We start from the raw sequence: 50,492 nt of genomic DNA, 5'->3' as shown, positions 1-50,492 counted from the left end.
AGCGCGCCCTCCGCAGGCTCCGGGCGCTCCTCAGGGAAGGGCGTACGACGAATGACGGTGGTGCTGCTGGACCCGGCACGGCCGGATCTGATCCCCATTCGCGCACGCTCATGTCTCGCCGGGCCGGTGCAGGTCACCGAGGACGTGCCCGCGGCGATGCTGTGGGAGTTCGACCACGTCGAACCCGTCTTCGACGACGCACCCGTTGATCCGGCATCGGTGCTCGTCAGTACGGATCCCGAACATCCGCTGGTGCAGGCGCGAATCGCGCGCGGGGAAGACGTCATCGCGGCGCAGACGGTCTCCGGCATGGCGCTTCTCGAGTCCGTGGCGTTGATGGACACATTGCGTCGGAACGGCCCGTGGGAGAGCACGCAGACGCACCACTCGTTGCGGCGTTACCTGCTCGAAGAGGTCTATGAGTTGCTCGACGCCATCGAGGCCGGTGACCCCGTGGAGCTCTGTGAGGAACTCGGCGACCTCCTGCTGCAGGTGCTGTTCCACGCGCGCATCGCCGCCGACGACCCGGAGTCGCCGTTCGACATCGACGACGTCGCACGGAGTTTCACGTCGAAGGTGACCGGCCGGACCCCGGGCGTGCTGTCCGGCGCCCACTCGGATCTGGAGACCCAGATCCGGGAATGGGAGGAACGCAAGGCGGCCGAGAAGCGCCGCGGCTCGGTGTTCGACGGCGTCGCCACGACCCAGCCCGCTCTCGCCTTGTTGCAGAAGGTCCTCGAACGGCTCACCGCGGCCGGTTATCCCGTCGACACCATCCCCGCGGAGACCCTGACCGTGACGGTCGTCGCCGGCGGCGACAGCGTCGAGGCGCAGGCGCGGGACCGAGCGCTCGCGTTGATGGCCGACGTGCGCGCGGCAGAAGCGCGTGCGGCCGAGCGAGGCGTCACCCTCGACTCGCCCGAGGCGTGGTCGACCGTACTGGGCGAAACCCGGCCTGATCCGACCATGCGACGACTGTCGCGGGGTTTGGGGGAGTGAACCGGATCGAGGCTCAGACGGACAGTGCGGCAAGCTGTTTCGTGAACTCCGCCTCGTCGATTCGCGTGTGGCGTCCGTCCTCGACGACGATCTCGCCGCCGACCATCACCGTGTCGACGATGGACCGTGATCCGGTGGTGAGCAGCGACGCGCCGGGATCGCGGACGGGGAGGGTGGCGTAGTCGCGGTCGAACCGCACCAGGGTGAGGTCCGCGGGCGACCCGACCGTCACACCGCCGGTCACCGGCGACAGACCGAGCGCGGAGTTGGCGCCGCCGCAGGCGATGTCGAGCATCTGGGGGAACCCGAGCAGGTCCGCACGCCGGTGGACGGCACGTTGCAGGTAAGCGGCGATGCGCAGCGTCGCCAGCATGTCCTGGGTGTCGTTGCTGGCGGCGCCGTCCACGCCCAGCCCGACCGCCAGGCCGCGTTCCAGCATCGCCGGGATCGGGGCCACCCCGCTGCCGAGCCGCATGTTCGACAGCGGGTTATGCGACACCGCCACCTTCCGGGCGGCGAGGGTGCGCTGGCCGGCGTCGTCGAGCTCGACGCAGTGGACGGCGAGCACGCGGTCCCACAGGAAGCCGTTGCGGTCGAGGTGGTCGACGGCCCCGAAGCCGGTGTGCTGCCGACACATCTGCTCGTCGGTGCCGGTCTCGAGCAGGTGGATGGAGACCGGCAGTCCACGTTCCTGCGCGAAGTCGCGGATCTTTCGCATCCCGGCGTCGGTGACCGAGCGCGGATTGGGTACCGCCAGGGCCATCGAGATCGCTGACCCGGCAACCTCGTTGCGGAGATGGTCGACGTGGTCGAGGACCTCGCCGAGGGGTTGCATCAGCCGCGGTTCGAACCCCCACTTGCGGCTCGGGTCGGTGCGGTCGGCGACCCCGCGGCCGAGGATCGCCCGGATTCCGGTGTCGCGCAGTGCCCGCACGACGGCGTCATGGATCTCGTGCGACGGGTGCGGCCACATGTGTTCGACCACTGTCGTCGTGCCCGATCGCAACAGTTCGAGGCAGGCCGAGACGGCGGCGAGGTAGGCCCGCTCGGGTGTGATCGCCACCGATTCCTCGCCCACGGCCAGCAACCATTCGAGCAACGGTGTGCATTCGGCGATTCCCCGCATGAGCGACTGCTGGAGGTGCGTGTGGGTGTTGACGAACCCGGGGATGACGTAACCGTTACCGGTTCCACCGCCCGGACGGGCGGTGGGCGCGATCGCGGTGACGATCCCGTCGACGACATGGACGTCGTGATGGGCTTTCCACTGCCCGGCCGTGTAGACGGTGACGTCGCGAAAGGCCGGGGCCGCCGCGGTGACGGCGGCCCCGGGCGATGATGTGTCGGTCACTTCGCGAAGTTCGCGGCGATGCGCTGGGCGAGGTAGTCGGCGGCGGTGATCGGCGGGTAGGTGCCGCCCGCGCTCTCGATCAGCACGTCGGAGTTCGCTTGGGCGAAATACGCGAGCGTGTAGCGCGGACCGGTGTACTCGCCCCGGCGGGGAGCCCGGACCCGATGGAAGTTCGACGGCAGTCGGTCGTCGGACCAGCGCATCAGCATGTCGCCGATGTTGCAGGTGATGGCGTCGTCGGACGGCTCGACCGACGTCCAGGCCTGACCGTCGGCCTCGGCTCCCGGTAGCACCTGCAGACCTCCCTGACCGGACCGCTGGAACAGCAGGGTCAGTGCGTCGAAGTCGGTGTGTGCGCCGGCGCGCCAACTGTTCTCGGAGTCGATCAGTTCGTCGGGGAACGCGTAGTAGTGCAGCAGCCGCAGGGTGCTCTGGTAGGTGTCCGCCGTCGGGTCGTGCGCCCGGGTGAAGAAGTCGCGGTCGAGACCCAGACGCTCGGCGAAACAGCTGAGCAGGGTCATGGCCACCGACCAGCACCGGTGCTCGAAATCCTCGATGGTGGATCGGAATCCGGCGAGCTCGCGCTCACTCGGCCACAGTCCGTCCATGCGGGGCCGGGTGAACTGGTAGGACTCCTTCTGGTCCGGTGTGCCGATCGACGGGCGTACCTGGGTGCGGTACTCCCAGCCCGCGTTCTGGCCCTTCTTGAGCGGATACTGCTCCTTGATCGAACGGGGGAGCGCGAAGAACCGGGCGGACATCTCGAACGCGTGGTCCACCGCGGCCAGGTCGATGCCGTGGTCGATCACCTGGAAGAAGCCGATGTCGGTTGCGGCCGACCAGAGTTGGTCGGCGATCTCGTCGCGGCGGTTGTCCAGATCGGCCAGACTGATCCGGCGGATCTCGCGGTCGGTGGTCTCGGTTCCCAGCCCGCCCATCCGGCGTTCCCGGTCGAGCTCGGCCAGGCCGGCCGAGGCGGCCGGCGATGGGGGTGTGGTGGTCTCGGTCATCGTGTGTCTCTCTGTGATCGGGGAAGACGTGGGCGTCGGGTCAGCGGATCTGCTCATCGATGAACTGGGTCGTGAACAGCTGGTCGGCGGGCAATGCGGCCGGCAGGTCGGCGCCTCCGCCGTTCAGGATCGGCACGAGGTCGTTGATCACGTTCTGCGCCTTCACCATGTCGTAGCTGCCGTAGACACCGTCCGCACCCGGGGCGACGACCGCGCGATCCTTCAGCAGGCCCGCCGAGTACGCCGCCTCCCCGGCCGAATACGGGGTGAAGGACACGTCCTGGGACACCCAGTCGACGATGGTGGCGTTGACCGCGTCGGGCGAGGCCACGTAGTCCTTACCGGTCTGCTGGATCATCGGGACCAGCTTCTCCAGACACGGCGACATCTCCTCGACGTCACCGGCGCGGACCGAGACGTTCGACGCGTAGACGTCGTACCCGGCGTCCTTGACCATCGCGTAGGCGACCGGCTTGTTCCACGACGGGGTCTCGTTCTCGTAGGTGTAGGGCTCGGAGTTGGCGAACCCCTGCTGGGTGATCGACGGGTCGCCGACGAAACGTGCCGGGGCGCCGTCGTAACTGGTGTCGAGCTGATCCTGCTGCAGCAGCCCCTTCGCGACCAGCCACTGCGGGAAGATCTGATCCTTCGACACCACCACGCTGGCGTCGGACCGGCCGATGTCGGCGATCGTCTTCACGTCCGGGTGGGTTGCGGGGTCCCACATGATGATCGAGGGGTTGTACTGCAGCAGGGGCGTCACACCGACCACGCGTTGGTCCTTGGCGGCGGAGATCATCTGGTCGCCGTGGACGAGACCGAGGTGGATGGAGTCGTCGGAGTACATGGCCGAGGGCACCGACTGAAATCCGATGGCCGGGCCGCCGGCGCGCAGCGTGATGTCGACGCCGGTGTCCATGCCGTCGAAGACGAGCGGCCCGGAGACCGACTTGTTGTCGGTGTCGACGGTGTACCCGGGTCCGAGAAGTCCGATGACCCCGGCCATGTCCGACTGCGGTTGCCACTGCAGTTGAACCACCACGTTGTCGGGGCAGGTTCCGGCGAGGGTGGATTCGGCCGGCGCCGAGGGGAGGCTCGACGACGCGGTGTCGTCGGACCCGGAACTCGAGCAGCCGGCGAGAACCGCTGCGCAGATCGTCGCCGCCGTGGCGGCCACGGCCAGACGCGACGTGCGGAGGCGGGACGGTGGGTGAGGGGTCATGGGATCTCCTGGACTGATGCCGTTCATTCGCGACACATTCGCGATCTACATGTGAAAGCTAGGTGGACGTTCAGGATTGCGCCAGCCGGGAACGGTGGTGTCTCGAACGTGTCGAATTCGGCCGTAGATGTGCATTGAACTGGACTTACGGGTCGAAATGCGCGATGTGAGGGGCCCGGTCCGCCGCGGCTGGTGACGCAGTGTTTACACATGGTCATCAACTTGAAATACATGTAACCAATCATCGATTGGCAGTAAGACTGCAACAGTTACATGTAGACAGCACAGGGGAAGGCCGGATGGAACTCTACGACACGGTGAGGGATGTGGATGCGCGTCATCTCACCAAAGATGTGGTCGCGTCCGTCTCCGGGGTGACGAAGCGATTCGAGTCCGGGACCCAGGCGCTGGACCGGGTGGACCTCGACGTGCGCGCCGTCGACTTCGTGGCCGTCGTCGGACCGTCGGGTTGTGGTAAGTCGACCCTGCTCCGGATGGCCGCCGGTCTCGAGAAGCCCACGGAGGGAACCGTGGCACTGTCCACGGAGTCGGTCGGGTTCATCTTCCAGGAACCGACCCTCCTCGCCTGGCGCAGTGTGCGGGGCAATGTCGAACTCTGCGCCGAGATCGCCCGGCTGCCGCGGGGTGAACGACGACGCCGGGCGCAGGCCGCCATCGACGCGGTCGGTCTCACCGGGTTCGAGTCGCAATTGCCGCGCATGCTGTCCGGTGGCATGAAGATGCGTGCCTCGCTGGCCCGCGCGTTGACCTCCGAGCCCGAATTGTTGCTCCTCGACGAGCCTTTCGGCGCTCTCGACGAGATGACCCGGCTCGACATGCAATCCGAGCTGCAACGGCTCTACGCCGAACGCCGGTTCACCGCGATGTTCATCACGCATTCGGTGTCCGAAGCGGTCTTCCTCGCCAACCGGGTGATCGTGATGTCCGCACGCCCCGGGCGGATCGTCGCCGACATCGGCATCGACTTCGCTCACCCACGCCACCCGGATCTGCGCTACGACAGCCGTTTCACCGACCACGTCGCCGAGATCTCCGAGACCCTCCGAGGTGCACGATGACCACCGCCGCCCGATCTCGTCCCGCCGCCGGCGAGCACCACGGACCGGTCTCCGCGCCGCAGCCCGAACCCACACGCGGCGAACGGTCGTCGCGGAAGAGTGGCGCCCGCCGTGTCACGGCAGCCGTGCTGAGGTACGGAGCACCCCCGGTCCTCTCCCTCGCCGTCGGGATCGCCGCCTGGTACGCAGTCAGCTATCTCATCCTCACTCCGGAACGGCGTTTCCTGCTCCCGCCGCCACACAGCGTGCTGACCGAGTCGCTGCTGGACCCGGACAGCGTCGGCCCCATGCTCGACGCGCTGTGGGTCACCGCGAAGGTCTGTCTCGTGGGATTCGCCTTCGCCGCGCTGATCGGGGTCGCCATCGGCGTCCTGATGAGCCGGGGGTCCTTCCTCGAACGCGCGATCTACCCCTGGGCCGTTGTGCTGCAGGTGATCCCGGTGCTCGCGATCGTTCCGCTGATCGGGCTCTGGTTCGGCTACGGGATGGTCGCCCGCACGATCGTGTGCGTGATCATCGCGATCTTCCCCATCATCGCCAACACGCATTTCGGCCTCGTCTCGGTCGACAAGTCCTCACAGGAGCTGTTCACCCTGTCGAAGGCCTCACCGGTGCAACGCCTGCTGATGCTCGAGTTCCCGTCGGCGCTCCCGTCGATGATGACCGGCTTCCGGACGGCCTCGGGGCTGGTCGTGGTGGGCGCCATCATCGGTGACATGTTCTTCGCCAAGGGCGAACCCGGTATCGGGACCCTGCTCGACATCTATCGAGCTCGCCTCCAGTCCGACGACCTCATCGCGGCGATCGTCCTGGCCTCGGTGTTCGGCATCCTCGTCTTCGGCGCCTTCAGCATTCTCAACGCCGCCGTGAACCGTCGTCGCTGAGGACATCTCCGCGCTCGCAACCACCTCGACCCGAACCCATCCGGAGGATTCATGTTCACCGTTCCCACCATCGACATCGCGCCCTACCTCGACCCGGACAGCTCGGCCGCGGGCCGGGACGGCGTGGCGCGCGCCCTCGACGACGCCTGTGGCGGCGTCGGTTTCGTCCAGGTCGTCGGTCATGGGATCGCACCCGACGTCATCGACGGACTGACCGCGGCGCTCGACGAGTTCTACGCGCTGCCCCTCGAGGTGAAGAAGCAATACGCCCGCCCGGGGCAGAATCGTGGCTACAGCCCGCCGAAGAGTGAGTCGCTGAGCATGAGTCTCGGTGTGGCCGCGGCGAATCAGATGAACGACTTCTACGAGGCGTTCACCGTCGGCTCGGAGGGTGCCTGGTTCCCGGGCCTCGACCTGCCGGAGACCAGCTACCCGACGAACACCTGGCCGGACGCGGCGCCGGGATTCCGCCCGGCCGTCGAATCCTGGTTCGACGCGGCGCGGGGCCTCTCGCGAGTTCTGCTCACCGCCTTCACCGATGCGCTCGGACTGCCGCCCGGCTACTTCGACGGGATGACCGACCACTCCATCGACGCGCTGAAGCTCAACAACTACACCCTCCCCGAAGGCGAGGTCGAACTCGCCGGGGAGCTGACCGGGATGGGTGCGCACACCGACTTCGGCATCCTCACCGTGCTGTGGGCCGACCAGGTGCCCGGGCTCCAGGTGCTCGATCACGAGGGGCGGTGGCACGACGTGGCACCCGCCGACGGCGCCCTGCTGGTCAACCTCGGCGACGCCATGGCGCGGTGGACGAACGACCGGTGGCGCTCGACTGTCCACCGCGTCGACCCACCCGTCGTCGACGGCCGGATCCTGCGTCGTCGGTCGGCAGCGTTTTTCTTCGACGGCAACGCCGATGCCGTCATCGAGACGCTGCCCGGGTGTGCGCGTACCGACCACCCGGGATATCCGCCGATCACCGTCGCCGAGAACATCGATGCGAAACTCGCCGGGATGAAGAGCGGAATCGCACCCGTCGGCGCCGAGCGCGAGGCGCAGCGCGTGATGGCCGCGGGATGAGGCCGGGGCATCGGCCTTCTACGCTGGGACGATCATGACGGGAAACGGAGACGACGGCGCGCTGCTCATGCAGTCGGTCCTGCGCCGGATACGCGACGAGATCTTCGACGGCACGCTCGAACCCGGTGCGTCGCTCTCGGTTCCCGGTCTGGCCGCCCGACTGGACGTGTCCCGCAGCCCGGTGCGCGAGGCGGTCCAACAACTCGTCATGGACGGGCTGGCGGTCTACACGCCTCGTGTCGGTGCGAAGGTGGCTGTTCTCGACGACGAGATGCTGCGGCACGTCTTCGAGGTTCGTGAGGTCCTCGACGGACTCGCCGCGCGCCAGGCCACCATCCGGGTGACCCGTGCCGAGCTGACCGGGCTCTGGGATCGGGTTCGTGAGCAGGAACGTCTGCTGGAGACCGAGCCCGATCACCGACGCGACGCCGAACTCGATCTCGACTTCCACACCGCGGTCCGGTCGCTGTCGGGAAACGCCCCGCTGTGCGACGCACTGCTGAAGCTCGACACCCAGTCACATCTCTACCGATCCGACATGTGGTCGCACGAGGACAACCGTCGGCACGCCGTGACCGAGCACCGCCGGATCGTCGCGGCACTGGAGGTCGGTGACGCCGACGAAGCGGACCGGGCCGCGCGCGCCCACGCCGCCGGCGTGCTCGTCCGGCTGCTCCGTACCTGAGGCCCTTTCAGCGGCCGCGGATCAGTCGAAGAGGTCTTGTCCCCACCATTCACCGGGGGCGAGTCCGGGAGGTATCGCGAAGACCGACGACCCGTTGGGGATGAGGTACTCGGTCATCGCGTCCTTGCGGGACAGGGCATGTTGCATCGGTACGAACTGGCGGCCGGTGTCGCGGTTGAACGCGATGAAGAACAGGCCGGCGTCGAGGTGGCCGAATCCGTCCGAGCCGTCGGTGAAGTTGTACCCCCGCCGCAGGATCCGGACACCTCCGAGGTTGTCGGGATGTGCAAGCCGGATGTGGGCGTCGCGGGGGATCACCGGTGTGCGGCCGGAGGTGACCGCGAAGTCGGGTGTGTCGAATTCGTCGGTCTGTCCCAGCGGTGCGCCGGCCGCTTTCGTGCGGCCGACGATCTGTTCCTGTTCGAGTAGGTGGGCGCGGTCCCATGGCTCGATGTCCATGCGGATACGTCGGGCGACGAGGTAGGTACCGCCGGTCATCCAGCGGGCGGCCGGCGGGTTGTCCTCGGCGCCGACCCACACCCAGCGGTCGAGCAGCTCGGTGTCCTCCGCCCGGAGGTTGTTGGTTCCGTCCTTGAACCCGAACAGGTTGCGCGGGGTCGACTGCGACTGGGTGGTCGACGAGGTGCGTCCGAAACCGAGTTGGGACCACCGCACCGCGGCCACGCCGAAGGCCATGCGGGCCAGGTTGCGGATCGCGTGGACCGCGACCTGAGGATCGTCGGCACATGCCTGGATGCAGATGTCGCCGTAAGACCGTGCCGGTTCGATCTTCTCCGCCGCGAAACCGGGGAGATCCTGCAGGGCAGCGGGTTTACGATTGCCGATGCCGAATCGGTCGGGGCGCGCGGGGTCGGCGGCGCTGGGGCCGAACAGCCCCGGACCGAAACCGATGGTGAGGGTGAGGTTTGCGGCACCGAGGCCGAGTGCCTCGCCGGTGTCGGCCGGCGGTGTGTAGTCACCGAGTCCGGTCGCGCCGTCGTCGACCGTCTCTTCCCCGCGGGTCATCCGTTCGGCCGCCGCGGTCCAGCGTTGCAGCATCGCGATGAGGTCGGCGCGGGAGTCGGTGACGACGTCGAAGCTGGCGAAGTGGAGCCGGTCCTGCGCCGCGGTGATGATGCCCGCCTGGCGCTCGCCGTGGAAGTCGACGATCTGTTTGGGCGGGGACTCCGAGGACGCGGACGCCCGCCCGATCGCGACCCCGCCCGCGGCGACGACCAATCCGGCGCCGGCGCCGCCGATCACCGCGCGGCGGGAGAACCCGCGCCGTGGGGACCGGGGCGGGGCGTCGGACTCCGCGTCGCGCGGGTCTGGGGTCGGATCACTCACTGGGCCAACACGATCCCGGGAACCTGCGACAGGGTCGCCGACAGGGCGTCGATCTGGTTGGACATCGCCTTGCGCTGGTCGGCGGAGACCTCGGTGTAGGACACGTACCCGTCGCCGGAGCGGTAGGTGTTCACCGAGTCGCGGACCGTGGCGAACTGGGCGGTGATGGTGTCCATCAGCTTCGGGTCCTTCGCCGCGATGATCGGCTGTAGAGTCGCGATCGCGGTCTCCGAGCCGTCCAGGTTGCCGGCGAAGTCCCACAGGTCGGTGTGCGAGTACCGGTCTTCCTCGCCGTCGATCTTGGTGGCGGCGACCTCGTCGATGAGCGCCTGGGGGCCCTTCACGAACGACCCGGTCTCGAACTCGAACCCGGATGCGTTGACCTCGTCTCGGAGCTTTGTCACGTCCGCGAGGAGCTGGTCGGCGACCGGCGCGATCGTCTGCGGGTTGTCGGTGGCGGCCGCGTTCTGTGCATCGGCTGGGGTGATCTGGCCGGGCGCATCGCCGATCTCGGCCGGTTGCGGCGGCCACAGGAAACGTTCGATGCGGTGGAAGCCGGTGAACGGCTGGGCGCCGTCTTCGGTGTCGTCCCAACGCATGTCGATGGCTGGGTCGAGGTCGGGGAACGACTCGGCGACCGGCTCGATGCGCTCGTAGGGAGTGCGCGCGAGCCCGAACTGGGCGCGAGCGGCGTCGAGATCGCCCGCTTTGACGCTGCCGACGAAGGTGGTCACCTGCGCGTGCAGGGTGTTGAGCTGGTTGCGGACGTACTCGAGGTACTGGCCTTTCGCGGCGGTGACGTCCGCGGGGACGTCGGCCTTCTCCTTGCGCTCGCCGCCGACGGTGAGTTCGGTGCGGATACCGGTGCCGACCATTCCGGGCTTGCATGCCACGGTGTACGTGCCGGGTTCGACGATCTCGACGCTGAGATTGCCCGACAGCCCGGGGCCGATGTTCTCGACCTCGCCGAGTACACGGTTGTTGTTGCCGTACACGTAGAACTCGGTGACCTTGTCGCCGGAGTTGGTGACGGCGAAGTCGACGTCGCCCGTGGTCGCCTCGCTGCTCGCCAGTTCGCACGCATCGTTGGTGGAGGTGACCGTGATCGCGCCGTCCGAGGTGGCCTTCTGGGTACAGCCGGCCAGCAGCACGGGCAACACGAGTGCCGCGGCCGCGCCGGCGGCCATCACGGTTCTGCGATTCACTGAGGGTTCCTTTCGGTTGCGGATTCCGCGGATGCGGGGTTCTGCGTGGTCGTCGTTCCCGGCGCGGAGGTGCCGGTGGGGGAGGCTTCGGGAGCCGGGGTCAGTTGCCGTCGGCAGAAGATCGTCAGCACGACGGCCACGTACACGACCCAGGCGACGACCTGCAGGACGGTGGGGTCGGGCCGAAAGTTGAAGATGCCGCCGAGCACGGTGCCGTACCAGGACGACGCGTCGTAACCCTCGGAGATGTCGAAGGCGACGGCTCCGTGCCCGGGCAGCCACCCGACGGTCTGCAGGGCGCCGATGCCGTACGTCAGGATCCCGGCCGCCACGAAGATCAGGAAGACCCCGGTGTAGATGAAGAACAGACGCAGATCCAGTCGGATCGCGCCCTGGTAGATCAGCACGGTCAGCGCGACCGCGGCCACGACCCCGAGCAGCAAGCCGATCAGCGGCCACAATCCGCCGGAAACACTCTCGGCGTAGCCGACCATCAGCAGGGCGGTCTCGAACCCCTCCCGCCCGACGGCGAGGAACGCCAACCCCATCACCGAGGCCCGGCCGGCGACGAGTGCCCGCGACATCCCGCTCTTGAGATCGGTGGAGATGTGCCGGGCGGCCTTGCTCATCCACAGCACCATGAACGTGACTATGACGACCGCGACCAGTGAGGCGATCCCGGCGATGGTCTCGGCCGCGAGCGGGGTCATGGTCGACGTGCCGAAGTGGATCACCAGGAACACCACGACGACCATCGCCACCGCGGCGGCCACGCCCGACCAGATCCACTTGAGCGCATCTCGCCGGCCGGTCTTGACCACATACGCGACGAGAACCATGACCACTATGCCGGTTTCGAGCCCTTCGCGTAACCCGATCAAGCCACTGCCGAACATCTGCGTGAACGTCGAAGGCGCGTCGCCCGCTGCTGCGAGCAAGCGGCCATGCGCCGCAACCAGTGTCACGAAAGTCGTCCCTTCTCGGTACCCCTCGCGCGCGAAGGTTCGCTGAGGCTAACCAACCATGAACGTTAGACCCGAAACGACGTCCGGGATAGGGCGAATCGACCCGTTCGGCCGCCTGTGTCGGCGGATTCCCGCCCGGCCTGGACTTTCACCCACGATGATTTGATGTCGTCTCGCTGTGCGGTGAGCGGATTGTCGGAATCGGTCCGAACGGGTGGCACCCGGGACGAGAATCAACTGGGTCATCATGGGTGCATGGTCTCCACCCCCGGCACCGCGCACAGTGACAACGTGATCCTGGTGCACTGGCACGATCTCGGTCGCCATCTGCGGTGTTACGGCGCCGATGGCGTCGAGAGTCCCGTCCTCGACGACCTCGCGGCCGTCGGCATCCGGTTCGCCGACGCACACGCGACGGCGCCGCTGTGCTCACCGGCCCGCGGTTCCCTGTTCACCGGGCGCTATCCGCACGGCAACGGGCTCGTCGGCCTGGCCCACCACGGGTTCGAGTACTTCCCGGACGTGCAGACCCTGCCGGCTCTCCTCGCGCGTGCCGGCTACCGCTCGGCACTCTTCGGGATGCAGCACGAGAGCGCGGACCCCGGCCGGCTCGGTTTCGACTCCGTGGACGTGTCCGACTCGCGCTGCGACTACGTGGTGGACCGGTCTCAGGACTGGTTGCGACGACATGCGCACGACGATCGGCCGTTCTTCCTGACGGCGGGCTTCTTCGAGACGCATCGGCCCTACCCGGTCGACGAGTACAAGCCGGCGGACACCAGCACGATCGCGGTGCCCGGGTTCCTGCCGGACACCGACGACGTGCGCGACGATCTGGCGGGTCTGCACGGCTCGATCACGAAGGCCGACTCGGCCGTGGGCCGGCTCCTCGACACCGTCGCCGAACTCGGTCTCGACGACTCCACCTGGATCGTGTTCGTCACCGATCACGGTCTGGCGTTCCCACGGGCGAAATCGACGCTGTACGCAGAGGGCACCGGGATCGCATTGATCATGCGCCCGCCGTCGCGGCTGGGGATCACGCCGACGGTCTACGACGATCTGTTCTCGGGGGTCGATCTCACGCCGACGCTGCTCGACCTGGTGGGCGTCGACATCCCGGACACGGTCGACGGTGACTCGCACGCCCCCGCGCTGGTGGGAACCGAATCCACGGCCGTTCGCACCGAGGTGTTCACCGAGAAGACCTACCATGATGCCTTCGACCCGATCCGGGCCGTGCGCACCAAGGACTTCAGCTACATCGAGAACTACGCGGCGCGGCCGGCGTTGTTGCTCCCGCTCGACATCGCCGACAGTTTGTCGGCGCGGTCGCTGGATCGGCAAGAGGTGCAACAGGATCGGTCGCGGGTCGAGCTCTACGACCTGCGTTCCGATCCGCATGAGCGCAACAACCTCGCCGACGACCCGTCGTATGCGCATGTCCGGGACGAGCTCGCGCGGGCGTTGGCCGATTGGCGCGAGCGCACCCATGACGACTTGCCCGATGAAGCGGCCGGCACGGCGACGGCGGAGGCCTTCATGGACGCATTCCACGCCAAGGCGGCGCAGGTCGAGGCCGAGGAGGAGGCATTGCCGTCCCGGCGTCCGCTGGGTGCCCGTCGCGAGTTGGCGGGGGACATCACATCGGGCGAGCGCTGAGGGGCGTCGGCACGAAAGCGTCATCTCGGACACGCGATCTCACGACACCCACAGCGCGGTCTCGGTGTCAATGGTTTCGACCCGGCTGCGCGTAAAAGGCCAGCTTGCGGTGCTTTTCCCGCTCGCTAGACTCGTCTTTCATGTCAGCGAAGTCCTCGTCGGGACCGGCAAATTATCTGGTGTGTGCCAGCCAGCGCAGCGGCAGCACGCTGCTGGTGGAGTCGCTCGCCGCGACCGGCGTCGCGGGTCGTCCGGAGGAGTTCTTCCAGTACTTCTCGGATTCCTCGGCGGCTCCGCAGCCGCGTGAATGGTTCGCCGGTGTCAGCGATCCCACCATCCTCGAGCTCCTGGAGCCACTCGATCCCGGGGTGGTGGACACCCGCGATTCGGCCACCTGGCGCTCGGACGTGCGGGCGGCGGGTCGCACGCCGAACGGGGTGTGGGGCGGCAAGCTCATGTGGAACCAGACGCCGCTGCTGATCTCGCGCAGCCGGGTCGCGTCGGGTTCGTTGCGCGGCGCCGTCCGCTGGCTGTTCGACGGAGCCGATCCGCTCTACGTGCACGTCCATCGAGAAGATGTTGTGCCGCAAGCGGTGTCGATGTGGCGCGCGGTGCAGACCCGCGTGTGGCGGCACGACGGCTCGGACACCGACGAGCACGACGAGGCGGTGTATCACGCCGGCGGTATCGCCCATCTCGCCGGCATCTTGAGCGACCAGGAACGACAGTGGCGCAATTGGTTCGCCGCCGAGGGGATCGAACCGCTCGAGATCGGGTTCCGGGACCTGGTCACCGATCCCACGAAGGCGACCGCACTGGTGCTGGAGAAGATCGGGCAGGACCCGGAGCTGGCGCCGCCGCCACCGCTGAAGCCACAGTCCAATTCGCGGTCCAAGGAGTGGGCCCGACGCTATCGAGAAGACGCCGAACGAAACGGATACCCACTGTGACCGCTGTAGACGAGACCTCGCTCGACCGGGCGACCGGCGACCGGGCCCGGCCCGGGGACGCCGACGACTTCGACCATGTGACCGCCATCCGGGTGCTGGAGGCCGAGGCGGTGCACATCATCCGCGAGGTGGTGGCGGAACTGGAGCGGCCGGTGCTGCTGTTCTCCGGCGGCAAGGACTCCATCGTCCTGCTCCGGTTGGCCGAGAAGGCATTTCGGCCCGCGCCCCTGCCCTTCCCGATCATGCACGTCGACACCGGCCACAATTTCGACGAGGTGATCGAATTCCGTGACCGACGGGTCGCGCCGACCGCCGAGAATCCCGAGGGCATCGAACTCATCGTGGCCTCGGTCCAGGAGTCCATCGACTCCGGACGAGTCGCCGAGTCCACCGACCCGTCGGGTTCGCGGAACCGCCTGCAGACCCGCACCCTGCTCGATGCGCTGGAGGAGGGCGGATTCGACGCCGCGTTCGGCGGCGCCCGCCGCGACGAGGAGCGTGCCCGCGCCAAGGAGCGCATCTTCAGCTTCCGCGACGAGTTCGGGCAATGGGATCCCCGCGCCCAGCGACCCGAACCGTGGTCGCTGTACAACGGGCGGATCCGTCGTGGGGAGTCGGTGCGTGTGTTCCCGCTCTCGAACTGGACCGAGACCGACATCTGGCGCTACATCGAGCTCGAGGGCCTCGAGCTGCCCTCCATCTATTTCGCCGCCGAGCGGGAGGTCTTCGACCGGGACGGGATCCTGCTCTCGGTCTCGGAGTACTCACGGCCCCGCGACGGTGAGGAGGTACGGACCGAGTGGGTGCGCTACCGCACCGTCGGTGACCTGACCATCACCGGGGCGGTTCGCTCGCGGGCCACCACGATCGCCGAGATCATCGCCGAGATCAGCGAATCCACCGTCTCCGAACGCGGGGAGACCCGCGCCGACGACCGCACGTCCAGCGCCGCCATGGAAGACCGCAAGCGCGAAGGATACTTCTGATGACTCTCACCTCGCCACAGCCGGTCGTCCCCGCCGGTGACGAAACAAGCACGTCCGCAAGGCAATTCCTGCGGATCGCGACCGCGGGCAGTGTCGACGACGGCAAGTCCACGCTCATCGGCCGGATTCTGCACGACACCGGCAGTCTGCCGACCGATCATCTCGCCGCGGTCACCGACGGCGACGGTGATGTCGACCTGGCCGCCCTCTCCGACGGCTTGCGCGCCGAACGCGAACAGGGCATCACGATCGATGTCGCCTACCGCTTCTTCTCCACGCCCACACGGAGTTACGTCCTCGCCGACACCCCCGGACACGAGCGGTACACCCGCAACATGTTCACCGGGGCGTCGAACGCGCACGTGGCGATCCTGCTCGTCGACGCCCGGCACGGCCTGCTGCGGCAGACCCGACGCCACGCCCGGATCGCAACTCTCGTGGGCGTGCCGCACGTGATCGCGGCGGTCAACAAGATCGACCTCGTCGATTACTCCGAGCACCGTTTCGACGAGATCCGGGCCGACCTCGCCGAACTCGCGGTGCAACTCGGGATCGGGGAGATCCCGGCGATCCCGGTGGCCGCCAAGCACGGGGACAACGTCGTGCACCGCTCGTCGAACACCCCGTGGTACTCCGGGACAACGCTGTTGGAGTACCTCGAGGACGTCGAGCTCCACGCGCCCGCGCCGGTGACCGAGGAACTGCGCCTTCCAATCCAGTGGGTGTCGCGTCCCAGCGAGTCGAACCGGCGCACCTACACCGGCCGGCTCGCCTCCGGAACACTGCGCGTCGGTGACGAGATCGTCGTGCTGCCGTCGGGAAGCCGCTCGACCATCACTGCGCTCGATACCCTCGATCCCACGAGAGACGTTGCGGTGGCGCCTCTCTCGGTGGGAATCCAGGTCGCCGACGACATCGACATCGGTCGCGGCGACGTCATCGTGAGCGGTGCGGACGGAGCGCATGTACCGGTCCTGGCCCGCGAGATCGATGCGCACGTGTGCTGGTTGTCGAACTCGCCGCTGCGGGCCGGTGACCGCGTCGCCCTCAAGCACGGCCCGTCGACGGTCCGCGCCACCGTCCAGTCCCTCGAGCGGCGCCTCGACCCGGACACCCTCATCGAGCACGTCGCCCCCGGTGAGCTCGTGCTCAACGACATCGGCACCGTCACGCTGCGGACGTCGTCGGTGGTGCCGGCCGACCCCTATGCGAGCAACCGCGACACCGGCGCGTTCATCCTCATCGACGAGGCCTCGAACGACACGGTCGGCGCGGGGACGATCCTCGAGCCGCGCGAGGTCATCCCGGGTAAGGCGACGCGCAACGACATCAAGTGGCATCCGAGTTCGCTGGCGCGTGCGGAACGATGGGCGCACACCCGGCAGCGCGGAGCGACGGTGTGGCTCACCGGTCTACCGGCGTCGGGCAAGTCCACCGTCGCCGTCGCGCTCGAGCGGGCCGTCGTCAGCCGCGGGCGCGTCGCCTACCTCCTCGACGGCGACAACATCCGGCACGGGATCTCCGACGACCTCGGCTTCTCCGCCGGTGACCGCGCGGAGAACATCCGCCGTGTCGGCCACGTGGCCCGACTCTTCGCCGACGCCGGGGTCATCGCGATCGCGTCGATGGTCTCGCCGCTGCGTTCCGACCGGGAGATCGCGCGTGAACTGCACCGCGCCGCCGACCTCGACTTCATCGAGGTCCACGTCTCCACGCCGGTCACCGAATGCGAACGCCGCGACCCCAAGGGCCTCTACGAACGAGCGCGTCGCGGCGAACTCCGCGGGCTGACCGGTATCGATGCGCCCTACGAGAGTCCGGAGAGCCCCGATCTGCGATTCGACACCACCGGCGCGGACATCGACCGGCTGGCGTCGCTCATCCTCGGTGCGCTGATGGATCGCGGCATCATGGCGGGGTGAGTTGCTGTCATCCCCCGGGACCCGCGCACGGCGGCCCGGGTGCGCCGTTCCCGCCGGCCGAGCACGCCGGTGGCGGTCCCGGAGTGCACCCGATCGAGACGGTGGACATCCCGGCCGGGGGCTTCGCCATGGGGGACGCGTTCGACGAGGGGTACCGCACCGACGGTGAGCGACCGGTGCACGAGGTCGAGCTCGGTGCGTACTCGATCGACGCGACGACGGTGACCAACGCCGCGTTCGCCACGTTCGTCGCGGCGACCGGACACCAGACCGATGCCGAGCGATTCGGCGGTTCCGCGGTGTTCCACACCTACGCCACCGCGCCGGGCAAACCCGTGCCGGGAACACCGTGGTGGCTCGCGGTCGAAGGTGCGTCGTGGCGCCACCCGGCGGGTCCCGGCAGCCGGGTCGACGATCTGGCCGACCACCCCGTCGTCCACGTCAGCCACCGCGACGCGCAGGCCTATTGCGCCTGGGCCGGACGTGTCCTGCCCACCGAAGCGCAGTGGGAGTACGCGGCGCGGGGTGGGTTGCGCGGCCGACGATATCCGTGGGGGGACGCGGAGCCGACCCCGGAAGAGCCCCGCTGCAACATCTTTCGCGGCGAGTTCCCGGATGCGCCGACCGCCCGGGTCGGCACCGTGCCCGTGCGGGACTTCGAGCCCAACGGCTTCGGCCTGTACCAGTGCGCCGGCAACGTCTGGGAATGGTGCGCCGACACGTTCAGCGCCCGGTACTACCGCGTGTCCGACCGCAGCAACCCGCTGGGGCCGGGCCGGGGAAGCGCTCGCGTCCTGAGGGGCGGCAGCCATCTCTGCCACGACTCGTACTGTCATCGCTACCGGGTCGCTGCGCGATCGCACAACACGCCGGAGTCGACGGCGAGCAACATCGGGTTCCGGACCGTCGGTCCCGCGGCCGGCTGACATCCATCCGGCCGACAACCCGTCCACACGTCGCTGGGAACCGAACTCCGCCGTGGTCAGTTGGATCAGCAGACTGTGTGTCGATTTCCGGGAGACCCGATCGGCTGTGCGATCGTGGTTCCCCTCGGGCGGTGTCCGCCCGAAAGTCGTCGGACCGGAGAGGGGAGTAGGGCAGGAATGCGTGTGGAGGGCCGGGATGCGGCGCGTCGGGAGTCGAGGCGGCCGAACCCGTGGAGGAACGGCCTCATGGCCTCGGCCGTGGCGGTCGCGTCGTCGGTGCTGCTGGCCGGCTGCATCGACCTGCCGTCGCTGACCAGGCCGGACATCCCGGAGGGCATCCCGCCGGGGGCGGGCGTGCCCCAGCCCTACATCGACATCAACGCACCCGGGCGTACCGCGGACAGGATGCACGACTGGGCCGTGCCCATCGCGGAGTCCACCGGTATCCCGGTCGTCTCGCTCCAGGCCTACGGCAACGCCGCCGAGATCCAGCGCCAGCAACACCCCGAGTGCGGACTGAACTGGACCACGCTGGCGGGGATCGCCGGCGTCGAGAGCAAACACGGCCACTACCGCGGCTCCGACGTGGCCGACAACGGCGACGTCAACCCGCCCATCCGGGGCGTCAAACTCGACGGCACCCGCGGCAACATGGAGATCCTCGACACCGACGGCGGCGCACTCGACGGCGACGCCACCCACGATCGAGCGATGGGGCCGTTCCAGTTCATCCCGGAGACGTGGAAGCGCTACGGCGTCGACGCCAACGGTGACGGCGTCCCCGACCCCGACAACATCGACGACGCCGCCCTCTCGGCGGCCCGCTATCTGTGTGTCTCCGCCGGCAACGACATGACGACGCCGGAAGGGTGGGAGAAGGCCGTCCGGACCTACAACAACTCGATGGCCTACGTCCTCGACGTGCGCGATCACGCCAACGCCTACTCGATCAACGTCCGCTTCTGAACCCTGCCGGGAAGGCCTTCTGCGCTTGCGTCGACCTTGTCACGTGCGGCTTCGGCGCAGCCACTAGGCTCTTGCCTATCGGCCGGCACCAGACCCGGCCGTCGTCGGCGTAGGCGGCCCCGTCGGAGGACACATCTCCTGGGATCACGCCGACGAACTCGTCCACCGAGATTGGGGTGCAACCGTGGCAATCATCGAGCAGGTAGGTGCGCGTGAGATTCTCGATTCGCGGGGCAACCCGACGGTCGAGGTCGAGGTCGTCCTGGATGACGGCACCTTCACCCGGGCCGCCGTGCCGTCCGGGGCGTCGACCGGCGAACACGAGGCCGTCGAACTGCGCGACGGTGGCGACCGGTACCTGGGCAAGGGCGTCACCAAGGCCGTCGAGGGTGTCCTCGGGGAACTGGCCCCGGCCGTGATCGGGATCGAGGCCGAGGAACAGCGCCTCGTCGACCAGGCACTGCTCGACTGCGACGGCACCCCCGACAAGAGCCGTATCGGCGCCAACGCGCTGCTCGGTGTCTCGCTCGCGGTCGCCAAGGGCGCGGCCGAATCGGCCGGGCTGCCGCTGTTCCGTTACATCGGCGGACCCAACGCCCACATCCTGCCGGTGCCGATGATGAACATCATCAACGGTGGCGAGCACGCCGACAACGGCATCGACTTCCAGGAATTCATGATCGCCCCGGTCGGCGCGCCGACCTTCAAGGAGGCGCTGCGGTGCGGTGCCGAGGTCTACCACGCCCTCAAGGGCGTCCTGAGCAAGCAGGGCATGAGCACCGCACTCGGCGACGAGGGTGGCTTCGCCCCCGACCTGCCCAACACCGAGGCGGCCATCGCGGTCATCGGTGAGGCGGTCGGCAAGGCCGGCTACAACTTCGGCCGCGACGTCGTCATCGCGCTCGACGCCGCAGCGACCGAGTTCTTCTCGAACGGTGCCTACAAGCTCGAGGGCAAGGAACTCGGCGCCGACGAGATGGTGTCGTTCTACGAGAAGCTCATCAGCGACTTCCCGATCGTCTCGATCGAGGACGGTCTGTCCGAGGACGACTGGGACGGCTGGGCCAAGCTGACCGAGTCGATCGGCGACCGGGTGCAGCTCGTCGGTGACGACCTGTTCGTCACCAACCCCGAGCGTCTCGAGGAGGGGATCTCCAAGGGCATCGCCAACGCGCTGCTCGTGAAGGTGAACCAGATCGGCACCCTGACCGAGACCCTCGACGCCGTCGCACTCGCGCACAACAACGGCTACAAGACGATGATGAGTCATCGGTCCGGTGAGACCGAGGACACCACCATCGCCGACCTCGCCGTCGCCTGCAGCTGTGGACAGATCAAGACCGGCGCTCCGGCCCGCTCCGAGCGCGTCGCCAAGTACAACCAGCTGCTGCGGATCGAGGAAGGACTCGGCGACGCGGCACGGTACGCGGGCGACCTCGCCTTCCCGCGTTTCTCGTTTGGTTCGTGATTAGCTGTCTGCATGGCTTCGCAGCGACGTCACCGCGGTGACGGGCGTCAGCGTGGGCGCGATCGTCGGGTAGACGCGCGCTCACGCGAACGCGCCCGTCGCACGCGGCGGCACGCTCGTCCTGCGTCGTCGGCGGCGCCCGAGGAAGCGGTCGAGGCGGCCGGGCACGAGGTTCCCGCCGATCTCGACGCACCGGTCGCCGACGACACCTCGGATTCCGGGGTCCGTCGGGTGGCGCCGGAGCGCGTGCCTCGAACCCGCCGACGTCCGGCCCGCGCCGGCATCGGCGCCCGCCTGCGTGGTGTCGAGATGACCCCGGCCGGCCTTGCGACGCTCGTCATCACCGTCGTGGTGGTGTGCGTGGTGGCACTGACGCTCGCGATGCCGCTGCGGACGTACTTCAGTCAGCGTTCGGAATTCCGTCAGCTGACCGCGTCGAACGAGCAGCTGCAACGCGAGGTCGCGGACTATCAGCAGAAGGTCAACGAGCAGAACGATCCCGCCTACATCGAGGCCCAGGCGCGGACGCGCCTGCAGTTCGTCAAACCAGGAGAGATCCCGCTCGTGATGTTGTTCCCCGCCGACGAGGCACGGCGCGAGGCCGCCGAACGTGCCGAAGAGCGCGCCCGCGCACCGTGGTACGGAAATCTCTGGGACACGCTGTCGACCCCTCCCGGCGTGCAGTGAGCTCCTCCTCCGGCCACGGTGTCTCCGCGGAGGATCTCGCCACGGTGGCCGCCCAGCTCGGACGCGAACCGCGCGGGGTCCTCGAGATCAGCTACCGCACACCTGACGGGAAGCCCGCGGTCGTCAAGACCGCGCCCCGGCTGCCCGACGGCACACCGTTCCCGACGTTGTACTACCTGACCGATCCGCGTCTGACCGCCGAGGCGAGCCGCCAGGAGTCGGCCGGTGTCATGAAGGGCATGACCGCGCGCCTGCACGACGACGCCGAACTCGCCGCGGCGTACCGCCGTGCGCACGAGGACTATCTCGCCGAACGCGACGCGATCGAACCCCTCGGCACCGATTTCACCGGTGGCGGTATGCCGGACCGGGTGAAGTGCCTGCACGTCCTGATCGCGCACTCCCTGGCCAAGGGCCCCGGGCTCAATCCTCTCGGTGACGAGGCGGTGGCGCTCGCGGCCGCGAACGGGTTGCGCGGCAGCGCGATTCCGGAGGACTGGCCCGAGCCGTCGGATACGGGGACCGACGAGTGACCGTCGTCGGAGCCGTGGACTGCGGCACCAACTCGATCCGCCTGCTCGTGGCGAAGCCGGGCCCGGACGGGCGACTCGTCGATCTCCATCGTGAGATGCGTGTGGTCCGACTGGGTTACGGCGTCGACGCGACCGGGATGTTCGCCGCGGAATCGATCGAGCGGACGCGGGTCGCCCTCAGCGACTATGTCGACACGATGGAAGCGCTCGGCGTCGAGAGAGTGCGGATGGTCGCCACCTCCGCGACCCGCGACGCGTCGAATCGCGACGAGTTCTTCGCCATGACCGCCGATCTGCTCGGGTGCGTGTCCGCAGGCGCGATCGCCGAGGTCATCACCGGCGACGAGGAGGCGCGGCTGTCGTTCCGCGGGGCAGTCGGCGAATTGGATTCGGCGGATGGGCCTTTCGTGGTCACCGACCTCGGCGGCGGTTCGACAGAAGTCGTCCTGGGCGATGCGGACGGTGTGACCGCGGCGTACTCGGCCGACATCGGGTGTGTTCGGCTGACCGAGCGTGCTCTGCCGTCCGACCCGCCCACGCCGGCGGAGCTGGCCGCGGCGACCGAATTCGCACGCGCACGTCTCGCCGAGGCGTTCGCCGCGGTGCCGGTTCAGTCCGCTCGCACCTGGGTGGGCGTCGCCGGCACGATGACGACGCTCGCCGCGCTCGGTGCCGGCCTCCCCGAGTACGACTCGGACGCGATCCATCTGTCGACGATCTCGCTGCCCGAACTCGACCGGGTCTGCCGGAACCTGATCGGTATGACACGCGCCGACCGCGCGGCGCTCGGACCGATGCACCCCGGGCGCGTCGACGTCATCGGCGGCGGATCACTGATCACCCTCGAGCTCGCGAGAGTGCTGTCGGAAAGTGCCGGTATCGACGAACTAGTCGTGAGCGAACACGACATCCTCGACGGGATCGCGTTGGGAATACTCGACTGAGCAATGCTCGATCCAGTTACCATGCGTCGCATGGCATACAACCTGCGTTGCCCCTGCGGTGAGTCCATCACGGCCCTCGAAGCCGACTTCGTGCCGTCGGTCCAGGCCCACCTCGCCGCCGAACATCCCGGCCGCGACTACAGCGAGACCGAGATCATGATGGTGGCCATGACCGTTCCCGACCGTTCGGTGAAGTCCGACGGCTGAGCGGCGTCGGATCAGACGGCAGCCGGATCGCGCAGCGAGATGTTGTTGCACGCCTCGCAGACCGACTCGGGGATGACACCGCGGCGCTGCAGGAATCCGAAGATCGTGCAGCCCAGGCAGAAGCCGAAGACGGCCTCGAGCGTAGCGGCGGCGATCAGCACGCCCGTGGCGATTTGGGCGGCGAGCCCGTAGCCGAGCAGGCTGAGCACGAAGGCGGTCCCGCTGACGACGAGGCCGATGGTCTGGGCGAACCGCTTGGGCGGCCCCGGGACCAGCTTCTCCTTGCGGATGATCTTCGGCACGAGGAAGCGCACCGAGAGTTGCCCGAAAGGCGACAGGGTCGGTCCCGATGCCACACGCAGCGCGAACCCCAGGGCGAGGATGCCGTAGAGCACGGGCGTGTTCGCCGACACCGCGATGATCGCGAGGACGACGACCAACCCGGCGGTACTGCGCGCGGCGTAGTCGTTGACCGGGTTCGGGAACGTGAGGACAGAGCGCACCGACATCGGGCAACAACCTCCGGAGAGCGGGGACAATCGCCGACCAAGGTACGTGCGACGGCCCCATCGGGCAACGATTGCGCCCAGGGTGAATCGATCGGCGCCGGTCAGGACCCTGCGGTCGGGTCCATTCGCGGCTCGGACGCGGCGATGTCCCGCGGGTCGTCGACGTCCGGTTCGTCCTTGTCGGTCTCGCCGCCGTCGGAGGCGAGTTCCGCCTCGCGGGAGACCTCGCCCTCCTGGTCGATACCGGCCTGCTCGCCGACGTCGATGCGGTCTGGCAGTTCGTCCATGTCCACTCCGGTCACCTCTCTGGCCTGTTCGGATTCGGCGTACGGGGCCGAGGTGTCCACCTCGGACGATGCGTCCGCGAACTCGGCGTCGATGATGCCGCTCGCGTCGTATCGCGAGTGCGCGTCGGCTTTGGCCTTGCGGGCGGCCTCGCGCATCTCGAACCCGTCGGTCACGATCTCACCGATCTCGCGGGTCACGCCCGCAACGGCTCCGGTGATGATGGTCGCTATCCGGCCGACATGGGTGGCCGTGGACTCGATCAATTCCTGGAACAGATCCTTGTTGCGTTCGATGCTGTCGACCATCGCTTCGGGAATCCCCCTGCAGTTGGTTGCGGCTGGAGCCTGATCGGTGTGCCCAGAGCCTACCCCCGGGGCACACCGATCAAACCGGCGTCAGGCGACCGAGGCGGGCTTCTCGCGCTCGACGATGACGGTGAGATCGTTGTCGTCGCGCGTCATCCAGTTGGGCAACGACAGCTTCGCGATCTTCTTCCAGGTCGACGCGAGCTGGTGGCTCAGCGAGCCGGTGTTGTACGGCAGTCCGTAGCGTTCGCAGATCTCCCGGACCTCCGCGGACATCTCGGGGTAGCGACTGGCCGGGATGTCGGGGAAGAGGTGGTGCTCGATCTGGTGCGAGAGGTTGCCGCTCATCACATGGAACAACGGGCTGCCGGTGATGTTGGCCGAACCGAGCATCTGCCGCAGGTACCACTGGCCCCGCGTCTCGTTCTGGCATTCCTCGGACGTGAATGTCTGTGCACCGCTGGGGAAGTGGCCACAGAAGATGATCGAGTAGGTCCACACGTTGCGCACCAGGTTGGCGGTCGCGTTACCGATGAGGGTCGGGACGAACAGCGGGCCCGTGAGCGCGGGGAAGACGACGTAGTCCTTGAGGACCTGACGACCGGCCTTGCGCCACATGCCTTTCAGCAGGCCTTTGACGTCACTCCACTTGCGCTTGCCGGCGATGACGTTCTCGGCTTCGAGGTCGTGCAGCATGACGCCCCACTCGAAGAGCAGCATGAGGGCGGTCGCGTAGCCGAGGTTGCCCAGGTAGTAGGGGTTCCACTTCTGATCGCGGTCCATTCGCAGGATGCCGTAACCAATGTCGCGGTCCTCACCCAGGATGTTGGTGAAGGTGTGGTGCAGGTAGTTGTGGCTGTGCTTCCACTGGTCGGCCGGACAGACGGTGTCCCACTCGAACTCGCGGGAGTTGTAGGTGTCCTCGCGCATCCAGTCGTACTGACCGTGCATGACGTTGTGGCCGATCTCCATGTTGTCGAGGATCTTCGACACCGAGAGGGCGCCCACCGCGGCGATCCATGCGGGCGGGAAGAACCCGAGGTACATGAGTGCGCGTCCGCCGATCTCGAAACCGCGCTGGGCGCGGATCACCGAGTAGAGGTAGTCGCGGTCCTTCTGGCCCAGGTCGGCGACGATCCGGGCCCGCAGGGCGTCGAGGTCTCGCCCGAGCGCCTCGACCTGCTCGTAGGACATGACAACGGTGTTGGGGTCGTCCGCGACCTTCTGGTCGGAGCCGACGCGATGCAGCGCGGGCAGGTTGTCGTCGATGGTGGTCTCGACGTCACGGCTGATGTCGATGGTCATGGCATTGCCTCCTTCTCGGAGAGGAGATGTGGCTGGGAAGGGTGGATCTGGGGGATCAGCTCGTGGGCATCAGATGTCGATGTCGACCGAGCCGACCGGCGCGCTGATGCACAGCTGGATCTGGGTGTCCGACTCGTCGTCGATCTCGCCGGTGAGGACGTTGCGGGTGCACCCCGACTTCTTCGTCGCGACGCAGGAGAAGCAGATCCCCATCCGGCACCCGGATTCGGGCGTGAGCCCGGCCGTTTCGGCCTGGTCCAGGATCGGACGGCCGTCGTTGGCCGCCGACGTTCCCGACGAGGAGAACGTGACCTCGCCCTCGACGGAATCCGGGTCGACGGCCGGGATGACCGGCGCGAAGGCCTCGCTGTGCAACGGCTGGCTGATGGCGAGTTCGGCATGGACCCGTGCGACCTCGTCCATGAGGGCGGCGGGGCCGCAGACGAACACGTCGGCGTCGGACAACCCCGGGATTCCCTCGAGGTGGTCGGCGCTGAAGTGTCCGTCGTCGCGCGTGTGGTACACGCGCAGGTCGAACCGGGGATGGCTGTCCGCGAGTTCACGCAGCTCGTCGCGGTAGGCGACGTCGGCCGGGGTGCGCGCATAGTGCACGAACGTGATCGGTCCCGCGTACTGTCGGGCGACGAGTGTGCGCGCCATTGAGAGTACAGGTGTAATCCCGCTGCCGCCGCTGACGAAGACCGCCGACGTCGGGTCGGTGTCGGGAAGCACGAACTCGCCGTCGGCGGCGGACAGCCCGACGACGTCCCCGGCGCGGGCGTGCTCACGAAGGTGGGTGGACACGAAGCCGTCGTCGTGTGCGGTGATGGTCAGCTCGATCTCGCCGTGCGGGCCCGCGGCGGCGTTGGCCGGCGAGAAGCAGCGGGTGTGCCGGACTCCGTCGATGACGACCTTGAGCTGCACGAACTGGCCGGCCTCGTGGCCTCGCCACTGACGGGTCGGACGAATGGTGAGGCGGACGGTGCGCGACGTGGGACGCTCGACACGGGTGATCTCGCCGCGCAGATCGCGCCAGGTGATCATCGGATCGAGCAACTCGAGGTAGCGGTCGACCGGATGCGGCGACAGCGCTGCCTCCACGATCGAACCGACCAGACGGCTCCACCGGCCGGGCTCGGCGCCGGTGCCGGCGCGGGTCTGGTCCTGGGGTGTGCGGATGCTCATGGGCTGGGCTCCGTTCGGTGTGTTTCGGTGTACATGTGTACACCGGCAAGTGTGACACAGGGCGACAGTCGATCGTCAAGTGTTGGTCGACGTGACTGCCGTCACGACACCGCCTGTGCCTCTGCGTCGCGTCGGCCGACCCGACGCATAGACTCGGGTGCGTGACACGCACGCGAGAGCCGAGCCGGCGCGATGCGCAGACCCGTGCGGACCGCAAGAACCAGACGCGACAGGCGTTGCTGGACACCACGCGGTCACTGGTCGGCGAGCGCAGTTTCGGCAGCATCAGCCTCCGTGAGGTCGCCCGTGGCGCCGGGATCGTGCCGACCGCCTTCTATCGCCACTTCGCATCGATGGAGGATCTCGGGGTCACCGTCGTCGAGGACTCGATGCGCGTCCTGCGACGGGCGCTGCGTGAGGGACGACGCGACCTGGCGGCGCGTGACGCCCTGCCCACCGCGCAGAACTCGCTGGCCATCCTGCTGCGGCACGTCCGCGAGAACGAGTCGCAATTCCGGTTCCTGGTGCGCGAGCAACGGGGCGGCATCGCCGAGATCCGTCGCGCAATCGGCACCGAACTCCGGTTGTTCTCCAAGGAACTCGCGATCGATCTCGCCCGGATCCCGGACCTGGCACGGTGGCAGTCCGACGACCTCGAACTGGCAGCGGAGCTGATCGTCATCATCATGCTCACCGCGGTGGCCGATCTGCTCGACGGTGAGTATCGCGGACGTTCCGCCGAGCAGGAGATCGTCGAGCGCACCGAGCGACAACTCGTGATGGTCTTCCTCGGCATGGGTCAATGGCGCCCGTCGACCGACTGACCAGCGGGGATCGGACGCCCTGGTAGTTGCCGACCTACAGCTTGTCGGCGCTCTCGGTGAGTCCCGACCCGGGCGGCAGTAGCGGGCGAGGTGGCAGCGGGGAGGAGTAGACCACATTGGTGGTGACGCTGCCGAGGGTTCCGACCATGCCGCTGACCCGTTCCAGGTGCTTCATGTCGGTGGCGACGACCTTCATGATGAAACAGTCGTCGCCGGTGACGTGATGCGCCTCGATGACTTCGGGTAGCCCTGCGAGCAGGGTGTGCAATGGCTCGTACCTACTGCTGGGATACCGCAGCCGTAGGAAGGCCAGGATCGCGAACCCGAGCCGCTCGGGGTCGACGCTGGCGCTGTAGCCGCTGATCACCCCGGATTCTTCGAGGCGGGCTTCGAGACCGATGCGTCCGACGTGCACGCCGATCAGGAACGCGGTGTGAACTTCGTCTTGATCGACTCACGAGGTGAGGCGGCGTGGGCGCAGGGGCGCATCGTCGGAGCCGTGCACATGCCGACGGCACAGATCGCCGCGCGCGCCGTCGACGAGATAGCAACGAGCACACCGGTTGTGACGTACTGCTGGGGGCCCGGATGCAATGGTTCGACGCGGGCCGCGCTGGAGTTCGCCAAGCTGGGTTACCGGGTCAAGGAGATGATCGGCGGTTACGAATACTGGGCGCGCGAGGGCTACCCCGTCGAGAATGATCACAGCCGGATCATCCGGTCCAAAGACCCGCTCACCGTGCCACTGGACTCGGTGGTCTGCGACTGCTGAAACAGTCGTACCCGCCGACGCCTAGCGGCCGGGCCCCGCGGTTGTCGATTTGCCCTCAGGGCGATTTCAACTGTGGTCCGTCGACGCGATGGTGCCGGACACTGGGCCGAGGCACCGCGCCGGCCCACTCGCCCCGAGGCGGGAGTCGAGGCGGTGTCGTGCTCGTCACGTGCCGACCCGACCGAAAGGTGCCCTCGCGGTGTCTCTGCATTTCCACTGGTTCCTGCCCACCTACGGCGACTCGCGCAATCTGATCGCGGGCGGACACGGCAGCCAGATGACAGGGGACCGGCCGGCCGATCTGCGGTACCTCAAACAGCTCGCCGGCGCCGCCGAGGCCAACGGCTTCGAAGCCGTCCTGACCCCGGCAGGTCTCTGGTGCGAGGACGCCTGGCTGACCACCGCCGCTCTGATCGACGCCACCGAGAGCCTCAAATTCCTGGTGGCGTTCCGCCCCGGGCTCATCTCGCCGACGCTGGCCGCCCAGATGGCCGCCACGTTCCAGTGGCATTCGCAGGGCCGCCTTCTGGTCAACGTCGTCACCGGCGGCGAGTCGAGTGAACAGCGCGCCTTCGGCGACTTCCTCGCGAAGAACGCGCGGTACGAGCGTTGCGACGAGTACCTGGAGATCATCCGGCGGCTCTGGACCGAGGAAGAACCCGTCGACGTGGTGGGGAAGTACCTGCGCGTCGAGGGTGCGCAGCTCGGACGTCGTCCCGATCCGACGCCGGAGATCTTCTTCGGCGGATCGTCGCCGGCCGCCGGTGACGTCGCCGCCAAGCACGCCGACACCTACCTCACCTGGGGCGAGCGTCCGGACGCGGTGGCCGAGAAGATCGCGTGGGTCAACGGTCTCGCGGCCGCGCAGGGCCGGGAACTCTCGCACGGCATCCGTTTTCACGTGATCGCCCGCGAGACGTCGGAGCAGGCCTGGGCCGAGGTGGCCCGTCTGCTCGGTGCGCTCGATCCGGCCCAGGTCGCGACTGCGCAGCAGAACCTGGCGCGCTCGGAGTCCGAGGGCCAGCGACGTATGTCCGAACTCCACGGTCGTGGAGCCGGTTTCGCCGACCACAACGATCCGCACTCGCTGGAGATCCACCCCGGCGTGTGGGCCGGGGTCGGGCTCGTCCGTGGTGGTGCGGGTACGGCGCTGGTCGGCTCCTACGACGAAGTGGCCGCACTCATCGCCGAGTACGCCGCGCTCGGACTCGACCACTTCATCCTGTCGGGCTATCCGCATCTCGAAGAGGCGTACCACTTCGGCGACGGGGTCCGGCCCGCTCTCGCCCGGCTCGGACTGCTCGACCCGGCGTCGGCCGGCCCGTCCGAAGCCGTGCGCACCGCGTTCCTGCCGCGCCTGCAGGCTGCATCATCCTGATCGACAACACTTTTCACCTTCACCACGTCCTTTCTCGCCTTGTAACCGACACCTCGCGGAGGTAGCCATGTCCACCGAGTCCATCGCGGACCAGATCAAGTTCGCCTACTGGGTGCCCAACGTCAGCGGTGGCCTGGTCACCAGCACCATCGAGCAACGCACCGGCTGGGACTACGACTACAACGTCAAACTCGCGCAGACCGCCGAGAACAACGGTTTCGAGTACGCGCTGTCGCAGGTGCGGTACGAGGCGAGCTACGGAGCCGAATACCAGCACGAATCCACCAGTTTCAGCCTCGCGCTCCTGCTCGCCACGCAGCGGCTGAAGGTGATCGCGGCGGTGCACCCGGGGCTCTGGCATCCGGCCGTCCTGGCGAAGCTCGGCGCCACCGCCGACCACCTGTCCAAGGGTCGCTTCGCGATCAACGTCGTCAGCGGCTGGTTCAAGGACGAGTTCACCCACCTCGGCGAGCCGTGGCTCGAGCACGACGAGCGGTACCGGCGCAGCGGAGAGTTCCTCGAGGTGATCCGCAAGATCTGGACCGAGGACGAGGTCGACTACCGCGGCGACTTCTACCGCATCCACGACTTCACGCTGAAGCCCAAGCCGCTCAACACCGTCGAGCGTCCGAACCCCGAGCTGTTCCAGGGCGGGAACTCCTCGGCCGCCCGCAACAACGGCGGACGGTACGCGGACTGGTACTTCTCCAACGGCAAGGACTTCGACGGCGTGACCGAGCAGCTCGACGACCTCCGCGCCGTCGCACGTGCCCACGAGCGCGAGGTGAAGTTCGGGCTCAACGGCTTCATCATCGCGCGGGACACCGAGAAAGAGGCCCGCGACACTCTGCGCGAGATCGTCGAGAAGGCGAATCGCCCTGCGGTGGAGGGCTTCCGGGACGCCGTCCAGCAGGCCGGGAACTCGACAGGCGACAAGAAGGGCATGTGGGCCGACTCGTCGTTCGAGGACCTCGTCCAGTACAACGACGGCTTCCGGACCCAGCTGATCGGCACCCCGGAGCAGGTGGCCGAACGCATCGTCGCCTACAAGCGTCTGGGCGTCGACCTGATCCTCGGCGGCTTCCTGCACTTCCAGGAGGAGATCGAGGACTTCGGTGAGAAGGTGCTGCCTCTGGTGCGCGAGATCGAGGGCGCCCAGAGCGACACCGCCCCGACGCCTGCGGGAGTGGCGTGACCGCAGTGAGCCAGGCGCGGGTTCGGTCCGCCGTGCGGATCGGGTCCGAGGCCGAGGCGCTGTCGATCGCGCGCGAATTGGCCGCCGAATTCGCGGTCGGGGCGGCCGAGCGCGACCGCGAACGTCGGTTGCCCCATGCCGAGATCGACCGTCTGTCGCAGTCGGGGCTGCTGGCACTCACCGTCCCGGCTCGGTTCGGCGGTCTCGACCTGCGTCCCAGTGCGCTCGCCGAGGTGGTGTCCATCCTGGCCGCCGCGGACGCGAGCATCGCGCAGATCCCGCACAGCCACTTCGTCTACCTCAATCTCGTCCGCCTGTCCGCGGGAGAAGTGTTGCAGGAGCGAATCTTCGCCGACGTCCTCGCGGGTGGACGGGTGGCCAACGCGCAGTCCGAGCGGGGCGGCAAGACCATCGCCGACATCTCGACACGGTTGAGTCCGGTGGCCGATCGAGCATCGACGCGTTTCGTCCTCGACGGTGAGAAGTTCTATTGCACCGGTTCGTTGTTCGCGGACACCCTCGCCGTCCTCGCGTGGCTGGACGTCGCCGTCGGCGACCTCGCACCCGGGGAGTACGTGGCTTTCGTCCCGGCCGATGCCGACGGCGTGGAGATCGTCGACGACTGGGATGCGGTGGGACAGCGCACGACCGGCTCGGGGACCGTCCGGTTCAGCGGGGTCGGCCTGGGTCTCGCGGATCTGGTGGCGCGCGCACCGGCAACATCTGCGCCCACCGGTTACGGCGCCTTCGCCCAGCTGCTCCATGCGGCGATCGACGTCGGTATCGCCCGCGGTGCGCTGCGCGCGGCGTCGGAGTTCGTGCGTACGAAGTCACGACCGTGGTTCGAGGCGAATGTCGAACGAGCAGTGGATGATCCGCTGTTGGTGCAGCGCTTCGGCGAGTTGGAGGTCGAGGTCGCGACCGCCGAGGCGACCCTCGCCGAGGCCGGTCGAAGAGTCGACGCGGCAGTGGGAGGTACCCCGGAATCGTCCTCGCGCGAGTTGGTCGCGGAGGCCTCGATCGCAGTCGCGACGGCGAAGGTGGTGGCCGACCGGGTGGCCCCCTCGGTGGCGTCGGCCCTGTTCGAGGTGAGCGGGACCCGCAGTGCCGCCGGTGGCGGGGGGCTGGATCGCTTCTGGCGCGACGCCCGGACGCACACGCTGCACGACCCCGTGCGATGGAAGTACCAGCACATCGGGCGCTGGGTTCTGCGCGGCGAGGAGCCGCCCCTGCACGGCGTGATCTGACCGCGGGGGCGTCCGGCGTCGGCGTCAGAGGTAGCGGCCGACGAGCGGCACGGCCTTCTTCGGGGTCTTCGCGTTGAAACCGTCGCCGATCGCACGCAGTTTCCACTCGCCGCCGTCGCGGGAGATGACCGCCATCGCGACCGCGGTGAACGGCATCCCGCCCTTGAGGGTGTAACGGGCCAGCTCGGCGGAGGTCGTCTCGTCGACGAGCCGGCAGTAGGCGTTCTCGATCTTCTCGAACGTGTGGCCCCGGTACGACGTGACGATGAACATCAACGCGTCGATCTGGGGTGGGACCGACTGCAGCGCAACGCGGATGACCTCGTCGTCGCCCTCGCCTTCACCGGTGAGGTTGTCGCCGGAGTGCAGGATCGAACGGTTCTTGCTGTTGAGGTGACCGTAGTAGACGGTCTCGACGCACTTCCCGCCCGAGAACATGAGCACCGAGGCGTCGAGGTCGATCGAGCCCCCGCGCCCGAATCCGCCGCGCACCGGATCCCACCCGAGTCCCATCTGGATGTCGGTGAGTGCCACGCCACCCTCCTTGCGGAGGGTGACCTTCTGGCCTTTCGCCAGGCTCACCGGGGCGCCCTTGCGCAGGCTGACCTCGGCGGGCTGCGCCGGGGGTGCGGGAGCAGGCGGTGCGGGTGCAGGGGGCGCGGGAGTGGGCGCCGCCGCCGGGGGCGCGGGTGCCGGGGGAGTCGGCGCCGACGGCCGCGAGTAGCTGATCGGCGCGGGCGGGGCGGGTATCGGTTGCGGCTCGTCGTCGACGCTCACCCCGTGGTCGCGGACCAGGTCGGCGAAACCGCCCGCATATCCCTGACCGATGGCACGTACCTTCCACTCGCTGTTGCGTCGGTACACCTCGAGGGCGATGACCACCGACTCGCTGGTGAGGCCGGTGACGGTGAAGTCGTACAGCGGCCGGCCCGCTTCGTCGGTGACGTGAGCGACCGGCGGTGCGAAACGGCCGAAGGTCGACGACGCGTCGTCGAGCGTGATGACCGCGCGGACCGCGTCGATGTCGGCAGGTACTCGAGCGGTCGAGATGTGCAGTCGCGCAGAACCTGCGGCGGCCTGTTCCAGCCGGACGCCGGGCCCGGTCGGCTGGTTGTAGAAGACGAAGTCGTCGTCGGTACGCACCACCCCCCGGTCGGTGACCAGCAGGGCCGACAGGTCGGCGGCGGTCGCGAGGTCCACCGAGACGATGACATCGGGGGTCGGCAACGGGCCGTTCTGGCCTTTGGTCAGAGCAGACATCTCCGGGCGATTCCTCATTTCAGTCGGGCCGAATACGCACAGCGTAGTCATGTGAGGCGGCGACCCGCGTCTGAAGACCACCCGACCGAGAGGGGGCGACGACAATACGATGTTGGCTCTTTCGTGGAGGGTGGTTTTCAGCGCCAGGTTGGTCAGTGGGTGTGACCCCGGTCCCAGCAAGGTTCCGATTGGGTATACAGCCTGGTCCCTGGTGCGCGACCGCCCTAGTCTCATGTGTCTGAAGTGACTCAGGAGACAGATGTGAATGTTGTGACCAGGATCGGCGTGGTGTTCTGCGCGGTGGCGATGTCGATGGTGATCGGCGCGGGCTCGGCGACGGCGATACCGCTCCCCGTGATGCCGCCACTGCCGGAACCCTTCGCCACGTGGTTCAAGCCCCCGGAACCGCTCGACAAAAAGCTCGCGAAGAGCTATGCCGCACTGACGAAGTCGATGCGGAAGTCCTTGCCCGGCCAGCTCGGGATCGCGATCGTGCCCGTCGGCGGGGACGAGGTCATCTCACTCGGGTCGCTCAAATCGGGACGTGCATGGTCGACGATGAAGGTCCCGGTGTCGCTCGCCGCGCAGCGCGAGCGCGGTCCAGCGGTCGCCGCGATGGAGGACAAGGCGATCACGTTCTCCGACAACGATGCAGCCGGCGAATTGTGGGGGGTGCTCGGCGGCGGGCACGCGTCCGTCGACGCTGTCAGTGCGGTCCTCCGTGAGGGCCACGACGTCCGGACACACGTGTCCTCCGAGGTCGACAATCCGCCGTCGTACCCCGGTCACACCGCCTGGGCGCTACGCGACCAGGCGATCTTCGGCGCTCACCTGCCGTGTCTGCCCGACAGCGAACACCTCATCCGGCTGATGAGCGCCGTCGCCCCGAACCAGCAGTGGGGTATCGCGAAGGTGGGGCGCAGTCAGGGAGCGGTGACCGCGGTCAAGGGTGGCTGGGGTCCGGCGACGTCGAAGTCGTCGGCGCATCTGGTGCGGCAACTGGGCATCATCACCACGACCAGCGGCCAGGTCGCGGTGTCGATGGCGGCGATCCCGCGGAGTGGATCGTTCACCGACGGGACCAAGATGCTGACCCGGCTCGGCAATTGGCTCGGAAAGAACCTGGCCGACCTCCCCAAGGGTCGATGCTGATCGCGGGCCGTGACCTCAGGCCGCGGCGTGCGCGGCCGGTGTACGTCCCGCGCCCGCCGGGGTCGTGAGCGCGGCGGCGATCGCCGTCGTGAGCGGAACCGACAGCGCGATCGCGATACCGCCGACGAACGAGCGGGCCAACTCCACCGCGACGACGTCGGTGGTGAGCAGTCCGCCCAACGGCTGCTGGGCCACGGAGAACAACAGCATCAGCGGCAGCGCACTGCCCGCGTAGGCGAAGACAAGGGTGTACACCGTGCTCGCGATGTGGTCGCGGCCCACGCGCATCGCGGCGCGGAAGGTCGCGAGCCGTGACGGTTCGCCGGCCGCGGCCAGCTCGAAGGCCGCCGAGGCCTGGGTGATCGTGACATCGTTCAGAACACCGAGGGTGCCGATGATGAACCCGGCGAGCAGGAGACCGCTGACCGAGATGTTGCCCTGATACACCTGCAGATTGGTGGTCTGATCGCCCGAGAGCCCGGTGAGGTTCATGGTCCGGATGGCGAGCGAGCTCAGGAATCCCGCGAGCAGGAGGGAGGTCAGCGTCCCGAGCAGAGCCGAACTGGTCCGGAGACTGACACCGTGCGCGAGGTAGAGGACCACGAACAGGATCACCGCCGACGACACGACCGCCACCGCGACAGGGGACGACCCGTCGAGGATGGCCGGCAGCGTGAACACGGTGAGTATCCCGAAGGCGATCGCCAGCCCGATGATCGAGCGGAACCCGCGCCACGCCGCCACCAGCACGATCGCGGCGATGAACAGCACGGCCCAGAAGATGATCGCCGGTCCGCGCTGGAAGTCGAAGAAGCTGTACCGGTTGCTGCCGTCGGGGCCGGGAACGGTCGCGAGCCGGATGTCGTCACCGACGTTCAACGTCGGCTGGCCGGCCTGGGGGTCGTCGAGCGTGCCGGCGGCGGGGGCCACGGTGTCGGGCCCGGATCCGGCCTGTGCCCGGTTGGTCGGGATCTCCAGGACGGTGTACTTGCCGGCCACGTCACCGGAGGTGAACCGGACCGCGTTGAGGATGCACGGCCCACCCGGCACCGGATTCACCGGTATGTCGGCGGTCTCGAGCACTGATCCCGCCATCGAGTTGAGGCAATTCGCATGGAACTGGTCCACGATCTCGCCGTCGACCGTGGTGATCGGCCCGCCGTCGGCGGACCGGAACTGGGTGGGGATCGGGTGTTCGGAATCCGACGGCCACAGGACGACCATGCCGACCGCGACCGCGACCGCGGTCACCGCGAGCGTGCCGATGACGAACCACCGGGCGATCGGCGACAGCGTGTGGCTGATGTCGGACAGCGAGTGCGCATGACCGTGCCCGTGATGTGTGCGGCTCACGCGGTGAGCCTATGCGCACCGCACCCGGGTCGCGATGGGCGACCCGGGTGCGGTGATGGGGTGTGCAGCAGTGCCGACGCCGGTCACAGGGGCAGCAGGATGCCCTTGACCCGCGGATCGGTCCGCAGGAATTCCTGCACGGCAGGGTCTTTGAACGCGGCGACCAGGTTCTTGATGTTCTCGGTGTCCTTCCACTGCGTTCCGATGGTCAGCTGCCCGGCGAACTCGTCGGGAGCGGGCGGAGCGTAGATCTGCTTGGCGATGTCGATGTTCGCGGCGAGGTAGTACTCGGTGTAGCCCACGGTGGCGTCGAGGTCGGCGAGCGAGCGCGACTGGGCGGCGAAGTCGAGCAGGACGAACTGCAGGTTCCGCGGATTCGTGGCGATGTCCTTCTGGGTCGCCTTCCACTTGTCCACGCCTGGTTTCAGCGTGATGAGTCCGGCGCGTTCGAGCAGCCAGAGTCCCTGGGCCTCGTTCGCGGGATCGGAGTAGAGGGAGACGCGGGCGTTCTGCGGCAGGTCGGCGACGTCGCGGTACTTGTCCGACCAGATGCCGAATCCCCAGCGGAACACCGGCGTCGCGGCTTCCTCCTGGAAGTCCGGGTTCGCCTCGAGGACCTGCGACAGCCACAGCTTGTGCTGATAGACGGTGCCCGCGACCTCCCCGTCGCTGACCGCACGGTTCAGCGTCGTGGAGTCGGACAGGCCCTTGAATGCGACCTTGATGTCATACCGGGGTGCGACCTCGTCGGCGATGAACTCGACCAGTGCCTGCTCGGAGGCGTTGCCCTCGGCGGTGACGACGGTCAGTGTCGCACCGGCGGTCTCGTTGGGCGACGTCGAGTCGGACCCGAGGAAGCGCCAGCCGACGACGGCGGCGATCACGGCGACCACGACCAGCGCGCCGACGATCAGCGGCCAGCGGCGACGTGTCGAGATCTCGATTCCGGAACTGCCGGGCGGAGAGGGAGTCTCGCCGGATTTCGATGAGGTGCCGGTGGTGGAACCGGTGTCCTGTGTCATGGGGTGCCTTTCGGGTGTGGCTGGGTGATGCGGTGACGAGCGCTCCGCCGCTCAGGGAGCAGAGCCGGCCGGCGGTTTTGTGGTTCTTCAGTGGTTGGCCCGGCGGGACGTGACCGGGTTGAGGCTGCGGGCGAGGGCGTCGCCGGCGACCTGGATCACGGCCACCGTCACGATGAGCACGATGATGGTGGCGACCATGACCCCCTGATCGAATCGCTGGTAGCCGTAGGTGACCGCCACGTATCCGAGTCCGCCGGCGCCGATGGTGCCGGCGATCGTGGAGTACTCGATCATCGCGATGGTGTTGATCGTCAGTCCGCCGACGATGCTCGGCAGCGCCTCGGGAACCTGTGCCTTCCAGATGATCTGGGCGTTCGATCCGCCGGACGCACGTGCCACGTCGATCGTCGAGGCCGGGACCGACCGCAGCGAGTTCTCGACGATGCGTGTGAAGAAGGCGATGCCGGCGATCGACATCGGTACCACCGCCGCGGCGATGCCGATGTTCGTGCCCGTGACCAGGCGGGTGAACGGGATGATCGCCGTCATCAGCACCAGAAAGGGCAACGACCGACCGATGCTGATCACCCACGACAGGGGGGTGTGCAACGAGCGTCGTGCGAAAAGCCCGCCGGGAGCGAGGTTGTGGATGAGTGCGCCCAGCGGGACTCCCACCACCAGGACGACGACCATCACGATGCTCACCATCAGGACCGTGTCGATGGCCGCCGGGATGAGCAGGTCGGGGATCTCGTCGAGCGGCACCGTGATGTTCGCCGAATACGTGGTGCTCACGCGGCCACCTCGGAGCCGGTGACGGTCTCGACGGCGGTACCGCCCGCGGTCGCGGTGGCGTCGAGAAGGCGTGCGGCCAGGCCGAGTTCACCCGCGGCGCCGATGAATGCCGACGCGTGTCCGGTGGGCACCGACACGGTGAGATCGCCGAAGACGGTGCCGTCGATGGTCTGCACGTTGGCGCCCAGCACCGAGATCGAGATGTCGAGTCGCCTGCCCAGCTGGGTCAACCAGTCCGCGGGGACCGTCGCGGAGTGGTAGACCACCGAGATCGGGGTTTCGGCCGAGGCCGGTTGCGCACTCGGCCCGCGCGGCCGGAGTGCCCGTCCCAGAACCGAATCCGGTTCCAGGACCACCTGTTCCAGCCGGCCGTGCTCGACGATGCGGCCGCGTTCGAGACGGCCGACGGTGTCGGCGACCCGCACGACCGTGTCCATCTCGTGGGTGATGAACACCACCGCGAGATCCAGTTCGTCCCGAACGTCGGTGAGGAGCCGTAAGAAGGTGTCCGTGGCCGCGGGATCCAGACCCGAGGTGGCTTCGTCGGACAGCAGGACGGAAGGTTTGAGTGCGAGGGCCCGAGCGATGCCGACGCGCTGCCGCTGACCGCCGGACAGCTGATGCGGATACAGGTCCGCTTTGTCGGCGAGGCCGACCAGATCGAGAAGTTCGCCGACGCGTGCCGTGGTCGATCGCTTTGTCGCACCCAGATATTCGAGAGGCAAAGCGACATTCTGCGCCGCGGTTCGCCGGGACAGCAGACTCGCCGACTGGAACACGGTGCCGATCCGGCGCCGGGCGTCGCGAAGGCCCGACGTGCCCAGTGCGGTGAGATCCTCCCCGTTGACCACGACCTTGCCCGACGTCGGACGTTCCAGCAGATTCAGACACCGGGCCAGCGTGCTCTTGCCGGCGCCGGACGGGCCGACGACGGCGAAGATCTCACCGGCGTCGACAGTGAAGTCGACCTCGTCGAGCACCGTCGTCGGGTCGGGCGAACCGACACCGAACACCTTCGTCAACCCCACCACCTCGATCACCGGAGGCCCCCGTTCGCGCTGGTGAGCTGAGCGGCTTCCCTGATCGAATCGTCGATGGTCGAGTTGCTCCCACCGACCCGGTACGTGGACCCGCGATGGTTCTCCGGCAGTTGATCGCCACGCCCGAAGAGCTTGTGGCGCAGGGTTCCCGGGACGTAGTCCCGGTCGTAGAGTCCGCGCCGCTCGAGGGCGGGCACCACGTGGGTGATGATGTCCTCGAACGATCCGGGGGTCACCGCGTAGGCGACGTTGAAGCCGTCGACGTCGGTCTCGGTCACCCAGTCCTGCAGGGCTTCTGCCACCTCGTCGCCGGAGCCGATCAGGACCGGACCCATTCCGCCGATGCCGCCCCACGCCGCGATGTCCCGCACGCGCCATTCCTCGCCGGTGTCGCTCGCCTGCTGGAAAGCGGCGACCGCGGACTGGATCGCGTTGCTGTGCACGTTGCCGATCGGTTCGTCGATCTCGTAACTCGCGAGGTCGATGCCCATCCAGCCCGACATGAAGACCAGCGCACCCTCGGTGCTGGCGTAGGACTGGTACTCCGCGGCTTTCGCGCGGGCTGCCTCCGGAGTCGAGTCGGTGATGATCGTCAGCAGCGTGTAGATCTTCGCGTCGTACGGGTCGCGTCCGGCCAGGATCAGCTCGTCGCGCACCTTGCTCACCACATCACGCAGGATGGCCTTGGTCGGCGCGGCCACGAAGATGGCCTCGGCGTTCTCCGCGGCGAAACGTCGGCCGCGAGGCGAGGCCCCGGCCTGGTAGATGACCGGTGAACCCTGCGGCGACGGCTCGGCGAGGTGAATGCCGGGCACGGTGAAGTGCTTTCCGCGGTGCCCGATGTGATGGACCCGGGCCGGGTCGGCGAAGATGCCCGCCTCGCGATCGCGGAGAACAGCGTCGCGTTCCCACGAACCCTCCCAGAGCTTGTACAGCACGGTGAGGTACTCATCGGCCTGGTTGTAGCGCTCGTCGTGCTCGAGTTGATCGTCGGCGCCCATGTTGCGGGCTGCCGCAGGCAGGTATCCCGTCACCACGTTCCAGCCGATCCGGCCACGGGTGAGGTGGTCCAGCGTCGACAGACGCCGTGCGAAGGGGTAGGGATGCTCGAAACCCGTACCGGTGGTGACCCCGAAGCCGAGGTGCTCGGTGGCGTGCGCCATCGCCGAGACGAGCAACAGCGGGTCGTTCACGGGGATCTGCGCACCCTGGCGGATGGCGGCTTCGTCGTTGCCGGCGTACACGTCGTAGGTGCCCAGGACGTCGGCGATGAACAGACCGTCGAATCCGCCGGTCTCCAGCAAGCGGGCGAGGTCGACCCAGTAGTCGATGGTGTTGTAGTCCCACGACCGGTCGTCGGGGTGGCGCCACAGACCCGGTGACTGGTGCGCAACGCAATTCATGTCGAAGGCGTTGAATCGGATCTTACGTGGGGCATTCGGTTCTGACACCGGAGGAATGATGCTGACGGATCGTCGGAGTGGCCATCGTTGTGCCCACCGCGAACCTAAACTTGTGCCATGCGATCCACAGATGTGTTGCTCGACGGTCTCGGTCGAGTCGTCGAGAACGTTCACGCCGTCCTGGACGACATCTCCACCGAGGAATTGAACCGGTCTCCCGCGCCCGGTGCCAACACGATCGCCTGGCTCGTGTGGCATCTGACGCGCGTGCAGGACTCGCACGTCGCCGACGTCGCCGGAACCGACGAGGTGTGGGTGACCGGGGGATGGGTCGAACGGTTCGGTCTGCCGTTCGACCCCGGCGAGAGCGGGTACGGGCAGTCGGCCGACGAGGCGGCGCGGGTCGTCGTCGACGACCCGGACCTGTTGCGCGGCTACTACGACGCCACGCACGCGGTCAGCGTCGACTACATTGGCGCGCTGTCGGATTCAGATCTCGACCGCGTCGTCGACGAGAACTGGGACCCGCCGGTCACGTTGGGCGTACGATTGCTCAGCGTGATCGACGACGACACCCAGCACATCGGTCAGGCGGCATACGTCCGGGGCCTGTTGTCCTGATGTTCTGGTCCCGCAAACCCACCCCTTTTCCGTAAACCCACAGCGCTCGGACCGGGTGGGTTCACGGAAAAGGGGTGGGTTTGACGGAAGGTTGGTTCGAAATCGCGGTCGGGATCTAGACGGTCAGGACAGGCAGCCCTTGAAGGTCTGGAAGTCACCGGCGAACGCGGGTCCCTTGCAGGTCGGGCCGTTCTTGCCGTCGACGACGACCTCGCCGCCGGGTCCGGCGATACCGATGGCCAGGCCGGGACGGATGCCGTCCATGGTGACCGTCGCTCCGGGACCGAGGGCGATGGCCGCGGGTCCGGCGAAGTTGTCGGCGGTGACGTTGGCTTCGCCGCCGTTGTCGGTGATGGCGAGCGAGAGTCCGGTCGGGCCGGAGTCGGCGCTACACGAGGCCGCAGAGGCGGACTGGCCGGGAAGTGCCGGACATACGGTGGGCGCGGCGCCGGCGGACGGCGCGGCGGCGAGCGATACTGCGGTCGCACCTGCGGCGGCGACGACGAAACCCAGAGCTGTGCGCGTGACTGTCTTCATGTTGGACTCCTTTGTCGAGGAACGGTGTCGTGCGTGGAGCGATTCGGAATGGCCGCCGGGCCGGATGGGGTCCGCTTCGCACGCCGCCTCGCCACCGGTCGTGTGCCCAGCGCGCGTAGGTTGGAAACGTGCAACTGCGAATCTTCACCGAGCCCCAGCAGGGTGCGACCTACGACGATCTGCTCACCGTCGCCAAGGCGACCGAGGACCTGGGCTTCGATGCCTTCTTCCGTTCCGACCATTTCGCCGGAATGGGCGGCGACGGCCTCCCCGGGCCGACCGACGCGTGGATCACGTTGGCGGGCTTGGCGCGCGAGACCTCGCGAATCCGGCTGGGGACGCTCGTCTCGTCGGCCACTTTCCGGCTACCCGGGCCGTTCTCGATCGCAGTCGCCCAGGTCGATCAGATGAGCGGTGGCCGTGTCGAATTGGGAATCGGAACGGGCTGGCACGAGGGTGAGCACGAGGCGTACGGAATCCCGTTCCCGCCGTTGAGGGAACGGTTCGACCGCCTCGAGGAGAACCTCGAGATCATCACCGGGTTGTGGCAGACCCCGCTGGGCGAGGAGTTCGACTACGAGGGCACACACTTTCGCCTCTCGAAATCGCCGGCCCTGCCCAAACCCGTGCAGCACCCGCGCCCGCCGATCATCATCGGGGGCAGTGGCAAGAAGCGGACGCCCGCGCTGGCCGCGCGTTTCGCCGACGAGTTCAATGTCGTGTTCCAACCACTCGACGTCGCCGGGGATCTCATCGGGCGCGTCCGCACGGCGTGCGTCGACACCGGCCGCGACCCGGAGTCGCTGACCTACTCCGCCGCGCTCGTATTGTGTTGCGGCCGCGACGAAGCCGAGTTCCGGCGCCGGGCCGAGGCCATCGGCCGGGAACCGGACGAGCTGCGCGAGAACGGGGCTGCCGGAACCCCGGACGAGGTCGCCGCGAAGATCGCGACCTACGGCGAGCTGGGCGTCACGCGCATGTATCTGCAGACCCTTGATCTGTCGGATCTCGATCACCTCGAGCTCGTCGCGTCGAAGGTCGCTCCGCAGTTGGCGTGAGCGCCCGCGGGCACCCCGTCTGCTGGGTGCGGCGTTCGCAAAGCTTGCTCCTCAGTGTCAGCGGCCCGGCGGCCGTCGTGGACCATGAAGGCACCCGCCCACGAGTATGAGTGGCTAGATCCCATGCTCCCTGAGGTGCGAGCGAAGCGAGCCACGAAGGGTGTTGCAACGTGTCTCGCCAGGCCCTTCGTGGCTCGTCGCTTGCGCTCCTCACACCTCAGGGACCAGAGGTTTTGTGGTTCTTTCGGATTCGGGAGCAGGGGTTATGCGCCTCTTTCGGCACAGGGACCAGGGGTTTGGTGGTTCTGTCGGATTAGACAGTCGAGTGTCCTCGAAGGGTTCCCCCGACCCGGCACCCGGGCCGACCAGGATGGGCCATAATCAACCTCATGGCCGACAGGGGCGAGCACACATCATCGAGACCGCCGGAACGTCAACGGATCAAGAAGCTGGCGCAGGCCGCGCTCAACGCCGACGTGACCGTCGAGCAACTCGAGGGCATCATCGCCGACATGGGGGAGACCCTCGACGGACTCGGCCCCACCCTGGACGGGCTGAACTCGACGATCGCGAAACTCGACGTGACGCTGGTGCGACTCTCCGGAACCCTCGACCAGGTCGACGCCACCGTCGACCGCATGTCCGACATCGTCGGGCGGCTCGAACGGGTGGTCGGGCGGGTCGAGGCACTCGTCGGTATCGGCGAGGCCGCCTTCCGTCCGCTCGGCGCCCTCGAGTCGGCAGGCAAGTCGGTCGCTGCCCGACTCGGCTGGCACTGAACACCGAAACGAGATCAGGGAATGACACCGGAAGAACACAGTTTTCGCGGCCGGCACGGGCACACCATCGTCTACGACGTCCACCGGCCCGCGGACAGCCCGCGCGGCGTGGTCGTCGTGGTGCACGGACTCGCCGAACACGGACGACGGTATCTGCATGTGGCCCGTCGGCTCGTCGACGACGGTTACCTCGTCGCGATACCGGACCACGTCGGTCACGGCCGCTCGGGTGGCAAGCGACTCCGGTTGCGCCGGTTCGGTGACTTCACCGACGACCTCGACACCGTGCTCGCCCATGTCGCCGACGGCAGCGTCCCGACGTTCCTGATCGGGCACAGCATGGGCGGGTGCATCGCTCTCGACTATGCGCTCGACCACCAGGACAAGCTCGACGGACTGATCCTGTCGGGAGCGGCCGTGCTGCCCGGTGACGACCTGCCCGATCTGGCCGTCCGATTCGCGCCGCTGATCGGCCGGATCGCACCGGGATTGCCCACCACCGAGTTGAGTTCGTCGAGCATCTCCCGGGATCCGGACGTCGTGGCCGCCTACGACGCCGACCCGCTGGTGACGCGCGGCAAGATCCCGGCCGGGCTGGGCGGGGCGATGATCGGCACCATGCGGTCGTTTCCTGAGCGCCTGCCGTCACTGCAACTACCCATCCTGGTGATGCACGGCAGCGAGGACGCGCTCACCGACCCGCGCGGCAGCGAACTCGTCGAGCGGCTCGCCGGGTCGGCGGACAAGACGCTCGTGATCTACGACGACCTGTTCCACGAAATCTTCAACGAACCCGAGCAGGCGGTGGTGCTCGACGCGGTGATCACCTGGCTGCGCGGTCACACCGCGCGCCCGTGACCATCGCGCGCCCACTCACGTCAGGCGCACCAACACCCCGGCCAGCAGGACCACCACTCCGCCGATCTCGCCCACGATGAGCGCGAGCATGAACAGGTAGGTGCCGGGAGTCGGGTCGACGAACTGATTCGTGGTGTCCCGCAGGGCGCCGTGGATGCAGTACGCGGCGATCGCCGCGACGAAGAAGACGATCGGGACCGCCGCGGCGATCACGTTGACTGCCGTCGGGAACGCGCTGAGTTCGACCAGCGCTGCGAGCACCAGGGTGGCGAACGAGTACATCAGCGCCGCCCGGTGCGCGATGTCGACGTACACGTGGGCCGTCCGCTCCGGCGAGGTGCGGATGCCGTGGTACTTCCATACGCCCAACGCGAGTGCCCAGACGAGGATCACTCCCGACGCCACGACCACGACGATGGTGTCGACGCCGACGAGATCGGCGAGATCGGGGTCGGCGGTCATGGCTGAACGCTAGCAGCAGGTGCGGTCGACCCGATCGGTCGCTCACGCAGTCCGTTCCCGCTCACACCTCTTCCGGTGAGCGGGAACGGAACCGTGAGCGGCAGAGCCGGTCAGCGGGACGGGACCGGGGTGCTGCTCGAGGTACCGGGTGTGACGGGCCCCGTCGGGGCGAGCTGGGGCACGGTCGGCGTGCTCGTCTCCGAGCTGGTGGCCGATTCCGGGACTGAAGCGTCCACGGACTCCGAGCCCGACACCGCGGACGGCGCGAAGCCGGCCGAGGACGAGCCGGAGGCCGACGACTCCGCTGCGGACGACTCGGCCGACGAGGAGGCCGACTGCGAAGCGGACCCGGTCTCATCCGAACCACGGGCCGACAGACCCGACAGGTCGAGCGCCGGCGATTCCTCGGCCGCCTTCTTCGCCGCCAGGGTCACCTTCGCGGGGCCTTCGGGATCGGGGCTGCCCGAGGCGGAGACGACGGTCGTCTTCGTGGTCACCGGCGGGTTGTTGCGCAGCGTGGTCAGCACGTGCTCCTTGCCGTCACCGAGCGCACGTCCCCAGTTCTCCCACGTGTGGCCGCCGTAGTTCGGCAACGAGATCACCGATACGCCGGCCTGCTTGGCCTGCAACTGCATGAGCACGGTCGACACCGCGGACAGGATCTCCAGCGCCATCGCACTGAGCTGGTCCTGCGGCGACAGCTTGGCCATCTCCGACGGCGTCAGGAAACCGTTGCCCGAGGAGATGATGAGAACCTGGCCGTTGTCGGCCAGCTGCGTGAGGTTCTTCGACGGGTCGTTGTCGGTCCAGCGGGTGCCGCCCGGCGCGCCCCACATGTTGACGACGCCGTTGACGTAGTTGGACACCATGGTCTGCGTGGCGAACACGCCGAGGGCGCCGATCGGGTTGTCGGTCTGGTAGTAGCCCGACATCGCCTGTACGACCTTGAACTGCTCGGGGTGGCGCTCGGCGAGGGTCACCGCGGGCCCGCCCGACATCGACAGTCCGATGATCGCGTTGTTGTTGCGTGCCACGCCGAACTCGCGCTCGAGGTAGCCGGGCAGCTCCGAGGTCAGGAAGGTCTCCTGCTTGATGACCGTGTTCTTGTCACCGGCGCCGCCGTCCCAGTCGGTGTAGAACGACGATGCGCCGCCCACCGGCATGATCAGGGTGGTGTCGGCCTTGGCGTCGTAGACCTTCGCGGCCTGCACGTCGGTGGTCCATGCCGAGCGGGTTTCGCTCGCACGCATGCCGTCGAGCAGGTAGACGCCGCTGTCGCTGCCGCTCGAGGCGCGGATCTGCACGATCACGTGCCGTTTCTGCGACTCCGACCAGACCTTGCAGTTCTGGACGTAGTTCCCGGAGGAGTCCCACGTGCAGCCCGGCCGCAGCACTTCGGGATGCCCACGCAGAGCGCTGGCGGTGTTCGACGAGTTGATCAGCGTGCTCGCGCCGAACAGGCCGAGCGTGAGGATTGCGACCACCGAGATGCCGGTGAGGAGGCGGCGACAGGGTGAGGGTCGGCGTGGCGACTCGGGCGTCTGGCCCGCGGGGGTGGAGGGGACGGGCGGTTCGCTGTGCGAGTGCGACATTGAGCTCCTGACATACGCGGCCACCCGACTACACGGTGCCGATGTCAGGGATGTCGTTCGGAGAGTGGACCCGCGTTACCGGGCGAGCGCATTTTTTCGGACGACCTCGGCGGTCTCGTCCGGACGTTCCCACCAGAACATGTGCCCGACACCGGACCAGCGCGCCAGGGTGGCCTGCGGGATGAGGTCGGCGAGCCGCTCGCCCTCGGCGACGGCGATCATCTCGTCGACGTCGCCGTGGATGACCGCCGTCGGCATGTCGAGTGAGCCGATTCGGTTGCGGGTGTCGTGTGCCGCACAGGCGCCCGCCTGCCACGCGACGACTGCCGACGGAACGCGGCGCTGCCTCGACATCGAGACGAAATGGTCGAAGGCGCCGGCGCGGGCGATGAACTCGGGAGACAGATTGACCTCGAACGCGATGCGTGCGACGCGGTCGGCGTCGCGCGACGAGATCGCCTCGACGAGACGGGCGGCGCCGGACGAGCCGGGCGCACCGATGGCCCCGGGGCCGCCCGCGGTGGTGCAGCCGAGGACGAGACTGCGCACCCGGTCCGGCGATTTCAGGGCGAGTTCCTGCGCGATCATGCCGCCCATCGACGTGCCCAGCACGTGGGCGGAGTCCCAGCCGAGGCCGTCGAGGATTCCGCGGGCGTCGGCGGCGAGGTCGGCGATGGTGAACGGTCCCTCGGCGCGACTGCTCGTGCCGATGCCGCGATGGTCGTAGGCGGCCACCGAGAAGTGCGGGGTGAGGGCGTCGAGGAGCTCGTCGGTCCACATCCCGCGGTGTGCGGACATGCCGCCGATGAGCAGCAGCGGTTCGCCGTCGCCGAACACCTCGGTGTCGAGGACGGGACCGGTATCGGACGCGACGGGGATCTGCATGCGGAGATGGTAGCCAGGCGGCTGAGGCGGATTCCGTGATTCGCCTCAGAGCGCCGGCGAGATCGCCGCCCACATGTTGGGGAGTTCTTTCTCCTAGTACCAATGGTGGGTTCCGACCTCCTGCAACGCGTCGGTGAACGGCAGACCCGCGCCGCGCAACAACCCGGCGAACCGGCGCGAACAGTCGCTGGTCGCGATCTCGAACGCCGACGATGCGGCGAGTACCACCTGGTAGAGGCCTTCCTCGGGCGTCACGTTCCGCTTGAGGTCGGCGGGACCGAGCCGGCCCGCACCGGAGTACAGGTACAGGGCCTTGCCGCGGAGACGGTCGAGATGCAGCGCCGGGTCGTGGTCCCGCCATCCGGCCGAACCGACCGGCCCCCAGAGGTTGTCGGCGTTCGCCCCACCCCGGGCGAGGGTCGCCCGCACATACGACTCTCCCTGCGGCGAGGACACCGGAGGACATCCGCTGATCGAGGCCACCGCGCGGTACAGCGACGGGGCCCGTGACGCGAGCGTGAACGCCGCCTGCCCGCCCATCGAGACACCCGCGATCCCGCGCGAACCGTTCGACTCGAAGCGGGCGTCGATGAGGGGCGGGAGTTCCCTGGTCAGGAACGTCTCCCACATCGGTTGTCCCACGCGCGGATCCCAGCGCTGCCAGTCGGCGTACTGGCTGCCGTACGCACCCGTCGGGAGTACGACGTTCACGTCCTTGTCGGCGAAGAACTCGTCGGCATTGCCGGCTCCGCGCCACCCACTGTCGTTGCCGCGCGAACCCGCCCCGTCCAGGAGGTAGAGCGTCGGCCGGGGTCCGGTCTTCGTTCGTGGCGTGAGGACGAAGAGCTTGATGTTCTTGGCCATCGCCGCCGAGTAGACCCAGACGACGGCGCGGGTCGGGGACTCCTGCACGACCGACACCACCCGCGGCGCCACGGGTGCCGCCACCGCCGGCGCGGCGGCCAGACACAGCATCACCAGACATGCGGCACAGACCGCACGAAGAATCACTCGAAGCACCGTTCCCCCATGTGCGCCGCGCGGACGCTCTTCCCCCGAAGAATGTGGATTCGATCGGTAGGCGGCCGGGCCGCCGGATCGAAGTCGTTCGGCAAGCGTAGGACGTTCGCGCAGTCCTGTCCGGGCCTTGCGAAATCCCGGGGTACCGCGATGGGCGCGACTCCGCGGCCTCGACGAACGACGCCGCCGGGCACATCCGTTGGGGATGCGCCCGGCGGCGTCGGGAGAGGGAACGGGCTGGGTTGTCAGGCCCCGAAACCGAGCAGCGACTTCACCTCGAGGAATTCGTCGAAGGCGTAGTCACTCCACTCGCGGCCGTTGCCGCTCTTCTTGTATCCGCCGAACGGTGCGCTCGGGTCGAGCTGGGCGCCGTTGAGCGAGATCGAACCCGCACGGATCTGTGATCCGATGCGGCGGACCTCGTCGACGTCCTTGCCGGAGACGTAGCCGGCGAGGCCGTACTCGGTGTCGTTGGCGACCTTGATCGCTTCGTCGATCGAGTCGTAACCGATGACGACGAGGACCGGGCCGAACACCTCGGTGCGGGCGATCTCCATGTCGTTGGTGACGTTGGTGAACACGGTCGGCTTCACGTAGTAGCCGGTCTCGAGACCCTCGGGGCGCCCGGGACCTCCCACGACCGCGGTCGCGCCGTCGGCGACGGCGCGCTCGATGAGACCCTGGATCTTGTCGAACTGCGCCTCGGACACGACCGGGCCGAGCTTCACGTCGGTGGTGGGATCGCCGACGGTGAGCTCGGCGGCGACCCCCTTGGCGATCTCGGCGACCTCGTCGACGCGGCCGGCCGGGACCAGCATGCGGCTCGGGGCGTTGCAGGACTGGCCCGAGTTCATCATCATCGTCGCGATGCCGCCGGCGACGTTCTTCGCGAAGTCGTCGTCGTCGAGGATGATGTTCGGGCTCTTGCCGCCGAGTTCCTGGGCGACGCGCTTGACGGTCGGCGCGGCACTTTTGGCGACCTCGATGCCGGCACGGGTGGACCCGGTGAACGAGATCATGTCGATGCCCTCGTGGCTCGACAGCGCGGCGCCGACGCCGGGGCCGTCACCGTTGACGAGGTTGAACACGCCTGCGGGTACGCCGGCGGCGTCGAAGATCTCGGCGACGATCGCCGCGCTGAACGGCGCGACCTCGGAGGGCTTGAGGACCATGGTGCAACCGGTGGCGAGTGCCGGGGCGACCTTGCACATGACCTGGTTGAGCGGCCAGTTCCACGGGGTGATGAAGCCGCACACGCCGATCGGCTCCTTGGCGATGCGCGAGCTGCCGCGGTCCTCGACGAACGTGAAGTCGGGGAGTTGCGCGGCGGCGGTCATCAGGTGGCCGAGACCGATCGGCACCTGGGCGGCGTTCGTGAGGCCGACCGGCGAACCCATCTCCTCGGTGACCGCGGCGGCGAGGTCGCCCATGCGGTTCTGGTACTCGGCGATGATCCGGTTGAGGACTTCGAGACGTTCCTCGACGGTCGTCTGTCCCCAGGTGACGAATGCGCGACGGGCGGCGTCGACCGCTGCGTCGACGTCGGCCGCGCTGCCGATGGCGACCTGTCCGGCCGACTTCTCGGTGGCCGGGTTGATGACGTCGATGAGGTTGAGCTCGGCGGGCTCGACCCACTGACCGTCGATGTAGAACTTGGTGATGTCCGGCATGGTGCCTCCGTTGCAGCCTGAAGTGAGGACAATTGTTGTCTGTTTCACACTGTAGGCGCTGCCGCGACCGGGGTCTCGCGAATCCCGGCGTTCCGGGGGCGACACTTTGTGACCGGTTCTGGAACAGCCGTCCCAGTCGCATTCTGCGACGCTCGGCCCGGCCGCGAACGACTAGGGTCGAATCATGATCCTCATCGTCGTGAAGTTCCCCATCAAGCCCGAATTCGCCGACGAGTGGCCCAAGTTGTCGCGCGAGTTCACGCAGGCGACCCGCGCCGAACCGGGTAACAAGTGGTTCGACTGGTCGCGATCGCTCGAGGACCCCAACACCTACGTCCTGGTCGAGGCGTTCGACAACGATGCCGCGGAGGCACATGTCACCGCCCCGCACTTCAAGCAGGCACAGCAGGAACTCCCCAAGTACCTCCAGCGCACACCCGACGTCATCAACACGACGATCGAGGGCGACACCTGGTCCGAACTCGGGGAGTTCCGGGTCGACTGACCTCTCTCAGCGGCCGGCGCGGACCTCGGAGTCCGTGTCGGCCCCCGCCGGATCCGCCGGTCGCGCCGCGTCGTCACCGATGCCGAGCTTCTCGCCCTCGATGTCCACGTCGGGCAGGATGCGGTCGAGCCAGCGCGGAATCCACCACGCCTTGTCGCCGAGGACGGTGAGCACCGCCGGCATCAGGGTCATCCGGACGACGAAGGCGTCCAGGAACACCGCGGCGGCCAGGGCGAAGCCCATCACCATGATGAAGGCCATGTCCTGCAGCATGAATGCGGCGAAGACCGAGATCATGATGGCCGCGGCCGCCGCCACGACGCGGGCGCTGTGGCGATATCCCTCCACCACCGCGGTCTTCGCGTCGGCGCCGTGTACGTACGCCTCTCGC

General features: G+C 68.0%; 51 protein-coding genes (1 of these 51 only partly in view). 27 read left to right on the top strand and 24 right to left on the bottom strand.

Annotation, left to right across the window (positions count from 1 at the left end; genetic code table 11):
• Positions 1-51 precede the first annotated feature (51 nt).
• Positions 52-999: a MazG family protein gene (locus ACFUEJ_RS09525; protein WP_388028892.1), complete on the top strand. Its 948-nt coding sequence runs from the start codon at positions 52-54 to the stop codon at positions 997-999.
• 13 nt (positions 1,000-1,012) lie between these two features.
• Here the strand turns inward: ACFUEJ_RS09525 and ACFUEJ_RS09520 are convergent, their stop codons facing one another.
• The 3 genes from ACFUEJ_RS09520 to ACFUEJ_RS09510 are packed head-to-tail and all read right to left on the bottom strand — an operon-like array spanning position 1,013 to position 4,582.
• Complete coding sequence (locus tag ACFUEJ_RS09520; protein WP_388028882.1) at positions 1,013-2,350, bottom strand: amidohydrolase family protein; 1,338 nt, start codon at positions 2,348-2,350, stop codon at positions 1,013-1,015.
• Positions 2,347-3,360, bottom strand: a complete 1,014-nt coding sequence (locus ACFUEJ_RS09515) for an isopenicillin N synthase family dioxygenase (protein WP_388028879.1) — start codon at positions 3,358-3,360, stop codon at positions 2,347-2,349. Before ACFUEJ_RS09515 ends, ACFUEJ_RS09520 begins: the two co-directional genes overlap by 4 nt.
• Before the next feature lie 40 nt (positions 3,361-3,400).
• Entirely contained in the window at positions 3,401-4,582 is a 1,182-nt protein-coding gene (locus ACFUEJ_RS09510; protein ID WP_388028877.1) for a nitrate ABC transporter substrate-binding protein, read from the bottom strand.
• A gap of 299 nt (positions 4,583-4,881) precedes the next feature.
• Here ACFUEJ_RS09510 and ACFUEJ_RS09505 point away from each other — a divergent pair, with 299 nt between their 5' ends.
• From ACFUEJ_RS09505 to ACFUEJ_RS09490, 4 genes are read left to right on the top strand one after another with little or no spacing between them, the layout of a single operon-like run.
• Complete coding sequence (locus ACFUEJ_RS09505; protein WP_388028874.1) at positions 4,882-5,661, top strand: ABC transporter ATP-binding protein; 780 nt, start codon at positions 4,882-4,884, stop codon at positions 5,659-5,661.
• A complete protein-coding gene (locus ACFUEJ_RS09500; RefSeq protein WP_388028872.1) occupies positions 5,658-6,545 on the top strand; it encodes an ABC transporter permease in 888 nt (295 codons plus the stop codon). The genes ACFUEJ_RS09505 and ACFUEJ_RS09500 overlap by 4 nt, the downstream gene beginning before the upstream one ends.
• 51 nt (positions 6,546-6,596) lie before the next feature.
• Positions 6,597-7,628 carry an isopenicillin N synthase family dioxygenase gene (locus ACFUEJ_RS09495; protein ID WP_388028870.1) on the top strand — a complete coding sequence of 344 codons (1,032 nt, stop codon included), beginning with the start codon at positions 6,597-6,599 and terminating at the stop codon, positions 7,626-7,628.
• A 34-nt stretch (positions 7,629-7,662) separates the two neighbouring features.
• Positions 7,663-8,313 carry a GntR family transcriptional regulator gene (locus ACFUEJ_RS09490; protein ID WP_058250812.1) on the top strand — a complete coding sequence of 217 codons (651 nt, stop codon included), beginning with the start codon at positions 7,663-7,665 and terminating at the stop codon, positions 8,311-8,313.
• 21 nt (positions 8,314-8,334) lie between these two features.
• Here the strand turns inward: ACFUEJ_RS09490 and efeB are convergent, their stop codons facing one another.
• From efeB to efeU, 3 genes are read right to left on the bottom strand one after another with little or no spacing between them, the layout of a single operon-like run.
• Entirely contained in the window at positions 8,335-9,660 is a 1,326-nt protein-coding gene (gene efeB, locus ACFUEJ_RS09485; RefSeq protein ID WP_388028868.1) for an iron uptake transporter deferrochelatase/peroxidase subunit, read from the bottom strand.
• Positions 9,657-10,865, bottom strand: a complete 1,209-nt coding sequence (gene efeO / locus ACFUEJ_RS09480) for an iron uptake system protein EfeO (protein WP_388028865.1) — start codon at positions 10,863-10,865, stop codon at positions 9,657-9,659. Before efeO ends, efeB begins: the two co-directional genes overlap by 4 nt.
• Positions 10,862-11,761 (bottom strand): iron uptake transporter permease EfeU, encoded by a 900-nt coding sequence (gene efeU, locus ACFUEJ_RS09475; protein ID WP_388028889.1) that lies wholly within the window; start codon positions 11,759-11,761, stop codon positions 10,862-10,864. The genes efeO and efeU overlap by 4 nt, the downstream gene beginning before the upstream one ends.
• Before the next feature lie 324 nt (positions 11,762-12,085).
• Between efeU and ACFUEJ_RS09470 the strand changes: the two genes are divergently transcribed.
• The 11 genes from ACFUEJ_RS09470 (at position 12,086) to ACFUEJ_RS09420 (ending at position 23,081) form a co-directional block, all read left to right on the top strand.
• Positions 12,086-13,492, top strand: coding sequence for a sulfatase (locus ACFUEJ_RS09470; RefSeq protein ID WP_388028862.1), 1,407 nt, complete (start codon positions 12,086-12,088; stop codon positions 13,490-13,492).
• A 140-nt stretch (positions 13,493-13,632) separates the two neighbouring features.
• Positions 13,633-14,442: a Stf0 family sulfotransferase gene (locus ACFUEJ_RS09465; RefSeq protein ID WP_058250810.1), complete on the top strand. Its 810-nt coding sequence runs from the start codon at positions 13,633-13,635 to the stop codon at positions 14,440-14,442.
• Positions 14,439-15,428 carry a sulfate adenylyltransferase subunit CysD gene (gene cysD, locus ACFUEJ_RS09460; protein WP_264186743.1) on the top strand — a complete coding sequence of 330 codons (990 nt, stop codon included), beginning with the start codon at positions 14,439-14,441 and terminating at the stop codon, positions 15,426-15,428. The genes ACFUEJ_RS09465 and cysD overlap by 4 nt, the downstream gene beginning before the upstream one ends.
• On the top strand, positions 15,428-17,350 hold the full coding sequence (cysC, locus tag ACFUEJ_RS09455; protein ID WP_311277981.1) for an adenylyl-sulfate kinase: 1,923 nt from the start codon (positions 15,428-15,430) through the stop codon (positions 17,348-17,350). The genes cysD and cysC overlap by 1 nt, the downstream gene beginning before the upstream one ends.
• Positions 17,347-18,276, top strand: coding sequence for a formylglycine-generating enzyme family protein (locus tag ACFUEJ_RS09450; protein WP_388028858.1), 930 nt, complete (start codon positions 17,347-17,349; stop codon positions 18,274-18,276). Before cysC ends, ACFUEJ_RS09450 begins: the two co-directional genes overlap by 4 nt.
• Positions 18,277-18,453: 177 nt before the next feature.
• Positions 18,454-19,242, top strand: a complete 789-nt coding sequence (locus ACFUEJ_RS09445; protein ID WP_058250808.1) for a lytic transglycosylase domain-containing protein — start codon at positions 18,454-18,456, stop codon at positions 19,240-19,242.
• Between the two features lie 184 nt (positions 19,243-19,426).
• Positions 19,427-20,710: a phosphopyruvate hydratase gene (eno, locus tag ACFUEJ_RS09440; RefSeq protein WP_058250807.1), complete on the top strand. Its 1,284-nt coding sequence runs from the start codon at positions 19,427-19,429 to the stop codon at positions 20,708-20,710.
• Positions 20,711-20,722: 12 nt separating this feature from the next.
• A complete protein-coding gene (locus ACFUEJ_RS09435; protein WP_058250806.1) occupies positions 20,723-21,397 on the top strand; it encodes a septum formation initiator family protein in 675 nt (224 codons plus the stop codon).
• The gene (locus ACFUEJ_RS09430; RefSeq protein ID WP_058250805.1) at positions 21,394-21,930 is read left to right on the top strand and encodes a DUF501 domain-containing protein; all 537 of its coding nucleotides are present in this window, start codon (positions 21,394-21,396) and stop codon (positions 21,928-21,930) included. Before ACFUEJ_RS09435 ends, ACFUEJ_RS09430 begins: the two co-directional genes overlap by 4 nt.
• On the top strand, positions 21,927-22,874 hold the full coding sequence (locus ACFUEJ_RS09425; RefSeq protein ID WP_159370423.1) for a Ppx/GppA phosphatase family protein: 948 nt from the start codon (positions 21,927-21,929) through the stop codon (positions 22,872-22,874). Before ACFUEJ_RS09430 ends, ACFUEJ_RS09425 begins: the two co-directional genes overlap by 4 nt.
• A 30-nt stretch (positions 22,875-22,904) precedes the next feature.
• Positions 22,905-23,081: a hypothetical protein gene (locus ACFUEJ_RS09420; RefSeq protein ID WP_175404283.1), complete on the top strand. Its 177-nt coding sequence runs from the start codon at positions 22,905-22,907 to the stop codon at positions 23,079-23,081.
• Positions 23,082-23,092: 11 nt separating this feature from the next.
• On the opposite strand, the gene ACFUEJ_RS09415 is transcribed toward ACFUEJ_RS09420, so the two are convergent.
• From ACFUEJ_RS09415 to ACFUEJ_RS09400, 4 genes are all read right to left on the bottom strand, one after another.
• Positions 23,093-23,590: a DUF4395 domain-containing protein gene (locus tag ACFUEJ_RS09415; RefSeq protein WP_058250803.1), complete on the bottom strand. Its 498-nt coding sequence runs from the start codon at positions 23,588-23,590 to the stop codon at positions 23,093-23,095.
• A gap of 101 nt (positions 23,591-23,691) precedes the next feature.
• Positions 23,692-24,183 carry a hypothetical protein gene (locus ACFUEJ_RS09410; RefSeq protein WP_058250802.1) on the bottom strand — a complete coding sequence of 164 codons (492 nt, stop codon included), beginning with the start codon at positions 24,181-24,183 and terminating at the stop codon, positions 23,692-23,694.
• Between the two features lie 90 nt (positions 24,184-24,273).
• Complete coding sequence (locus ACFUEJ_RS09405) at positions 24,274-25,488, bottom strand: fatty acid desaturase family protein (protein ID WP_388028850.1); 1,215 nt, start codon at positions 25,486-25,488, stop codon at positions 24,274-24,276.
• Between the two features lie 69 nt (positions 25,489-25,557).
• Entirely contained in the window at positions 25,558-26,673 is a 1,116-nt protein-coding gene (locus tag ACFUEJ_RS09400) for a ferredoxin reductase (RefSeq protein ID WP_388028847.1), read from the bottom strand.
• Between the two features lie 161 nt (positions 26,674-26,834).
• On the opposite strand from ACFUEJ_RS09400, the gene ACFUEJ_RS09395 reads away from it, so the two are divergent.
• Positions 26,835-27,497, top strand: a complete 663-nt coding sequence (locus tag ACFUEJ_RS09395; protein ID WP_068970639.1) for a TetR family transcriptional regulator — start codon at positions 26,835-26,837, stop codon at positions 27,495-27,497.
• Positions 27,498-27,531: 34 nt separating this feature from the next.
• Here ACFUEJ_RS09395 and ACFUEJ_RS09390 read toward each other — a convergent pair whose 3' ends face one another.
• Positions 27,532-27,912: an Lrp/AsnC family transcriptional regulator gene (locus ACFUEJ_RS09390; protein WP_388028845.1), complete on the bottom strand. Its 381-nt coding sequence runs from the start codon at positions 27,910-27,912 to the stop codon at positions 27,532-27,534.
• Here ACFUEJ_RS09390 and ACFUEJ_RS09385 point away from each other — a divergent pair.
• From ACFUEJ_RS09385 to ACFUEJ_RS09370, 4 genes are all read left to right on the top strand, one after another.
• Positions 27,907-28,269, top strand: a complete 363-nt coding sequence (locus tag ACFUEJ_RS09385) for a rhodanese-like domain-containing protein (RefSeq protein ID WP_388028842.1) — start codon at positions 27,907-27,909, stop codon at positions 28,267-28,269. The two genes, ACFUEJ_RS09390 and ACFUEJ_RS09385, sit on opposite strands and share 6 nt — an antisense overlap.
• Before the next feature lie 199 nt (positions 28,270-28,468).
• Positions 28,469-29,647: an LLM class flavin-dependent oxidoreductase gene (locus ACFUEJ_RS09380; protein WP_388028840.1), complete on the top strand. Its 1,179-nt coding sequence runs from the start codon at positions 28,469-28,471 to the stop codon at positions 29,645-29,647.
• A gap of 67 nt (positions 29,648-29,714) precedes the next feature.
• Entirely contained in the window at positions 29,715-30,842 is a 1,128-nt protein-coding gene (sfnG, locus tag ACFUEJ_RS09375; protein ID WP_388028838.1) for a dimethylsulfone monooxygenase SfnG, read from the top strand.
• Positions 30,839-32,089 carry an SfnB family sulfur acquisition oxidoreductase gene (locus ACFUEJ_RS09370; RefSeq protein ID WP_388028836.1) on the top strand — a complete coding sequence of 417 codons (1,251 nt, stop codon included), beginning with the start codon at positions 30,839-30,841 and terminating at the stop codon, positions 32,087-32,089. The genes sfnG and ACFUEJ_RS09370 overlap by 4 nt, the downstream gene beginning before the upstream one ends.
• A gap of 24 nt (positions 32,090-32,113) precedes the next feature.
• On the opposite strand, the gene ACFUEJ_RS09365 is transcribed toward ACFUEJ_RS09370, so the two are convergent.
• Positions 32,114-33,349 carry a TerD family protein gene (locus tag ACFUEJ_RS09365; RefSeq protein ID WP_388028834.1) on the bottom strand — a complete coding sequence of 412 codons (1,236 nt, stop codon included), beginning with the start codon at positions 33,347-33,349 and terminating at the stop codon, positions 32,114-32,116.
• Between the two features lie 306 nt (positions 33,350-33,655).
• Here ACFUEJ_RS09365 and ACFUEJ_RS09360 point away from each other — a divergent pair, with 306 nt between their 5' ends.
• A complete protein-coding gene (locus ACFUEJ_RS09360; RefSeq protein WP_311277997.1) occupies positions 33,656-34,501 on the top strand; it encodes a hypothetical protein in 846 nt (281 codons plus the stop codon).
• A gap of 15 nt (positions 34,502-34,516) precedes the next feature.
• On the opposite strand, the gene ACFUEJ_RS09355 is transcribed toward ACFUEJ_RS09360, so the two are convergent.
• The 5 genes from ACFUEJ_RS09355 to ACFUEJ_RS09335 all read right to left on the bottom strand — a co-directional run bounded on the left by ACFUEJ_RS09355 (position 34,517) and on the right by ACFUEJ_RS09335 (position 40,162).
• Positions 34,517-35,854 (bottom strand): YibE/F family protein, encoded by a 1,338-nt coding sequence (locus tag ACFUEJ_RS09355; protein WP_311277977.1) that lies wholly within the window; start codon positions 35,852-35,854, stop codon positions 34,517-34,519.
• An 83-nt stretch (positions 35,855-35,937) separates the two neighbouring features.
• A complete protein-coding gene (locus tag ACFUEJ_RS09350) occupies positions 35,938-36,876 on the bottom strand; it encodes a MetQ/NlpA family ABC transporter substrate-binding protein (RefSeq protein ID WP_058250790.1) in 939 nt (312 codons plus the stop codon).
• Between the two features lie 87 nt (positions 36,877-36,963).
• The gene (locus ACFUEJ_RS09345) at positions 36,964-37,671 is read right to left on the bottom strand and encodes a methionine ABC transporter permease (RefSeq protein ID WP_259935502.1); all 708 of its coding nucleotides are present in this window, start codon (positions 37,669-37,671) and stop codon (positions 36,964-36,966) included.
• On the bottom strand, positions 37,668-38,711 hold the full coding sequence (locus tag ACFUEJ_RS09340; protein ID WP_288815957.1) for a methionine ABC transporter ATP-binding protein: 1,044 nt from the start codon (positions 38,709-38,711) through the stop codon (positions 37,668-37,670). Before ACFUEJ_RS09340 ends, ACFUEJ_RS09345 begins: the two co-directional genes overlap by 4 nt.
• Positions 38,708-40,162, bottom strand: a complete 1,455-nt coding sequence (locus ACFUEJ_RS09335) for an LLM class flavin-dependent oxidoreductase (protein WP_259935500.1) — start codon at positions 40,160-40,162, stop codon at positions 38,708-38,710. Before ACFUEJ_RS09335 ends, ACFUEJ_RS09340 begins: the two co-directional genes overlap by 4 nt.
• A gap of 69 nt (positions 40,163-40,231) precedes the next feature.
• Here ACFUEJ_RS09335 and ACFUEJ_RS09330 point away from each other — a divergent pair, with 69 nt between their 5' ends.
• Positions 40,232-40,735, top strand: coding sequence for a DinB family protein (locus ACFUEJ_RS09330; RefSeq protein ID WP_388028828.1), 504 nt, complete (start codon positions 40,232-40,234; stop codon positions 40,733-40,735).
• Positions 40,736-40,858: 123 nt separating this feature from the next.
• On the opposite strand, the gene ACFUEJ_RS09325 is transcribed toward ACFUEJ_RS09330, so the two are convergent.
• On the bottom strand, positions 40,859-41,272 hold the full coding sequence (locus ACFUEJ_RS09325) for a hypothetical protein (RefSeq protein WP_065631983.1): 414 nt from the start codon (positions 41,270-41,272) through the stop codon (positions 40,859-40,861).
• A 128-nt stretch (positions 41,273-41,400) separates the two neighbouring features.
• On the opposite strand from ACFUEJ_RS09325, the gene ACFUEJ_RS09320 reads away from it, so the two are divergent.
• From ACFUEJ_RS09320 to ACFUEJ_RS09310, 3 genes are all read left to right on the top strand, one after another.
• Positions 41,401-42,330 (top strand): LLM class F420-dependent oxidoreductase, encoded by a 930-nt coding sequence (locus ACFUEJ_RS09320; protein WP_388028825.1) that lies wholly within the window; start codon positions 41,401-41,403, stop codon positions 42,328-42,330.
• A gap of 389 nt (positions 42,331-42,719) precedes the next feature.
• On the top strand, positions 42,720-43,109 hold the full coding sequence (locus ACFUEJ_RS09315; protein ID WP_078112108.1) for a hypothetical protein: 390 nt from the start codon (positions 42,720-42,722) through the stop codon (positions 43,107-43,109).
• Between the two features lie 21 nt (positions 43,110-43,130).
• Positions 43,131-43,967 (top strand): alpha/beta hydrolase, encoded by an 837-nt coding sequence (locus tag ACFUEJ_RS09310; protein WP_078112107.1) that lies wholly within the window; start codon positions 43,131-43,133, stop codon positions 43,965-43,967.
• A gap of 15 nt (positions 43,968-43,982) precedes the next feature.
• Here ACFUEJ_RS09310 and ACFUEJ_RS09305 read toward each other — a convergent pair whose 3' ends face one another.
• The 5 genes from ACFUEJ_RS09305 to ACFUEJ_RS09285 form a co-directional block, all read right to left on the bottom strand.
• On the bottom strand, positions 43,983-44,429 hold the full coding sequence (locus ACFUEJ_RS09305; protein WP_388028821.1) for a hypothetical protein: 447 nt from the start codon (positions 44,427-44,429) through the stop codon (positions 43,983-43,985).
• A gap of 110 nt (positions 44,430-44,539) precedes the next feature.
• Positions 44,540-46,021, bottom strand: a complete 1,482-nt coding sequence (locus ACFUEJ_RS09300; protein WP_388028819.1) for an alpha/beta hydrolase — start codon at positions 46,019-46,021, stop codon at positions 44,540-44,542.
• 75 nt (positions 46,022-46,096) lie between these two features.
• Entirely contained in the window at positions 46,097-46,906 is an 810-nt protein-coding gene (locus ACFUEJ_RS09295; RefSeq protein WP_388028816.1) for an alpha/beta fold hydrolase, read from the bottom strand.
• A 93-nt stretch (positions 46,907-46,999) separates the two neighbouring features.
• Positions 47,000-47,881: an alpha/beta hydrolase gene (locus ACFUEJ_RS09290; RefSeq protein ID WP_388028886.1), complete on the bottom strand. Its 882-nt coding sequence runs from the start codon at positions 47,879-47,881 to the stop codon at positions 47,000-47,002.
• A 290-nt stretch (positions 47,882-48,171) separates the two neighbouring features.
• Positions 48,172-49,596 (bottom strand): aldehyde dehydrogenase family protein, encoded by a 1,425-nt coding sequence (locus ACFUEJ_RS09285; protein ID WP_388028814.1) that lies wholly within the window; start codon positions 49,594-49,596, stop codon positions 48,172-48,174.
• 184 nt (positions 49,597-49,780) lie between these two features.
• Here ACFUEJ_RS09285 and ACFUEJ_RS09280 point away from each other — a divergent pair, with 184 nt between their 5' ends.
• Positions 49,781-50,101: a putative quinol monooxygenase gene (locus ACFUEJ_RS09280; RefSeq protein WP_388028812.1), complete on the top strand. Its 321-nt coding sequence runs from the start codon at positions 49,781-49,783 to the stop codon at positions 50,099-50,101.
• Between the two features lie 6 nt (positions 50,102-50,107).
• Here the strand turns inward: ACFUEJ_RS09280 and ACFUEJ_RS09275 are convergent, their stop codons facing one another.
• Positions 50,108-50,492, bottom strand: the 3' portion of a protein-coding gene (locus ACFUEJ_RS09275; RefSeq protein WP_388028810.1) for an MMPL family transporter. The gene runs 1,979 nt beyond the window's last position; only the last 385 of its 2,364 coding nucleotides appear in the window; its start codon lies off the right edge, out of view; it ends in the stop codon at positions 50,108-50,110.

The sequence above is a fragment of the Gordonia sp. NPDC057258 genome, from assembly GCF_042668985.1.
Lineage (GTDB): Bacteria > Actinomycetota > Actinomycetes > Mycobacteriales > Mycobacteriaceae > Gordonia > Gordonia hongkongensis.
Note: the sequence above shows the minus strand (reverse complement) of the source record. Positions and strands in the feature narration are given on the sequence as shown.

Bases quoted from the DNA above. Each gene is read 5' to 3' on its own strand.
- ACFUEJ_RS09435 (WP_058250806.1), top strand. From the start codon at position 20,723: ATGGCTTCGCAGCGACGTCACCGCGGTGACGGGCGTCAGCGTGGGCGC.
- ACFUEJ_RS09305 (WP_388028821.1), bottom strand. From the start codon at position 44,429: ATGACCGCCGACCCCGATCTCGCCGATCTCGTCGGCGTCGACACCATC.
- ACFUEJ_RS09515 (WP_388028879.1), bottom strand. From the start codon at position 3,360: ATGACCGAGACCACCACACCCCCATCGCCGGCCGCCTCGGCCGGCCTG.
- ACFUEJ_RS09290 (WP_388028886.1), bottom strand. From the start codon at position 47,881: ATGCTGTGTCTGGCCGCCGCGCCGGCGGTGGCGGCACCCGTGGCGCCG.
- ACFUEJ_RS09495 (WP_388028870.1), top strand. From the start codon at position 6,597: ATGTTCACCGTTCCCACCATCGACATCGCGCCCTACCTCGACCCGGAC.
- ACFUEJ_RS09300 (WP_388028819.1), bottom strand. From the start codon at position 46,021: ATGTCGCACTCGCACAGCGAACCGCCCGTCCCCTCCACCCCCGCGGGC.
- ACFUEJ_RS09525 (WP_388028892.1), top strand. From the start codon at position 52: ATGACGGTGGTGCTGCTGGACCCGGCACGGCCGGATCTGATCCCCATT.
- ACFUEJ_RS09420 (WP_175404283.1), top strand. From the start codon at position 22,905: ATGGCATACAACCTGCGTTGCCCCTGCGGTGAGTCCATCACGGCCCTC.
- ACFUEJ_RS09415 (WP_058250803.1), bottom strand. From the start codon at position 23,590: ATGTCGGTGCGCTCTGTCCTCACGTTCCCGAACCCGGTCAACGACTAC.
- ACFUEJ_RS09470 (WP_388028862.1), top strand. From the start codon at position 12,086: ATGGTCTCCACCCCCGGCACCGCGCACAGTGACAACGTGATCCTGGTG.
- ACFUEJ_RS09410 (WP_058250802.1), bottom strand. From the start codon at position 24,183: ATGGTCGACAGCATCGAACGCAACAAGGATCTGTTCCAGGAATTGATC.
- ACFUEJ_RS09330 (WP_388028828.1), top strand. From the start codon at position 40,232: ATGCGATCCACAGATGTGTTGCTCGACGGTCTCGGTCGAGTCGTCGAG.
- ACFUEJ_RS09500 (WP_388028872.1), top strand. From the start codon at position 5,658: ATGACCACCGCCGCCCGATCTCGTCCCGCCGCCGGCGAGCACCACGGA.
- ACFUEJ_RS09310 (WP_078112107.1), top strand. From the start codon at position 43,131: ATGACACCGGAAGAACACAGTTTTCGCGGCCGGCACGGGCACACCATC.
- ACFUEJ_RS09505 (WP_388028874.1), top strand. From the start codon at position 4,882: ATGGAACTCTACGACACGGTGAGGGATGTGGATGCGCGTCATCTCACC.
- ACFUEJ_RS09465 (WP_058250810.1), top strand. From the start codon at position 13,633: ATGTCAGCGAAGTCCTCGTCGGGACCGGCAAATTATCTGGTGTGTGCC.
- ACFUEJ_RS09365 (WP_388028834.1), bottom strand. From the start codon at position 33,349: ATGTCTGCTCTGACCAAAGGCCAGAACGGCCCGTTGCCGACCCCCGAT.
- cysC (WP_311277981.1), top strand. From the start codon at position 15,428: ATGACTCTCACCTCGCCACAGCCGGTCGTCCCCGCCGGTGACGAAACA.
- ACFUEJ_RS09280 (WP_388028812.1), top strand. From the start codon at position 49,781: ATGATCCTCATCGTCGTGAAGTTCCCCATCAAGCCCGAATTCGCCGAC.
- ACFUEJ_RS09510 (WP_388028877.1), bottom strand. From the start codon at position 4,582: ATGACCCCTCACCCACCGTCCCGCCTCCGCACGTCGCGTCTGGCCGTG.
- efeU (WP_388028889.1), bottom strand. From the start codon at position 11,761: ATGTTCGGCAGTGGCTTGATCGGGTTACGCGAAGGGCTCGAAACCGGC.
- ACFUEJ_RS09295 (WP_388028816.1), bottom strand. From the start codon at position 46,906: ATGCAGATCCCCGTCGCGTCCGATACCGGTCCCGTCCTCGACACCGAG.
- ACFUEJ_RS09445 (WP_058250808.1), top strand. From the start codon at position 18,454: ATGCGTGTGGAGGGCCGGGATGCGGCGCGTCGGGAGTCGAGGCGGCCG.
- ACFUEJ_RS09400 (WP_388028847.1), bottom strand. From the start codon at position 26,673: ATGAGCATCCGCACACCCCAGGACCAGACCCGCGCCGGCACCGGCGCC.
- ACFUEJ_RS09285 (WP_388028814.1), bottom strand. From the start codon at position 49,596: ATGCCGGACATCACCAAGTTCTACATCGACGGTCAGTGGGTCGAGCCC.
- ACFUEJ_RS09350 (WP_058250790.1), bottom strand. From the start codon at position 36,876: ATGACACAGGACACCGGTTCCACCACCGGCACCTCATCGAAATCCGGC.
- ACFUEJ_RS09360 (WP_311277997.1), top strand. From the start codon at position 33,656: ATGTCGATGGTGATCGGCGCGGGCTCGGCGACGGCGATACCGCTCCCC.
- ACFUEJ_RS09315 (WP_078112108.1), top strand. From the start codon at position 42,720: ATGGCCGACAGGGGCGAGCACACATCATCGAGACCGCCGGAACGTCAA.
- ACFUEJ_RS09405 (WP_388028850.1), bottom strand. From the start codon at position 25,488: ATGACCATCGACATCAGCCGTGACGTCGAGACCACCATCGACGACAAC.
- ACFUEJ_RS09490 (WP_058250812.1), top strand. From the start codon at position 7,663: ATGACGGGAAACGGAGACGACGGCGCGCTGCTCATGCAGTCGGTCCTG.
- sfnG (WP_388028838.1), top strand. From the start codon at position 29,715: ATGTCCACCGAGTCCATCGCGGACCAGATCAAGTTCGCCTACTGGGTG.
- ACFUEJ_RS09325 (WP_065631983.1), bottom strand. From the start codon at position 41,272: ATGAAGACAGTCACGCGCACAGCTCTGGGTTTCGTCGTCGCCGCCGCA.